Origin of the sequence: Acinetobacter thutiue (assembly GCF_030385805.1) — a bacterium.
In the GTDB taxonomy this organism is placed as follows: Bacteria; Pseudomonadota; Gammaproteobacteria; order Pseudomonadales; family Moraxellaceae; genus Acinetobacter; species Acinetobacter corruptisaponis.
The window spans coordinates 57,672-115,342 of sequence record NZ_JAUDZE010000007.1 but is presented as its reverse complement, the minus strand read 5'-3'; the positions used below and the strand labels follow the sequence as shown (position 1 = coordinate 115,342).

Below are 57,671 nucleotides of genomic sequence, written 5' to 3'. Positions count from 1 at the left end.
TGTTTTGCATCAGCCAAATCTTCATTGAGCAGGCTACCAAAAAAATCAGTCAGGTGAATGACCTGCGCCTCTGTCGGCTTATTCCGTGCCATTTCCAGCGTATCCTGAATGATGCTGTCAATCCGCTTGGCCTGTTTGCCAATCATGCGTGAAAGCATGTCCTGTTGATGGGCATCACTTTCCTTGAGCAGTTCATTGGCCTGTACAATTGCAGCCAGAGGGTTGCGAATTTCGTGAGCGATACTGGCTGAGAGCTGTCCTAAAGCCGCCAGTTTCAATTGCTGGACTTGCTGGTTAAGTTTCTGTGCATCTTTTAAAATCAATAAAATGAGAGACTGTTCAGGAACGATGAGGTGTTTAACCTTTACATTGACGGTATAAGGGCTTTGCTGCGATTCAAAACTAAATTCCTCACCATCTTTCAGGTCACTGAGCCTGATCAGTTCGAACAGGTCGGGCTGCCATTTGATTAACGGTGTTTTTTCCGCCGAAATGGGAAAATGAACACCCAGCAGGGTATTGGCGGCGGGATTGCTGAGTACAATATGGCTGCTTTCATCCAGCACCAGATAACCATCCTCGATCTGTTCGAGAATATAGCGGTTGATATTCTGGAGTTGATGGATCTCGATAGATTGGTGGAAAGTTAAGGTTTCCAGAATTTTAAAGCGTTGCACCGCAATACGGCCAATCGCATGCACCACAAAAAATAGAAAGGCAAGGAGAGCGCTATTGCCGAGATGATTTAAATTATTGTAGTCAAAAAAGTTGCCAAGAAAACGCTGGTAAACCACCATAATTACCGCGAACAGCGTCACGATTAAGGATAACTGGGCATTAAGCAGAATGGCGGATGAAAAAATAATAATAACGTAGAGCAGGCTAAGCTGGAGGTTTGGCCCGCCTGCTGAAAATGTAATTAGGCTCAGGCAAATCACGTCAACAATAAAGACAAAGATCAGTTGCTTGGTGATTTGCAGTGGAAGCAGTTTCAGTAAAAAGAGCTGGAAAATATTGACGCAGGTATAACACAGCAGTGTATAAAAATATAGAAAAGGATATTGATAGTTGTTGCCCAGTTGTTCTGCGGTAAGCACATAAATCAGGATCAGGCTGACTGAAATAATCAGGCGATAACCACTATACCAAATCCCTAGTCGATAGATGGTCTGTGATACAGAGGAAGCAATTTGTCCCAACATAGGCGATGACTAATGATTAAGGTTTAATGAGTCCATATCGAATCGCAAGATGGGTGAGTTTGACATCGCTATCAATTCCCAGTTTCTCAAAAATACGATAACGATAGGTGTTTACGGTTTTTACGCTGACGAACAGTTTATCTGCAATTTCCTGGGCACTGATACAATTGACCACCATCATGGCCACCTGCATTTCACGTTCAGAAAGAGCATCAAACGGAGATTGCTGGGTGTCGGAAAGATAGGAACTGGCGAGTTGTTCGGCTATGTCGGCACTGAAATATTTACCGCCCTGCATCACCTTGTTAATGGCACGCACCATTTCTGCAATCGGCGCACCTTTGGTGATATAACCCTTTGCCCCAGCCTTAAGTAACAGGGATGGATAAGGCTCTTCTGCAAGGCCACTCACCGCGATCACCTTGGTGTCAGGTGCTGTCTGCAATAGCCGACGCGTGGTTTCAACCCCACCAATACCAGGCATGTTTACATCCAGCAGCACCACCTGTGGATGTTTTTGCCGAACCAGCGCAATCGCTTCCTCTCCAGACTCAGCCTGCCCAACAACATCAACATCTGGATGGTCTTCCAGCATACGGCAAATGCCTGTGCGTACGAGCTCATGATCATCAACAACAAGAACAGTGATCAAGAAGACCTCCTTTTTTTCAGAAAAACTGGTTTTTTGTTACATAAAGCAAAATTAGCTTGCATTGAAACGACAAAATTAGCAATCCTATTCTCCGTTTCTAGCGAATAGTTGTACACAATTGTGTCTATAAAAGCTTTACCCGATTTGTTCAAATGTAAGGCATAATGATAGTAAGCGCAAATGTGCAGCGTCCTGAGTTGAGTATTGTGTCGTGAAAAATTCTAAAAAATCTGTCATGCATGTGTTGGGCATGTCCATCTTGTTGGCGTGGAGTTCAACAAGCTTTGCCGAGCTGGTGGTCAATAACAGTCCAGTTGCTTCGGGTACAAATGGTTCTGCGTCATTAAACTGGTCTGCGAATGATGCCAGCCAGTTAATGGAGGAAGATGAACCTTTAGAGATTAGTCCGCAAGGCTCGACCTCTGTGACGACAACTTTACGCAGTGGTGGTTCTGCAACCATTACATCGTCGAGTAGCCCTAAAAATACTGCACAAATTCGCGACACTTTTAGCAACAGCAGCAATTATAGTAGCCAGCCTTCAGTCAATGCCCGCGCTGCGCTGGTGATGGATGCGCAAACGGGTGAAGTGCTGTACAGCAAAAACAGCAATATGTCTGTGCCAATCGCTTCAATCACCAAACTGATGACAGCGGTGGTGACTGCTGACGCACGTTTAAATATGTCTGAAGAAATTACACTGGAATCCATTGATTTTGCAGGTGCGGGTGGCAAGAACTCTAGTTCAACCCTACGTGTTGGCGACACAATGAACCGTGCAGAAGCATTGTTGTTTGCCTTGATGAAGTCTGAAAATCCTGCGGCAGCCGCTTTGGCTCGTACCTATCCAGGTGGCCGTCCTGCCTTTATTGCAGCCATGAATGCCAAGGCAAAGCAATTAGGTATGAGCTCTACCCGTTATGCTGAATCAACAGGCTTGGACCCTCATAATGTTTCCTCAGCACGTGATTTAGGCATTCTAGTCAGTGCAGCTTCACAATATGGCTTGATTCGACAGTTCTCAACCACACCAACCTATGACTTCAATCTAGGCTATCGTGTGTTGAAGTCAAACAATACCAATGCCTTGGTGCGTAATGGTGGCTGGAACATTAACCTGTCAAAAACAGGTTATATCAATGAGGCGGGACGTTGTGTGGTGATGCACACCACAGTAAATTCCCGTCCAGCGGTTGTTGTATTACTTGGTGCATCCAGTTCACAGGCTCGTACCAATGATGCAACCAATCTATTGAATTGGGTTGCAACACTGCCAAAACGTATTTAATACTGCATAGATCAATTTTTAAAATAAAAACTCTTCATCAAGAAGAGTTTTTTTATGCCAAAATGAAGCGACATAATTTGTCTTGTATCAACCTATGATATTCGTTTTTAAAATAAAAATCGGTTAATGTTGAATCAAAATTAGAAGTGATGGCTTCTTATATGATTGTGAATCAACAACACTGGCTTTACAGTGCTTAAGTTTTACATCAGAAAAACAAACAATTGAGTGATAAATAAATTAGGGGAACAACATGAGCACCTATGTGATTCGTGAAAAATACTTTGGTTATAATGATGAGGTTTTTTATGCATCAGGTAACCGTATTCATAATGTTTTTGAGGATAAGGAGCAAGCTGAGGCGGCCTATAAGCAACTGGAAATCAATGGGGCACGTAATTTTGCGCTTTATGAGGTTGAATCATTGTTTGATGCAGATGAGACATTATTAAAAAAACTGGATGATTTCGTTTTTGCGCGTTGTGGCGAACATATTTATCAGGAGGGTGAAGTCTCTCGTGATACGCTGCCTGAAAGCTTAAGTGATGAGGATACTTTTGAATTTATTCAACTTGCAGATATGCAGAAATTTCAACTGGTTCAGTTTGAACAGGAAGCTCGATTTTATGCGCTTTGGTCAGTCAAAAAACAGCAATGGCTGGAAGAGCATGATGAGTTTTTTGCAAGTTTAGCTTATGCAGATCAACCTGAACAATTAAAGAGTCATGTTAGAACCATTTTTGCAGATTATGATTATGGTGATATTGAGCTGAAAGGTTCATTTGAAGATTTATCGGAACAACCTGTATTATTACAAGCCTTAATAAAAAATAATAAAGCGTTAAAATATAATGATAAAAGTCAAACGTTAATCATTCTGCAAGGTTGGGAGGAAGAGGGTTTATATGCTATTAATCCTTTGCTCAAACAGCCTTTATTTGAAATAAAAGAAATTGGTTTAGAGGAAATTCAAACGATTGAAAAAGAATTGGCCAAGCAGTATAGCTATGATGAAGATGGCTGGGGAGAAGAAGAGGGTGAAGACTTTGATGCCGAAGCCATTGTTGAAGAACTAATTCAGGAATTGGCAGAAGAATTGGACTTAAGCGATGAACAGCGGGCTGAACTGTTTGAGGAAATGAGAAAAGAATCTTAACGCCTGAAGATCAAAAAAACCTGCCGTAGCAGGTTTTTTTTGATCTATCAATGATATAGCTTACATATTTGAAAGAATCGAATCTTTCACTTGATCCATGGTGGCATCGATTGACAACATCACCGCATCAGCACATTGCTTGATTGCAGTATCAGGATCTTTAAGACCATTACCTGTTACGGTACATACAATCACAGAACCCTCAGCAATTTTACCCGCCTTGATGTCACGGATTGCGCCACCGATAGAGGCAGCAGAAGCAGGTTCCACAAAAACACCTTCATACATTGAAAGTAGGCGTTGCGCTTCAAGAATTTCAGCATCCTGTAACTCATCAAACCAGCCTTTAGAATCACGTACCACCGCTTTGGCATGGTTCCAGCTTTGTGGATTACCAATACGAATCGCTGTTGCAACAGTTTCTGGATTCTCTACAGGCGCGCCACGTAAGAATGGCGCAGCACCAGCAGCTTGATAACCGACCATGGTTGGTAAACCTTCTGGTTTAGGTCCTGTGAATTGGTCTGTAGCCGCATCATAGATCACTTGTTCAAACTGGTCAGCAGGCTGGTTTGCAACTGCTTCTGTATAACCCATCCAGTGTGCCGTGATGTTTCCTGCATTACCAACTGGCAGGCAGTGATAGTCAGGTGCACGACCCAATGCTTCCACGATTTCATAGGCAATGGTTTTTTGACCTTGCAAACGGTACGGATTGATTGAGTTTACAATCGTTACAGGGGCTTGGTCAGCCACTTCTTTGACCAGACGCATACCGTCATCGAAGTTACCGCGAATTTGCATGGTGATCGCGCCGTACATCATCGCCTGTGCCATTTTACCCATGGCAATCTTGCCTTCTGGAATGAGGACAAATGCCTTGATGCCTGCACGGGCCGCATAAGCTGCCGCAGCAGCAGAGGTGTTGCCTGTAGATGCACAGATAATCGCTTTAGAGCCTTCCTCAACTGCCTTGGTCACCGCCATGGTCATACCGCGGTCTTTAAATGAACCTGTTGGGTTCAGACCTTCGTATTTGACATAGATTTCAACATTTTTGCCAATAATACGTGGAATGTTCTCTAGTTTGATCAGTGGAGTATTACCTTCACCCAAAGAGATTGCACGTGTAGTTGCAGACACAGGTAAACGGTCACGATAACGGTCTACAAGACCAGTATAACGATTGGCATTCGACATGATGGTGTTCCAATATGAGGTAGAGCGGGGAGAGGGAAGTCATTTTCCCTCAACCTGATTAACTATCGAGCGATTCTAAACGAATTCTGATGATTTCGCCATGAATTGTAGGTAATGCCTGAATTTGTGCAAGCGCTTCATCCATCTTGGACTCAAGCACTGGATCAGTCAAAATCACAATTGGAATCAAATCCTTTAAGCGTGATTGTTGCATGATGGCATCAATACTGATCCCTGCACGGCTGAGAATGGTGGTGACATCGGCCAATACGCCTGTCTGGTCTTCGGCATTTAGGCGGATGTAGTATCCAGTGGTCATTTCCTCACGGCTGAGGATTGGCACATTGGTGAGTGCTTCAAATGCCAATTGTGGAATGGTCCCAGCACCATCTTCGGTATAGGAAATATCACGTACGATATCAATCACGTCGGCGACCACAGCGGAAGCGGTTGGACCTGCACCTGCGCCAGCACCGTAATATAAGGTTGGGCCGACTGCATGAGCCTGCACAAGAACGGCATTCTTCACACCATTGACATTGGCAATCAGTTGTTCGGCTGGGATCAGTGTTGGATGGACGCGTAACTCAATTCCATTGGCTGCACGGCGAGCAATACCCAGATGCTTGATGCGGAAACCAAGATCTTCTGCATATTTCACATCTTGCGCGGTAATCTTGCTGATGCCTTCGGTGTAGACTTTGTCAAACTGTAGCGGAATACCAAAAGCACAAGAGGCTAAAATGGTGAGTTTATGGGCCGCATCAATGCCTTCAACATCAAAGGTTGGGTCAGCTTCGGCATAGCCCAGTTCCTGAGCTTCCTTTAACACATCTTCAAAGGCACGGCCTTTTTCACGCATTTCTGTCAGGATAAAGTTGCCTGTGCCATTGATGATGCCAGCCAGCCATTCAATATGGTTGGCTGCAAGACCTTCACGGATCACCTTGATAATTGGAATACCGCCAGCAACCGCCGCTTCATAGGCGATCTGTACGGCATTGTCTTCTGCCGCCTTAAACAGTTCATTGCCATGTTCAGCAAGCAAGGCCTTGTTTGCGGTAACAACCTGCTTGCCATGTTTAATGGCTTCCATGATAACTTCATAGGCAGGATGAATGCCCCCCATGACCTCAACCACAACATCCACATCAGGCTGACGTACGATGTGCATCAGGTCATCACTTTGTTGAATACCCTCAAGATTTAAGTCTGGACGTGGACGGCGTGTACCTACATGGGTAATTTGAATTTCTCGACCAGTACGGCGTTTAATTTCAGCAGCATTTTCTTGTAATAATTTAAGGGCTCCACCACCAACAGTACCAAGACCGAGTATCGCCAGACGAACTGGTTTCACGTCACACTCCATTTTATTCAATCGTTTTAATGAAGCTTGATCATAGCTAAAAAACTGCGTAGACACTAGGGCTTGTTGCCACTTTATAAATGAATTGCGTTGTAAGCTAAAAATTCATCAGACGAGGCATGAAACGCAGGGAATGGTATTCCCTTGCCAAGTTTCATAACAAAGTATGAGGGATTTTTAGCTACAACCCTTCGGGACAGGGACATTTTTTGCTGCTACTGCGTTATGTTCTACTCATTTAGAATGCTAAATTTCGCAAAACATGCCTTGTATCGTCTAAAAAATGTCCTCTGTCGCAATCATGGATAAAGTGGCAACAGGCCCTCATTATTAAACTTTCCTTAAGCAATTCATGTCAGTTATAGGAACGTACAGAATCACCACTGTAATTGTTAGAATAATACACATGCGATTTAACGCTGGTTTAAGGATTGACAGCCTATTATTCAAATTATCTTTGTAACTTTAAATAGCTGAAAAACATGCAAATAACAGCCATTGTCCGAGGAACAAACCAGCCAGAATTTTTAAAACAAGAAGTCCTTGCTGATATTTTTACTGAAACTGCCCACCGTATTCCAGATAAGGTCGCCCTGATTGAGGCAACGCAACAGATCAGTTATGCCGAGCTATATCGCCAAGCATCCAATATGGCGCAACATTTAATCCTGGATGGGGTCAAGACAGGAGATATTGTTGGTTTATGGCTGCCAAGGGGAATCGAGCTTTTAACCTCACAATTGGCGATTTGCCTCAGCGGGGCGGCATGGTTGCCTTTCGATATGGACACACCCGCAGACCGTATGGCGGTTTGTCTGGAGGATGCCAATGCGGTTGGCATGATTACCAGCGATGAATGGTATGAACATCTTGAGGTGGTGCCACAGACCAAGTGGACAGCGACTGAGTTGCAGCGACCACAGCAACAGCAGGTGACTTTACCGAAAGCATCGCCAGATCAGCCTGCCTATATTATTTATACTTCGGGTTCTACAGGTAAACCGAAAGGCATTGTGATTACCCAGAAAAATATCTGCCATTTTCTGCGGAGTGAAAACAGCATCTTGGGGATTCAGCAACAGGATAAGGTTTATCAGGGTTTCTCTGTGGCCTTTGATATGTCCTTTGAGGAAATCTGGCTGTCCTATCTGGTGGGTGCGACTCTATGGATTGCGCCTAAATCCTTGGTCAGTGATCCAGAGCGTTTATGTAAAACCTTGCAGCAGGAAAATATTAGCGTTTTACATGCGGTACCAACCTTGTTGGCCTTGTTTCCAGAAGATGTGCCGAACCTACGGATTATTAATCTGGGTGGGGAGATGTGTCCTGATTCATTGGTGGATCGCTGGGCCTTGCCGCATCATCAAATGTTCAATACCTATGGTCCAACTGAAACCACTGTTTCGGCCAGTCTGGAACTGTTGCAAAGAGGCAAGCCTGTGACCATTGGCAAGCCATTACCAAACTATGGCATGCTGGTGATCAATGAAGAACGACAGTTATTACCACAGGGCGAAACAGGTGAGTTATGTATTTTTGGCCCCAGTGTGGCACAGGGTTATTTGGGGCGACCCGACCTGACTGCAGATAAATTTATTCAAAATCCGTGGGCGGAAAACCCTGATGAGGAAAGTTTGTACCGAACAGGTGATTTGGCTCGGATTGATGAGTTTGGGCAGGTGCATTGTCTGGGACGTGCCGATGACCAGGTCAAGATTCGGGGCTTCCGTGTGGAGCTGGGCGAAATTGAGGCTGCGCTGTGTGATCTGGATGGGATTGGCACGGCTGCGGTAATTTTACGTGCTGAAGATGGCATTGATCAGTTGATTGCCTTTATTGCAGCAGAAATTGACAATAAACAGCCAATTCAAATTAAACAGCTTCGTGCCGCACTAAGCCAGCGTTTACCACCGTATATGGTGCCGAATCGTTTTGAAATCATTGAGGATGTACCGCGCTTATTGTCTGGGAAAATTGACCGTAAAGCATTAAAAGCCCATCCACTGACCAGTGTGGTGGATCGTAGTGAATCTGATCTGCCGCAAAATGTAGCGGAAGAAGTGTTATTTGAAATTCTAAATCGCTTATTTCCCAATATGCCAATTAAGCTGGATGCCGATTTCTTTGATGATCTGGGTGGACATTCCTTATTGGCAGCCGTGTTGGTGTCTAATTTGCGTCAAGATGAAGATTATCGTCATCTGACCATACAAAACCTGTATCAAGCCCGAAAAGTCGGGGCGATTGCCAGCTTGATGCTGGATGTGCCGCAGCAAGCTCAAAATACTCAGCTTGGGCAGGATAATCCGCGTAACCAGACGTATAAGTGGCTGTGTGGTTTGGCTCAACTGATCACCATCCCAACCCTGATCTCGATCAATATCTTACAGTGGCTGGCACCGTTCTTTACCTATCATTATTTTACAGGCGGGGCGCGGGATAGCATTCCTTATGCCATTTTCCTGTCATTGCTGGTCTATGTCAGCGTGATCATTGCCAGTTTTGCCGTATCGATTGGGATAAAACGACTTTTGATGCTGGGCGTAAAAGCAGGGCGTTATCCACTTTGGGGCATGACCTATTTCCGTTGGTGGCTGGCAGATCGGATCGGCAGTATTTCACCTGTGTACCTGTTGTCAGGTTCAACTTTACTGAATCTATATTTGAAAGCTTTGGGCGCGAAGATTGGACATGATGTCAATATCAGCTCGGTGCATATTCGGATGCCGTCTTTATTGACGATTGAAGATGGGGTGAGCATCGGCTCAAACGTCAATCTGGAAAATGCCAAAGTGGAACATGGGCATCTGGTGTTGGGTTCGATTACGCTTAAACGAGACAGTTATATTGGTTCTTATGCAGTGCTGGAAGAAAATACGGTTCTGGAAGCCAAAGCCCATGTCAATGCCCTGACAGCCATTGAATACAATACCACTGTGCCTACAGGTGAAATCTGGGATGGTACGCCTGCCCGTAAAATTGGCCATGTCGATGAGCTGACAAAAATGCCAGCCCGTCCTGCGTTGTCATTTGTCCGTAAAATATTGGAATATGGCTATTATGCAGTAAGTGCGCTGATCATTGCCTGTATTTTCTTTATTCCCATCTTTCCAAGCTTTATTCTGGTGGATTGGTTGGATGTGAACGTGTTTAACCTTGATCCGAATAACCATTTACAAATCGCCCTGTATTACTTCCTGTTGGCGATTCCAGCCAGTGCCATGATGATGGTGATGACGGCGGTGATTTCATCCATTGTTCGTAAAGTTGCATTGCCTAACCTGAAAACAGGAACCTATCCTGTGCATGGTGGGGTGTATTATCGCAAATGGTTTGCCGCCCAGATTCTGGAAACCAGTTTGCAAACCCTGCATGGTTTGTTTGCCACCATTTATGCCCCGACATGGTTTCGGATGCTGGGTGCAAAAGTCGGTAAAAATACCGAAATCTCAACTGCAACAGGTGTGATTCCTGAAATGCTGAGTTTGGGTGATGAAAGCTTTATTGCCGATGCGGTGATGCTGGGCGATGAAGAAATCAAGGGCGGCTGGATGACCTTGAAATCGACCCAGATTGGTCATCGTAGCTTTGTCGGTAATAGTGCCTATATCGCAGATGGTACGGTATTGCCTGATAATGTGCTGATTGGGGTGCAATCCAAAACCCCTGACAATCTTGAAATGTATCCAGGGCAGACCTGGTTTGGTTCACCTCCCTTGTTATTGCCTGCACGGGAGTCAGCGCAACACTATCCAGATCATCTCACCTTTAAGCCAAGTATTGGACGTCGTTTGATGCGTGGTTTGATTGAGGGTTTGCGTATTGTATTGCCTGCTGCGTTGGCGATTGGGGTGGGCTATATGATCGTACTGGAAATTATTGATGTGATTAACATCTATAATGTGTCGATTGGCTTGTTGGCTCTGACCCTTGCTGGACTACTGTATGGTGTCGGTTGCTTTATCATTGTGGCTTTACTCAAATGGATGCTGATTGGACGTTATCAACCCAAGTCTGCGCCAATGTGGACTATGTTTGTCTGGCTTAGTGAGGGTATTACCAGTTTATATGAATCGGTTGCCCTTCCGAACCTCCTCAATTACTTGCGTGGCACACCGATGTTGCCTTTCTTCCTGCGTCTGTTGGGTGTGAAGATTGGTCGGGATGTGTATCTGGATACCGCAGATATTACCGAGTTCGATTGCGTCAAAATTGGTGATCGGGCTGAATTTAATAGTTTCTCTGGACCACAGACGCATTTATTTGAAGACCGTATCATGAAGATTGGTCAGGTGAATGTCGGAAATGATGTAGTGGTCAATGCGCGTGGCATTATTTTATACAATGCCAATGTGGATCATCATGCTGTGCTGGGGCCACTGACGCTGGTGATGAAAGGGGAGAATATTCCTGCAAAATCAGCATGGATTGGTTCGCCTGCCATGCCGTGGAATTATCACTAATAGGCTGGATGTAAAAACACCATTCATTTGAATGGTGTTTTTTATGGATTATTTGTCTAAACGTTTAATAATTTCCTCTGGGGTCATATAGCCACCCAGATATTCACCCTCAACATTGTAAATTGCTGGGGTGCCATTTACGCCCATGTTGAGGCCCAGTTGATATTGGTCACGTACAGGGTTTTTACATTCTCCAGCAAGGACAGGTAAACCCTGAACCGCCTGATCAAAGGCGGCCTTACGGTCTTCACTACACCAGATCGCGGTCATGGTTGGCATAAACTGCTCACCGCGAGGCCATGCGATGTAACGCACTTCAATACCTTTGGCCGTAATCTCTGCAAGATGTTCATGCAGTTTGTGGCAGTATGGGCAGCTTGAATCGGTAAACACATAAATCACATGCTTGGCTTTACCGCCCTGTGCTGGATAAACAATCAGGTCTTCTGTTTTTAGTGTAGCCAAATGTTTTTTATTCTCGGTCGCTTGAAATGCTTCACTGACATTGTGCAGTTGCTTCTCACCTAAGCGAATTACATCACCTTGAAAGATATATTTACCATCAACTGTGGCATAGACCGAACCCATACCTTCCAGACTCACCCAGTATAAGTTGGGCACTTCGGTTTTTTTCACCGCCAAAATTTTGGCATTGATATTGGCGGTTTTAAAATGCTTTTCCAGGGTTGAAACCAGACGTTGCTGGGCATTGCGTTCATTTAAGGTTGATGCTTCACCTGTTGCAGGTGCACTCGCTGTCAGGGCATCTTGTTTTTGTGTTGAGTTTTCTTTTGAGCAAGCACTTACCAATAATGTCGATGCTAATGTACATGCAAGTACAAGCTTGGAACGGGTAAACAACATAAAGAACCTTTTTTGTTCATATTCATATATTCAGGGGCTTAGCATAACAAAAAAATGCCATGACTTCGTTAAATCTTGCTGATGCATTGTGAACGAAATCAAATTTTATCCCAATCTTGGACAAGTGGTGGTTTTATCCCCGTGGATGGTATTTGCCATGCAGTTCCTGCATACGGTGTTGAGCAACGTGGGTATAAATCTGGGTGGTGGAGAGGTCACTATGCCCAAGCAGCATTTGCACCACACGTAAATCCGCGCCGTGATTAAGAAGATGAGTGGCAAAGGCATGGCGCAGGGTATGCGGTGATAACTCCGCCTGAATATTGGCCTGTAGCGCATAGCGTTTAATCGCGTACCAAAAGTTCTGGCGGCTCATAATGCCACCGTGTTGGGTGAGAAACAGATAATCGGTACTGCTCTTGTAGAGCTGCGGACGTGATTCAACCAGATATTTTTCAATCCAGTCACAGGCATATTGTCCGAGTGGAACAAGACGCTCTTTATTGCCCTTGCCTGTGATGCGTAAAAAGCCCTGCTTTAAATTGATCAGTTCCATGCGTAAATTGAGCAACTCAGAGACACGTAAGCCGCAGGCATACAGCACTTCCAGCATGGCACGGTCACGTAGGCCTAGGGCGGTGTCAGTGTCAGGCGCATTAATCAGCGATTCAACATCCTGTTCTGATAAATCCTTTGGCAATGCCCGACCAATTTTAGGGGATTGATGGGTGGCAACAGGGTTGTCATCCCTCAGCTTCTGTTCCCTTAAAAATTTATAGAACTGTCTCAGTGCCGATAGGCAACGCGCAATTGAACGGGGACTTTTACCTGCCTTGGTCAGCGCAATCAGCACATCGGCAATGTCATCACTTGACCATTGTGGTAATGAAACCGATGTGTGTAATTCGCTGCACTGAATCAGGTCAGAGAGATAGGCGTTACGGGTATGGGGGCTTACGGTTTGCGCCACCAGATAGTCACGAAAACCCTGTAAAAAACTCAGGTGTTCTGGAATGGTGACCGCAGCGGGAATACGAGGTTTTTTATTTAACATAACAGCCAGTGTCCTTGATTCATCTGCACTGTAAAAGAAAAATTTTGTGTTGTCGATCTGTGACAAAGCTAAACGCCATTGATATTGTTTTTGGTAATTATTCTCATTTATCTGTATACTAGAACAAAAGAGTTAAGGGTTAGAAGCGGTGCGATTGTCAGCATTAAAAGTCAAGCAAACGGCGGTAATCACCAAGGTGAATCGCCTGGTCGATGAGACTGGACAGCCAGATCTTGTAGCGGTGCGTTTAGAGAGTTTGGGCTTTGTGCCAGGCACTCAGGTGCAGGTGATTACCAAAGGTGTTTTTGGTGGCGATCCGATTCTAATCCAGATTGGCTTTACCCGTTTTGCATTACGCAAGCTTGAAGCCGAGAAAATTGAAATTCAACTTGAAGGAGCACCTGCATGAGTGATGCGTTACGTGTTGCCCTTGTGGGGAATCCAAACTGTGGTAAAACCTCTTTATTCAACCACCTGACAGGAACCCGCCAAAAGGTTGCCAACTATGCAGGGGTAACGGTTGAGCGTAAGGTCGGACATTTCCAGTTACCATCGGGGCGTAGTGTTCGTGTCCTGGATTTGCCAGGAACCTATAGCTTACAGGCCACCAGTCCAGATGAGGAAATCACCCGTGATGTCTGTCAGGGCAAGATCGCGGAAGAGGGGCAGCAGGATGCCTTTTTATGCGTGGTGGATGCAACCAACTTAAAGTTGCATTTGGGCTTGGTGCTGGAAATCATTGAGCTGGGCAGACCAATACTGGTGGTGTTGAACATGATGGATGAGGCACGTCGCCGTGGCATCCAGATCAATACCCAGAAATTGTCAGAACGTTTGGGCGTACCCGTGGTCGAGACTGTAGCAGTCCGTAACACAGGCATTGAAAACCTATTACATGCGCTTGACCAGGAGAAATACAAGGTTCCACAAACAGAGCTCAGTGGTTTGAAAGGTGGACACCATCAGAAAATTGAAATGATTTTCAGGGATGTTGTGAATTTCGTTGATCAGGAAGATAAGCGTACAGATTTTCTTGATAAGATTTTCCTGCATCCAGTGCTGGGCTTGATTAGTTTGGCTGTGATGATGTTTATCGTCTTTCAGGCGGTCTTTGCCTGGGCTGCACCATTCATGGATGGGATTGAAAGTCTGTTTGGCTGGCTTGGAGAAACCCTGGGACAACACATTTCCCAGCCATTGCTGCAAAGTCTGGTCGTGGATGGCATTATTGCAGGAGCTGGTGGTGTGGTGGTGTTCCTGCCACAAATCCTGATCTTATTCTTCTTTATTCTGGTACTGGAAGAATCAGGTTACTTGCCACGGGCAGCGTTCCTATTAGACAAGTTGATGTTCAAGGCTGGTCTGAGTGGGCGCGCCTTTATTCCATTGCTTTCAAGCTTTGCCTGTGCCGTGCCTGGAATTATGGCAACACGCAGTATCAGTGATCCTCGTGATCGTTTTACCACGATTATGGTGGCACCGCTGATGACCTGCTCAGCACGGTTACCCGTATATGCCTTGCTGATTGCTGCCTTTATTCCAGAGCAAACTGTGTGGGGCATTTTTAACCTGCAAGGTCTGGTATTGTTTGGCCTGTATATGTCAGGTATTGTCAGCGCGCTTTGTGTTTCCATCGTGATGAAATTCCTGCAAAAGGACAAATCACAACATGCCTTGCTGCTTGAGTTGCCAAGTTACCGTATTCCAGATCTGAAAAGTGTCGGGATTGGACTGCTGGATCGCGGCAAAATCTTTATGAAACGTGTCGGTGGCATTATCTTTGCCCTGTCGATTTTGCTGTGGTTCCTATGTACTTTTCCGCAGGCACCAGAGGGTGCAACCCAACCTGCAATTGACTACAGTTTTGCAGGGATGCTAGGGCATGTGATCCAGCCTATTTTTGCCCCGATTGGCTTTAACTGGCAAATCTGTATCGCCTTGATCCCAGCGATGGCGGCCCGTGAAGTGGTGGTGGCTGCACTGGGTACCGTCTATGCACTGTCTGGTGCGGATGATGATGCGGTGGCACAAGGTCTAGCGCATTTGATCAGTGCTGATGGTTCTGGTTGGTCATTGGCAACAGGTTTGTCTTTGCTGGTGTGGTTTATCTATGCGCCGCATTGTCTGGCAACATTGGCAACGGTACGCCGTGAAACGGGTTCATGGAAGCATGTGGCGGTGATGACCGCTTATCTGTTTGGATTGGCCTATTTAATGTCTTTCTTTACCTACCAAATTGCATCACGCATTTGGGGGTAGGAAATCCCACCTGACCTCCCTTTAACAAAGGGAGGGAGTCATTGGAGAGATGCTTATGTTTGAGTACTTGATTATTGCTGTATTGGTGCTGTGGAGTGCTGTGGTGGTATTTAGGAAAGTATTTCCTCAAACAGCGAATGCGGCATTTCTGGCGTTGTCGAAACTATGCCAGCGTTTAGGCTGGCAGCGTCTGGCCACATGGTTAAAACCTAAAATGGTGGTGGGTTGTGCTGGAGGCTGTGGTTGCTCAACAGACGCGAATGAACCACAAAATAAAAAAGAAACGGTTCAGGCGGTAAAATGGCGTTAAGTGAATACACTCACTTGTTTGAGCCTGTTGATATTCTGGAAATGTAAACAGGCTCAGTTGCTATATTTTTTAAAGACCTGTATAAGAATAAAAATGTTTGTTTTGTACATTTATGAAATAAATTTAACTAAAATTTAGTATCCAACATATAAAAGGATAACAATCATGCAAGTTCCATTTGACTTTTAATAGCGCCGCATTGCTGGCATTTATTACCGCATTGATCTGGAAAGTATTGGGTGCATTGGCACTCTGGATCATTGCGCGGTGGCTCATTAATTTTGCAATTAACCAACTGCGTAAACTGTCTGTGCATCGAAATCTGGATGCAACCTTGACCCGCTATGGTTTATCCATCTTAAATATTACCCTGAATATTCTGCTGGTTATTGGGATTCTGGGTTATTTTGGTATCCAAACCACAACGTTCGCAGCCCTGTTTGCAGCTACAGGCGTGGCGATCGGTTTGGCATGGTCTGGACTGCTGGCAAATCTGGCTGCTGGCGTATTTCTGATTATCTTACAGCCATTTAAGGTGGGGGATTTTATTCAGGCGGGTGGTGAAATAGGCACTGTCACTGAAATTGGATTATTTGCTACGACTATAAATACTATGGATAATATCCAGACGATTGTAGGCAATAATAAAATCTTATCGGACAATATCCAGAATTTCTCCCATAATGCCTATCGCCGTGTTGAGTTGTAGGCACAACTTTCTGCAAGTACTGACCCTAAACAGGCAGCCATTTTGTTAAAAGAAGCGATTGCCAAAATTCCTAACGTTCTGGTTGAGCCCGCGGTGGATGTGGAAGTGCTGGAGCTGAATTTAATTGGGACAATTATTGCGGTACGCCCATACACCCATAATGACCATTATTGGCAAGTGTATTTTGATACCAACTATGTCATTCAGGATGTTCTTGGTAAGGCTGGATTTATTGCCCCTGCCCCGACACAAAATATTGTCGTGCAGCAACCACTTAATCCATAACATTGAATGTGAATAGAGTCTTACTGTCATTTATGGTAAGGCTCTAAATTTGTATCATGTTCTCAATGCAAAAGCATGATATTTAACAATGATGTTGTTCTTGGGTAGGGCTGAAGCTTAATCATTTAGAGAATATAGGGAATTATAAAAGAATATATGAACCAGATTGAAGCCACTGAAGAAACATCATTAAGCCTTAAGCATAAAATTATTCTGGCTGGATTTATGGTCTTGGTCACCATTATCTTTCTATTAGGACTAGGGGAGGAGGGTACACCTTATCGGGCTGGAATAAACTGGATCGGTTCTATCTTATGTTTCATCTATTTATGGTTTCGTCCTGAGGTGATTGAGCTAAAAATAAAGGGAATCAAACCCAGGAAAATTGACTGGCTGATGTATCTGGCATTGGGGTTATGGTTGATTGTGGTCTTTATTCCATTTTGATCTGTATATCCAGTCTGGCTTTTACGCACTGACACAAAAAAGCCTGAATAAAACCAAAACTGAAAAAGCATTTAAAACAGTAAAGTGCTAACATTTTTGCCATTCTGTGAACTGCAAAAATGGAACGAAAATGTTAATACAACGTGGTGGATTGAAAGTCGTGGCAGGCCTGGGTATTTCAGGTGTGTCGGCGGTTAACTTTTTACATGAACAAGGCTACCAGGTTGCAGTTACGGATTCTCGGGAAACTCCCCCTGGACATGACCAGATTCCCGCTGGAGTGAAAACCAGCTTTGGGAAACTCGATTCAGAACTTTTACAACAAGCAGAAGAAATTATCCTAAGTCCAGGCCTTGCGCCGCAGCTACCCGAAATCCAGCAGGCCATTGAGCAGGGTATTGCTGTTATGGGTGATATCCAACTGTTACGTCGCGCAACAGAAGTTCCAATTATTGCAATTACAGGTTCAAATGCAAAAAGTACCGTGACCACACTGGTTGGCTTGATGGCGCAGGATGCAGGCAAAAAAGTGGCTGTGGGTGGTAACCTTGGCCGTCCTGCACTGGATTTACTGAAAGATCAACCTGAGTTGATTGTACTGGAACTGTCCAGCTTTCAGCTTGAAACAACCTCACACCTGAATGCAGAAGTGGCTGTGGTGTTGAACATGAGTGAAGACCACCTGGATCGTCATGGCAATATGCTGGGTTACCATAAGGCCAAGCACCGTATTTTTCAGGGCGTGAAAAAAGTGGTGTATAACCGTGATGACAACCTAAGCCGCCCGTTGGTTCCAGATGTGACGCCGATGCAAAGCTTTGGTCTCAATGCGCCTGACCTGAATCAATATGGTGTGTTGCGAGATGCAGATGGCAGCATGTGGTTGGCGCGTGGACGTGAACGGTTACTTAAAACTTCCGAAATGTATATTCAGGGAATGCACAACGTTGCCAATGCACTGGCCTGTCTGGCATTGGGTGAGGCAGTTGGCTTGCCAATGCAATCCATGCTTGAAACCCTAAAAACGTTTAAGGGGCTGGAACATCGCTGTGAATATGTCAAAACAGTCGATGGGGTGCGCTATTACAACGATTCCAAGGGAACCAATGTGGGAGCGACGCTGGCTGCGATTGATGGTCTGGGTGCTGCGATTGAGGTTAAGAAAGGCAAGCTGGCACTGATTCTTGGTGGGCAGGGCAAGGGACAGGATTTCAAGCCATTACGCGATGCAATCCAGAAATATGTCAAGAGCGTGATTCTGATTGGTGAGGATGCGGCAGTGATTGAACAGGCCATTCAGGGAACCACCATCATCCAGCATGCCAATAGCCTAAAGCAGGCGGTGGAATTGGCCCAGCAGGCAACACAGGCGGAGGATGTGGTTTTACTCTCGCCAGCATGCGCCAGTTTTGATATGTTTAAAAGCTATAATGATCGTGGACACCAGTTCGTGGCATGTGTAAATGCCTTGAATGAAAATAAAAACTAGGGATAGCGTTATGGCTGATTTAGCCCAAAATACCACACAAAAAATTGCACAGCTATTGAGTCGTTTGCCCAAGTTTCCAGCTGAAATGACGGCGCGCAATATCCTGATTTTTTGTGTGATTTCCTTGCTGTGTTTCGGTTCAGTGATGGTGGCGTCGGCCTCGATGCCCTATGCGGAATATATTCATGAGAATCCATTCTATTTCCTCATCCGTCACGGCATCTCAATTGTGGTTGCGGCAGTGGTGGCATTTTTAACCTATCGGGTCTCCCTGAATCTGTGGTTTAAAAATGCGTTCCCGTTATGGTTGATTACCATCGTCTTACTGCTCGCTGTACTGGTTGTGGGTTCTGAAGTGAATGGGGCACACCGCTGGATTAAGGTAGGTGGCTTTACCTTGCAGCCTACAGAGATTGCCAAGATTGTGATGGCAATTTTTACCGCTGACTATGTGGTTCGCCGTGCCAAAGAGGTGCGAACACACTGGAAAGGTTTGCTGCGCCTGAGTGGTGTCATGGCCCTAACCGTTGGCTTCATTGTGGCTGAACCTGACTTGGGAGCCACCGTCGTGATTGTCTTGATGATGGTGGGTGTATTTTTTCTGGCAGGTGCGCCAGCAACACAGTTCCTGATTATGCTGGGGGCAATTGTTGCGGGTGTGACGGCCCTGATCCTGTTTGAGCCTTTCCGTTTTCAGCGCCTGATTTCATTTACCAATCCCTGGGCTGATCCATTGGGCGTTGGCTACCAGCTTTCCAATGCGTTGATGGCATTTGGACGTGGTGAATGGTTTGGCACGGGATTGGGACACAGTGTCCAGAAGCTGTCCTATCTCCCAGAAGCACATACCGACTTTATGTTGGCAGTTCTGGGTGAGGAGTTTGGTTTTGTTGGCGTGACCATTGTGATGGTGCTGTCATTTACCATGCTGGCATGCTGTATTCGTATTGGTCACCGTGCATTGCAACATAACTACCTGCGTGCAGGCTATTTGGCCTATGGCATCAGCATTATTTTCCTGCTACAGATTCTGGTGAATGCAGGCATGAATATGGGTCTGATGCCAACCAAGGGTTTGACACTGCCATTCATTAGTTATGGTGGCACGTCATTGATGATGTGTGCAGCCATGATCAGTCTAATTTTGAAAATTGATGCATCAACGCAAGAGTTAAATCCAGTAAAAGAAGAATCAAACTTCTAGTTAATCAAGCTTGAAAGTTTTACAGAAGCCCTTTGCCATGCATAGGGCTTTTTTATTCCCTATAGATATATTCCAGCCAAATGAATACCTTTTGGAATTAAAGCAACATTCCATTGTTGCACCGCCTGTTTGAGCATGATTCGGGGCTGGTCAAGTTCAACATCAGGCTGACCTAGCGCTAAAATCGCCTGCTGTAGCAGTTCTGGAGCTTTGGAGGTATCTAATGCCTGTGCCATATTCTGCTTTGACAGTTTTTGTCCCTGATCATTCATGGCGAGGGGTAAATGCATATAGCTTAAAATTGGATAATTTAACAGGGAACCCAGCCAGATTTGTCGTGCTGTGTTATCCAGTAGGTCTGCGCCACGCACCACATGGGTAATCCCCTGTAAATAGTCATCGACTACGACAGCCAATTGGTAGCTAATAATGCCATCTCGGCGTTTTAACACAAAATCACCAAGTTCATGCTGTAGATTTGAGCACTGTTGTCCCTGTAAGCGGTCATCAAAACAAATGAGCTGATCAGCGACCTTTAGACGAATCGCCTGCTGGCTGAAATCAAGATGCAGGTCACGACAAGTACCTGCATAGATATGATTGGAACCCAGCATTTTACGTGTGCATTGACAGGCATAAACCGCCTGGATTTGTTTAAGCTGTTCAAGCACCTGTTCATAAAGCTCTAAACGATCTTTTTGAAAAATGATTTCGGCATCAGGTTCAAACTGAAATGCATCAATACAGGAGAGAATGTGGGCTTCACTATGGGGATAAATGCGTGGAATGTCGGTGTCTTCAATGCGAACCAGCCATTTGCCATGATTGGCTTTGGCATCGCAATAGCTTGCGACTGCGGTAAGCAGGGACCCAAAGTGCAGTGGACCTGTGGGAGAGGGGGCAAAACGTCCAATGTATGAGCGGCGATTAAGCAAAGCATCGCTTTGCCGCTGCGCAAGAGCGAAGCTGTGCTTCGCTTCATGGCTTAACACGGTTGTCAAAATTATCCGTTGTTTTGCTTTTCTTTGATTTCTGCCAAAGTTTTGCAATCAATACAGAGCGTTGCCGTTGGACGTGCTTCCAGGCGACGCAGGCCAATCTCGATACCACAGGTTTCACAGAAGCCATAGTCTTCGTTCTGGATCGCCTCAATCGACTGTTCGATTTTACGAATCAATTTACGCTCACGGTCACGGGTACGCAACTCAATCGCAAACTCTTCTTCCTGTGTTGCTCGGTCATTGACATCAGGCAGTGCGGTTGATTCATCCTGCATGGTGTTCAGGGTACGGTCAACTTCAGACATTAACTCGGCTTTCCATGCATTTAAAATTTGACGGAAATGCTCAAGCTGTCCTTCAGACATATATTCTTCGTTTTTCTTTGGCTGATAAGGTGCGATACCAAACAAGCTTGCAGTGGTTCCACTTTCTGTAGACTTGGGCTTGGTTTTACGCACACGTTTTGCAGGCGCTTTTTGATCGTCAATCACTTCTGTCTGTTCGTCCAGGACTTGATTTTGGTTGTCATTCGCCATATAGGGCATTCCTCATCATACACGTACTATCTATACGCAAAAAATATGGTGATATGCAAGTGTTTTTATACAAACCGAAGATGGTTTTTTCCATCAGGGGCCGTCATCATATAGAGTTTTTAGACAAGATGGTAGTCATTCCTGTCTAGATTTCGTGAGAAATCGTGGATGTGATGTGTAATCAAAGTTATAGGGTCTGTTGATATTTCAACCATGCCTTGCGTTATAGGCTAAAACAACTCAAACAAGGCATGAAACGTAGGCAATGGCGATTCCCTTGTCAAGTTTCATAACGAAGTTTGAGGCAGTTTTAGCCATAACCCTACGGGACAGGGACATTTTTTGCCGTTACTGCGTTATGTCTTGCTTACTTAGAGTCACTAAGTTTCGCAAAACATGCCTTGTATCGTCTAAAAAATGTCCTCTGTCGCAAGCATCTGTGAAATGTCAACAGACCCTAATCATATCCCAAAACTTCTGAGCTACTCATCCGTTGTGAGCTTGTAAGCCGATAGACCTGTGTTTCCAGCTCTCCATTGGCCTTAAGGCAGATATAACGGTAACCAGGATGTTCCTCATCCAGGGCAAACTTGTCGCTTTTTGGCTTGAATTGAATACAGGTGGAGGGGGTTGATAAAAAATCGACACCCTGCCAGCTATGAATGGAATCCTGATGCACATGACCGCAGACAATCGCCTTTACATTGGAAAAGGGCTGTATGGCGTCCAGCAGGTCAGAAGAATTCTTTAATTTATGCTGGTCAATCCAGGCCGACTGCATTGCAAAGGGATGGTGATGACAGGCAATGACCACATAGCGGTCTTTTAGCTGTTCCAATAGTTTGGTCAACTGCTCTAACTGACCATCCGCGATTTTTCCATCAATACGTTGTGGCTGTGCACTGTTCAATAAAATGATGCACCATTTGCCAAGCTCAACCACTGTTGCCTGTGTCTGGTCGCTTTCATGGAAAGGGAAATGCGCAACGTCATCATGATTACCTGGGGTGTGGAAGAAAGGAATACCCAGACTCTGCATATGTTGTAGATAGCGATTGTAGGTCACTGGTGTCGGATTCTGGGCCAGATCACCTGTATGCACAATCAGGTCAATATGGGGGTGCTGTTGGCGCATCAAGTCGATTACTGCATGAAAGCTTTGCTCGGGATGCATCCCGACAAACTCCAGATGCGGATACTCCAGTAAGTGGGTATCAGTAATCTGTATCATCACAAAATCATTTTGCGATAACGCTGAGACCTGGAAAGTCACCGTCTGTAGCCCCTCAGATTCTTATCATTGTTGTAAGTGTTGAGCCAGCCACTGCAATGCCATAATCACAGGTGCATTTCTCAAACGCCCATTCTTAAGTAAAGTGCCTAGTTCTGAATAGTCAAATAAATGAAGCTGGATGTTCTCCCCTTCATCTGGCATCCCAAAGATGCCCCCCATTTTTGGTAATTCTACTTCTGCCGCATACAAGTGAAAAAATTCAGAGCATGCCCCCGCAGAGGGGTAAAAACTAAATAAATGCTGTAGTTGCTGAACCTCACAACCCGATTCTTCCAGGCTTTCCCGACGGATACAGTCTTCTGGTGCTTCATCTCCATCCAGCACGCCTGCAATGATTTCAAGCTGCCATGCCGAGTCGGCATCATTCAATGCACCGACCCGAAACTGCTCAATCAGTGCAAAGCGTTGTTGTTGGTCATTATAAAGCAAGACACCAGCGGCTTCTGGACGATGAATCAGCTCACGCTCAATCACGGGTGAGTAGTCTGGCTGATTAAACAGTCGGTGCCGAAAGCTCACTTTCTCAACTTGAATGAATCCCCGAAAGATCGGCTCTCGGGATTCTATCGTTACGTCTGATGCTGAATAGCTGGCGTGGTCAAGAATATTCATCTTCAATCAGGATGAGATTGTACATATCTCATCCTAACCGAGAATGATTCGCGGGAAAATCTTTTTTTAGTCGATTCACACCTTGTGGTACAATTTTTGACCATGTTCCTGATAAGCGGTTTTCATGGCACTGAGACCTGCTTCAACATCTTTTTCCGCATCATTTGACTGATTGGCATTGTGTTGATTTTGCGCATAATCTCGCACATTCTGGGTGATCTTCATGGAGCAGAATTTTGGTCCGCACATGGAGCAGAAATGGGCTGACTTATGCGCCTCTTTTGGCAGGGTTTCATCATGCATGCTGCGTGCCGTATCTGGGTCCAGACTCAGGTTAAACTGGTCATCCCAACGGAACTCAAAACGTGCCTTGGACAGTGCGTTGTCACGCACCTGTGCGCCTGGATGGCCCTTTGCCAGGTCCGCCGCATGCGCCGCAATCTTGTAGGTGATAATCCCATCCTTGACATCTTTCTTGTTGGGTAGACCTAAATGCTCTTTTGGTGTGACATAACAGAGCATGGCAGTACCATACCAGCCAATCATCGCGGCACCAATCGCCGAGGTGATATGGTCATAACCTGGTGCAATATCAGTCGTTAATGGCCCCAGTGTATAGAATGGCGCTTCCTTGCACACTTCCAGTTGTAGGTCCATATTCTCCTTGATCATATGCATTGGCACATGACCGGGACCCTCAATCATCACCTGTACATCATGTTCCCAGGCGCGATGTGTCAGTTCACCTAACGTTTTGAGTTCGCTGAACTGCGCTTCGTCATTGGCATCCTGAATACAGCCAGGACGCAACCCATCACCCAAGCTAAATGATACGTCATAGGCTTTCATGATTTCACAGATTTCATCAAAGTGCGTGTAGAGGAAATTTTCCTTATGATGAGCCAGACACCATTGCGCCATAATCGAACCACCACGCGACACGATGCCTGTCAGACGATTGGCAGTCATTGGCACGTAGCGCAGTAGTACGCCTGCATGGATGGTGAAGTAATCCACACCTTGCTCGGCCTGTTCAATCAAGGTGTCCTTAAAGATTTCCCATGTGAGGTCTTCGGCCACACCATCGACTTTTTCCAAAGCCTGATAGATGGGTACTGTGCCGATTGGAACAGGTGAGTTGCGGATAATCCATTCACGGGTCTCATGGATGTTTTTCCCTGTCGATAGGTCCATGATGGTATCGGCACCCCAACGGGTTGCCCAGGTCATCTTTGCCACTTCTTCATCAATGGATGAACCGAGTGCAGAGTTACCGATATTGGCATTGATTTTTACCAGAAAATTACGACCAATAATCATCGGTTCACATTCTGGATGGTTAATGTTGGCTGGGATGATGGCGCGGCCCGCAGCCACTTCCTGACGAACAAACTCAGGGGTGATTTCCCTTAAATTTTGTGCACCGAAGTTTTGCCCTGCGTGTTGACGCATATCCACATCATTACGCTGGCGCTGGTTTTCACGAATGGCAATATATTCCATTTCAGGGGTAATCATGCCTTGCTTGGCATAATGCATTTGCGTCACGTTTTTGCCCGCTTGAGCACGGCGTGGATTCTGAATGTGGGCAAAACGAATGTCAGCGGTACGGATATCTTTTAAGCGGGCTTGTCCAAACTCGGAACTGAGGCCTGCAAGCACATCGGTATCGTTACGTTCCTCAATCCATGTTTGGCGAACTGAGGGTAAGCCTTGATTTAAGTCAATCCGTATGTTTGGATCGGTGTAAACGCCCGAAGTGTCATAAACCATCACAGGTGGGTTGTGCTCACCACCCAAACCTGTTGGGGTGTCAGTGAGGCTGATTTCACGGAATGGAACCTGAATGTCGGGGCGGGAACCCTCGACGTAAACTTTTTTGGAGGCAGGTAGAATACGGGTTAAATCTTTAGCATCCTGCTCATGTTGGGCAGAAATGTCAGCAGGGGAAAGATTCGTTAACTGGTTCATGGCATGATCCTTATGGAAAACATTAACGAATCAAGCACGACCAAAAACGCTGGCGGATTTATCCTGAAAAATGGATAAAACTGGGCTGGGTTTTTGCTGGGCTTGATTCCTACGCAGGTGTTAACCTGATCAGGTTCAACGGTACTTGTCCTTAAATCCTTATGATAAAAAATAGGGTTAAGACAATCTCAGCAGTTTGTTAACTGCGCTCCGTCAAGCTAGGGCTAGACTACCAGATTTTTAGGTTTTTGTTGTATCAATTCACACCATTCTACAATGCGCATGTTATTGTCATAAAACTTTCATGATTGCTGTGTTTTAATCACCCATCATTTTCCATGTGTCTAGTGGAGGCATACTGTGAGTCCAAGTAATCCTGTGTTAAGTCACCATATTTCTTCACAATTTAATGAAGACTTACAAGCTGTGCATACCAAGTTTATGACCATGGGTGGTTTGGTCGAGCAACAGGTTGCCAATGCAATTCATGCCTTGCTTGATACCGACGCAAACCTGGCAATTGATGTTCAGTTCAAGGACAATACCGTCAATCAGCTTGAACGAGATATTGATGAGGGTTTAACCCTGATTCTGGCACGCCGTCACCCAGCAGCGATTGACTTGCGTATGGTGATTGCGATGAGCAAGGCCAATACCGACCTTGAGCGTATTGGTGATGAAGCGGCAAAAATTGCGCGTATTGCCCAAAACCTGTGTGAAGAGGGAGAGTCTCCACGTGGTTACATGGAAACACGCCATATTGGTAATCAGGTTCGGGTGATGATTCATGATGCGCTGGATGCTTTTGCTCGTCTGGATGTGGATCAGGCCTTAAAGGTAGTCATGGCGGATGTGGATATTGACCGTGAATACCAGTCGGCAACACGTACTTTGATGACCTATATGATTGAAGATCCACGTCATATTTCCCGTGTTATCAATGTGATGTGGGTACTGCGTTCATTGGAGCGGATTGGTGACCACGCGCGTAACATTTCCGAGCAGGTGATTTATATGGCTAAGGGAATGGATGTGCGCCATACCAGCATTGAAGAAATTGAGCAGAAAGTAAATCAAAAATAATTTCAGGAATTAATATTAACCACTGAATGATCAGTGGTTTTTTATTGGAAAAAGTCCAGATAAAAAAATCCCAGACTTCGGGGGAAAAGTCTGGGAGAGAAATATCATGCGTTATGTGAGATATCAATGTATCTCTTTATCTTTCTTAGACTCACTATAAGTATATTCCCCTCAAGTGTCATGTAGACAACTGTGTATACTGTGTAAGGCTTTATTACTTGTGTAAATGTCACGTAAAAAGAGAGCTGAAAATCAGCTCTCTTTGGTGCGTTCTTGCCTAGTGATAATCGTTGCTAGCAGAGCCTTAAAAACGAGGTTTTAGTTTGCTTATCCTTGCACTCGAAGCATAGCTTCTCGTCTTGCGTAAGTGATTCTTTTTAATTGTAGCCTACGCGGACTTCGTCCTTGTCTTGCAGAAAACTAAAGCGTTGCTTTAGTTTTCTTCAGGCTTCCACCCCTCAGCTTTTTCAACGCTGTCATCATTATCAAAGAACTTCTCACGTTGTTCTTCAAGAAATTTTTTCGCGTCAGGTTCAAACACATTCAAGCGTTTTTCATTGATGAGTGTGGTTTGATGCTTTAACCATTCCTGCCAGGCCTGTTTTGAAACAGTTTCAAAAAACTCCTGACCTTTCGCGCCTGGAAATGGTGCAAAGTCCAAGCCCTCAAGTTCCTGTTTGTACTTACGGCAAAATACTTGTCTAGTCATCATCAATCCTTAAGCGTATAACTGTTCTAGTCGAGTGCGTGCGCGTTCAATCGCGGCTTCCACCTGCTTGGGTGCTGTACCGCCAATGTGGTCGCGTGCATTGACAGAGGCCTCTAAAGTCAAGGCTTTATCAAATACATCGGCTGTGATCAGGTCAGAGAACTGTTGTAGCTGTTCAAGTGTCAACTCAGACAAATCTTTTTCCTCTGCCACACCCAAGGCTACAGCTTTACCCACAATTTCATGGGCATCACGGAAAGCAGTACCTTTTTTCACAAGGTAGTCTGCAAGGTCGGTTGCGGTTGAGAAACCACGTAATGCTGCTTCACGCATAATTGCAATATTGGGTACAAGTGCTGGAATCATGTCGGCAAATGCCATCAATGAACCACGAACTGTATCAATCGCATCAAACAAAGGCTCTTTATCTTCCTGATTGTCTTTGTTGTATGCCAATGGCTGACCTTTCATTAACGTCAATAAGCTAATCAAGTCACCAAATACACGGCCTGACTTGCCACGAATCAACTCAGGCACATCTGGGTTTTTCTTCTGTGGCATAATCGAAGAACCAGTACAGAAGCGGTCTGGAATATTCACAAACTTGAACTGTGCTGAAGTCCATAAAATCAATTCTTCTGACATACGTGACAGATGCATCATGATCAGTGACGCAGCCGCATTAAATTCAATGGCAAAGTCACGGTCAGACACCGCGTCCAGCGAGTTTTCGGAAACCGCCTCAAAACCTAGAAGTTCTGCGGTGTAGGCACGGTCAATTGGATAGGTCGTGCCTGCCAGTGCTGCTGAACCGAGTGGCATACGATTCACGCGTTTACGGCAGTCCTGTAAGCGTTCAGTGTCGCGTACCAGCATTTCAAACCAGGCCAACAAATGATGACCAAAAGTCACAGGCTGTGCGGTTTGTAGATGGGTAAAACCTGGCATGATGGTATTGGTGTTTTTAGTTGCCAGTTGCAGAATGCCATTTTGTAAACGCTGTAAAATAGTCAGGATATCATCGATTTCATCACGCAAATATAAACGGATGTCGGTTGCCACCTGATCATTACGACTACGGCCTGTATGTAGTTTTTTTCCAGTGATACCGATTCGTTGAGTCAGGCGTGACTCAATGTTCATATGCACATCTTCCAGATCAATGCGCCATTCAAACTGACCCGCTTCAATTTCGGCCTGAATGGTGCTTAAACCCTGAATAATGTCGTCACGTTCTGCTTCAGTGAGTACCCCAACCTTGGCCAGCATGGTGGCATGTGCAATTGAACCCGCAATATCCTGTTTATAAAAACGTTGGTCAAACTGCACAGATGCGGTAAATTCTGCAACAAAGGCATCTGTTGCTTCAGAGAAGCGACCGCCCCACATTCCAGAGGTTTGGTTCGGGCTTGCTGAAGAAGAGGATTGAGAAGATGTGGTCATGGCGGCTCAGTAAAATAAAAAAGAGTATAGCAAATCCAAACGCAGTTGCCGAAACTCGACGCAACAAGTTATCGCAAATGCGTCAGGACAATGTACAGGATCAGACATCAGCTTCCTATTTTTTTACGAAAATTGGGCAATGGCAACACTTATTGGAACTTATTGTTGCCAGTAATGTGCTGGCGATGGTGTTGGCACTGGCAGAGGCACGTTCATGGCAGGCACTGGAAACCGCCCGTGTTTTGCAATATATGTGCTTTATTAACTGGGTGATTTTGTCCTTTTCTGCGCTGGTTGATTATTTTCAGGAGTTTTTTGCCAAATTTAGTCAGAAAATGGCATTAATTTTAGGCTTTATTTTACTTCAACTGGTTGTTTTGTTTACCACTTGTGCGGTAAATATAATCCAGTTCTGGGCTTCACGCTCGACCGACTTTTCAGAACAGGTTTTATTTCAGGGGGTGGGCCTGCATTTAAGCTACGGCATATTGCTGGGCGCGTTTTGCATGCGTTACCTGTATATGCGTGAACAATGGCTCAAACAGCAATACAGTGAGCTGAATGCACGCATTCAGGCAATGCAGGCACGTATTCATCCACACTTTTTATTTAACAGTTTAAACAGTGTGGTGAGCCTGATTGCGATAGACCCCGATCGTGCTGAAAATATGCTGATCAGTTTGTCCCGTTTGTTCAGGGCAAGCTTTCAGGAGCTTAAACTGGTGAGTCTGGCGGAAGAGATTGATTTGTGCCAGCAGTATTTAAGTATAGAAAAAATGCGTTTAGGAGAACGTTTAAATGTAGAATGGAATATACAGGCAACGCCAATTGACTTAAAAAGGGTGACGATTCCACTATTAACATTGCAACCTTTGCTTGAGAATAGTATTTTTCATGGGGTGGAAAAGGTTTTGCAGCCATCAACCATCAGTGTATTGGTTGAAATATTGCAAAATCAAGTCAGTATAGTCATTACTAACCCTTATTCCCACGATACAATAAAATCGAGAAAAGGGAATGGAATTGCGATAGAAAATGTGAAACAGCGCCTGAAAGCCTATTATGGGCAAACGGTCAAGTTTCAGGTTTATGGGGGAGCATCGCTCTATACGACGGTGGTAAGCTACCACTATCGAGTAAAATAATAAGTCCAGTTAACCATAAAAAAGATGGATGAAGTTAACGGTGACAAGGAGGAGAGGATGAAAGTTCTGATTGCTGATGATGAACCTCTCGCAGTAGAGCGTTTGTCACGTTTAGTGACCCAGATGGGGCATGAGGTTGTTGCGACGGCGCATCATGGGCAGGATGTGTTGAACCATATTGAAAATGATTCGCCTGATGTGGTTCTACTGGATATTCAGATGCCAGGGATGAATGGACTGGAATGTGCCGAGCAGTTGAGTCAGCTCAACCCGCGTCCCGCGATCATCTTCTGTACAGCCTATGACCAGCATGCATTGGAAGCATTTAAGTTTCAGGCACAAGGATACCTGCTTAAACCTGTTGCACAACAAGACCTGCAACAGGTGTTTAATCATTTAACCCAACTTACACAAGCACAAATGACTGGTTTACAACAACAAGACGATATGTACGATACTAAAACCCAACGCCATCAGATTGCTGCGAAGACTTATCGCGGTGTGGAACTGATTCCCCTGGAAAATATTTATTATTTTTTGGCCGATCAAAAATATGTCACTGTACGCCATAAAAATGGCAGTGTGCTGATTGATGAAACCCTCAAGGATTTAGAGCAGGAGTTTTCAGACCGCTTTATCCGTATCCATCGCAATGCCTTGGTCTCGCTTGATTATCTCGAAGGTTTGGAGCTGATCGCTGCTGGACAATATCAGGTTCGGTTGCGTGATCTGGATGAACGCCTGTCTGTGAGTCGCCGTCATTTGCCGAGTCTGAGAGAGTGTATGCATCAGCTCTAAAGACGGCATTTTCAGCATTATTACTGTGCACTTTATGATTTTTTACTTGCAATTTTAGGTGATCAAGTTAAGTTGGGAACAATTGCCTTGATCAATCCTCATTTAGCGCTATGAAAACCCTAAAAATTGCGACCCGACAAAGCCCCCTTGCCCTGTGGCAGGCAGAGCATATTCGTTCTCGTTTAAATGAACTTTATCCAGATTTGACGGTTGAGCTGGTGAAGTTTGTGACGCAGGGTGACAAGATTCTGGATACGCCCTTGGCAAAAATTGGTGGCAAGGGATTGTTTGTTAAGGAGCTGGAAGCCGCATTGCTGGATGGGCGTGCTGACTTGGCGGTTCATTCGATGAAAGATGTGCCGATGCACCTGCCTGAGGGTTTAAGCCTTGCGGTGATTTGTGAGCGTGAAGATCCTTTGGATGCGTTTGTTTCCAATCAATATCAACATTTTGATGAATTGCCACAAGGGGCAAAGGTTGGAACCTCAAGCTTGCGCCGTAAATGTCAAATTTTACAGCTACGCCCTGATTTAGAGATTATCGATTTACGTGGAAATGTAGGGACGCGTTTATCCAAGCTGGATGATGGTTTGTATGATGCGATTATCTTGGCCAGTGCTGGTTTAAAACGTTTAGGTCTGGCAGATCGAATTCGTCATTGCTTAACACCTGTTGTGAGTTTGCCAGCGGTGGGTCAAGGTGCACTTGGTTTAGAGTGTCGTGCTGACGATGAAACATTATTAAAACTCATTCGACCTTTACAACATGAGGAAACCTCGATTTGTGTTCGTGCGGAACGCGCCTTTAATGCTTATCTTGAAGGCGGTTGTCAGGTTCCAATTGCAGGTTATGCAACCCTAAATAACCAACAGTTGCAGATTGAGGGTCGTGTTGGCAGTGTGGACGGTAAAACCTTGCTCAAACAACAGTTGTCTGGTTCAGCGGATCAGGCCGAACAATTGGGTGAACAACTTGCACAGGATTTATTGCAACAGGGTGCAGGTGAGTTGTTGAAAGCGTTATATTGATGCTGTTCATTAATACCCGCCCTCCAGATCGTGCCTCCAGCCTCACCCAGGCATTGACTGAGGCAGGCTATCAGGTTGAAAGCCTGCCCTTGCTGGAATTGGTGGCGGAATCTTTTTCTGAAGCATTGCAGCAACTTTACCAACAGCTTGAACAGGTGCAGGTGATTGTTGTGGTCAGTCCAACCGCTGTTGAGATCGGGATGTGTTATCTGCAACAGGCAGGTATCACTTTGGAACGGTTGGCGCATATTCAGTGGATTGCGGTTGGAAAAACCACCGCACAGGCATTAGCAAAGTTTAATATTAAAAGTGATGCACCTGAGATTGAAAACTCTGAGGGCATGCTGCAACTGCCGATTTTAAGGCAGCATCCCCATTTAAGTCGGATTGCGTTTTGGCGTGGTCAAGGTGGGCGACAGTTTATGATGCAGCAGTTGCAACAGCGGGGTATCAGTATTCTTAACTTTGTGCTGTATCATCGACAGTGTCCTGAAATAAGCTTGAAGCGTTTTCCCGATATCTTATCAAGAATTCAACGCGATCAACCGACGATGGTGTTGATCAGCAGCGAGGCAAGCTGGAATTACTGGCAACAGCTTTGCGGCCAGGACCTTATTCAAGCACAATGGGTTTATCTGGTATTGGGTGAGCGTTTGGTGAAGATAATGGAAAATGCAGCAACGCAGGCAGGTGGGGCATTTAACATTATTCCGCTTGAAAATTTGTCTGCATCAGGGATGATTCAACGCATAAATGACTGGCAAGGAAATCTATGAGAAAAATTGTATATTTAATATTAGCACTGGGTTTGGTGTGGTTGGCCAAGCTTAGTTATGATGTTGCACAATATTCTCAAACGATTCCCCAGCTTCAACAGCAGCTTGATCAAACACAACAGCGCTATGCACTGCTGAATGACCAGTTTGTTGCTGTACAGCGTCAGGCCCAGAATAACCGTGTTGTGGAACCTGCTGAAGACATGGTGACGATGCCAGCGACAATGACAGGCGTCGCGCCTATTATTCTGATTAAGCAACACTTGCAGTTGATTCAGTTTGCAGTGGAACAGCAGCAGTTTATCTATGCACTTGAGCATTTAAATCAGTTACAGCAACAGATCGTTCAATATGCGGTTGCTCCTGCATTGCAACAAAGTTTAATGAAAGCAATTGAACAGGATCGGCTAGCTATTCAGCAGTTTGTACTGGCACAAACACAACAACAGCAGCAACTGAATCATCTACTGCAACAACTGGATCAAAAAATACAGCAAGAAATCTCCAATCCCAACATTACGCTGCAAAAGACTGCAACTGGTTCATGGTGGCAATTGTTCAGGCTGGAAAGGGTTGAACAGCCCGCTACGGATTTAATGAACCGTCATGTGCTGCTCAAGGAGGCGCAGTTACGATTATTGCTGGCATCCCAGGCCTTAAATCAGGGGCAAACTTCTGAATACCGAAAGTCAGTTCAGGAAGTCATACAGTTACTGGTGAAACTACCTGACCAAAATAGCCAACAGATCAGGTCCCGACTGGAGAAAGTATTGAATTTACCTGCTGTGCCAACGCCAAAACTGACAACACTTGGTTTGTTGGGGTAGCGAATGATGAAACAGCTTGTATTGATTTACCTACTTGTCGGTCTATTAATCTTTGCCCTGCTTGCCGTATTGAACTATGGCTATGGTGCGGGTTATGTCTATATTTACTGGCGCGATTGGCAATTCCAGAGCAGCGTTTGGGGTCTTATCCTGCTGTTTATTTTGGTGAGTCTGTTTGCACAGTTATTATGGATATTTGCTCGGCGTTATTTAGCACGTGAGCAACGAAAAAAAGAAACAGTTTTACATTTTAGAGACCTGCATCCCTATGAACAACTCGGCATTGTCTGGTTGCTGGATGCTGCCAAGGACCAGCAGATATTTATTGAACGTGTTTTTACACAATCAGGCTTGCTGAATAATATTGTGGATGCGCAGTTTGATTATCGAAATGGAGATTATGAAACTGCGTTGCAGCATCTGGAAAAATCGGCACCTATGGCTTTTGAACTGGCTGAGTTACAGCGTATCGATATTTTTTTAGAACAGCAGGAAACTGAAAAGGCACTGACCCATTTGGAATTTCTTGCCCAGCACCAGCTTTCTCCCTGGTTAAGTGAAATTGAAACAGCATATCAGCAACGTATCACGATTTTATGGGGTAAGTTGGCATTACAAAAACCGTGGTTATTTTTACGTACCACGCAGCAGGGTTTACTTGATGCTGAATATCGTGATTTATGGTTGCAGCAGTTACTCATTCAGTTTGACCAGGCTTCAGTCGATGATTTAATTGCCTTGCAGCAACGTTATTTGGCACTGCAAAGCGAGATTCAGGCGCGACCATACAGTAGTAAAGTCCTGTGGCTGAAATTAATGGCACGACTGCCAGAAATGAGCCTGCAACACGAAGATTTAGCCTTACATTTATTGCAGGAACATTTTGACCCAGAGGTGTTTTATCTTTGGTTTCAGCAGCAGTTGTTAAAGCAGATTCCAGATTATGCCTATGTGGAACAGCGTATAATCCAGCTTGAGCAGCGTTATACCAGTGTGCCCATGTTGACGTTCGCCAAGTGGCATATTTATGTGGCGACACAGCGCCAGCAAGAGGCGGAACAGCTCTTAAGCCTATATCCAGATAACATTTTAATGAGCTACCTACGCATTAAAACCGTGCTTGGCGATAATCCTGATTTAATCAGACAGTTGAATTTAATCTTTGAAAATGATGTTAATTTTCTTAACTTTAAGATATGAGTGGAAATATGCAAGAACTGTCTATCTATCCTGTTGTTCACGAGCAAACTGTGGCTTGGGGAGATATGGATGCTTTTGGCCATGTCAATAATGTGCAGTATTACCGATATATTGAAAGTGCGCGAATTGCGTATTTAATGGCATTAAATATATTCGAAAATGATATATTGACTGTGGTGGCTTCCAGCCAGTGTAAATATTTAAGACCAGTATTCTATCCCGATGTATTGCATATTGGGGCACGCATTGAAGAACTGAGAAACAGTGCATTTCGTATGCATTATATGTTATGGAGTCAGGCACAAAACCAGGTTGTTGCAACGGGTGAAGCTGTGTTGGTGTGTGTAGATAAGCAAACCTCACAGAAAGTGAATATTCCAGAGTTGATTAGAGATAAAATTATTCAGCTTGAAGCCAGTGTTGGACATAATCTTGCTGCTGATTAATAAAGACAATTATGTCTATTTTGGATGCCTAAAATAGATATTTATATCATTGGGTTCTTTTGTAATTCTAATCATGCATTGAGCGAATAGAACCCTTTTATAGATCATCGAATAAGAAATATTTTAGTAAAAATTAAGAAAAATTTAATATTATTACTATCGAACCTCAGTCACAATTCATTTAGTTTAAGTTCATTTAATTGATCGGAATCCTGTATGTTTTATTTAATTGTAAATAAAAAAGTGATTTTATTGTATATATGCGATTAAGTAGACTATTCTGATATTGATTATTTAATCACTTATAAATTAATATGGAATTGAATTTTTAAATTCGTTTTTATTTTTGAGTGATATATTCCCTTTTTTGATTTGGAGTGGTTCGAATGAAACCCGATATTAGTGATTTATCTGTTGAAGACCTAAAACGTTTGCAGGTGGAAGCAGAAGCTTTAATTGCAAGTAAAAAAGATCAGGCCATTGAAGATGCCTATGACCAGATTCTTGCGATTGCTGAAAGTGTTGGATTCAGTGTTGAGGAACTATTGGAGCTTGGTGAGCAAAAACGTAAAAAAACAACGCGTAAAGCAGTAGAGCCGCGTTACCGTAATAAAAATAATGCTGAAGAAACCTGGACAGGTCGTGGTAAACAACCACGCTGGTTGGTTGCTGAATTAGAAAAAGGTGCAAAACTTGAAGATTTCTTAATCTAATCAAGTTTTAAAAGTCATTGTTTTGTCATACGATGACTTTATCCTGATTCAAGAGCCAGGCTGAAAAAGCTTGGTTTTTTTATATGAGAGAATTGGCGATGTTGAAAAAGTATGCATAATGTCATTCGGGGAACAAGTTTCTCAAAACGGACGATCTGTTGCATGTTGGTAAGGATGGAATGAAGAAAAAAACCAAACAATGGAAATGGTGGGTTTTCGCCATATTTGCATTTTTAATTTTTATTATTTTACAAATTCCAGCAACATGGTTAATTGCGAAATTTTCAAAAGATAATCAAATATTGCATAATGTCATCGGCAATATCTGGCAGGGACAGGCAGATTGGCAGCAAGGCCAGCTGCGTGGTTCCGTGCACTGGAAAACACGTCCTTTAGACCTGTTGCTCATGCGCTTGGGTGCCAATCTCGATATTCATAGTGGCAATACCCAATTCAATGGTGTGTTTGGATATGGTTTTGGCCAGAAAATCATGGTCAAGGACTTGCAGGGAACAATTTCACCAGAGACCCTGAAATATTTTGCAAATTGGCAATGGCCACAAAATGCGATTCAGCTCAAGGATGTACAGTTAAATTATCAGAAAGAAAAAGGTTTTGGTTCGGCAAAAGGCCAGTTGCATTGGGGTGGCGGTGAATTGAGCTATACCTTTGGCCAGCGTCAGGACCGTATGAACATGCCATCCCTGATCGCTGAATTAAAGGATGAAAACGGGCAACTACAGATTGATGTCCGTGATCAGCGCAGTCAAAAAATGGCAAATCTTAGCTTAGACCCGAGTTTCATGTTGGATGTGCAGTTGACACAACGTATGCTGTTGAATATTCCATCATATCAAGGTAAGGCTGGACTGGACACCTATGTGATCAGTTCCCGTCAGCCATTGTTGCAGGGTGGTTTTTAATGAATGCATTGACGCAGAGAATGCAGCAACTACGCTGGCAAAAGTTGGATAAACTTAGCGCACTGGTTCTGGCATTGCTGATTTTATGGCTATGCTGGAAGCTGGCCTCATTGTTCTGGTGGGTGGTTGCGCCCCCACAGCCGATGCAGTTTGATCGGGTTGAGCTGGGTTCACAGCAGGCAAGGGTGCCAAACATCAGTTCATTTGCGCTGTTTAATGAACCTGCTGCAACAACGGCACAGGACAATGTGAATTTGGAGCTACAGGGTGTCCTGCTGGGCTACCCAAGTTATTTATCTTCCGCGGTGATTAAGCTGAATGATACAGCCGATCGTTATCGTGTGGGGGAAACAATTGGTTCGACTTCATATCAACTGGCGGAAGTGTACTGGGATCATGTCATTTTAAGGCAGGGCAATGGTGCAACCCGTGAAGTCAAGTTCAAGGGACTGGATAAGGGGCTTTATCAGCCAATTGCACCAGTATCAACGAATAATAACAGCAACAGTGTGCCACCTCAGACACCACCAGCACAGAATACTGCCCAATCTGCTCTAGGTCAGGCTATTCAGCAAATGCAGGACAACCGTGAGCAATATCTGAAAAATATGGGTGTCGCTGGCGGAGCGGATGGTTATGAAATATCGGATCGGACTCCCAGTGCCTTAAAAAACACCTTGGGTTTACGCTCGGGTGATCGTATCCTATCGGTCAACGGTCAGACCATTGGACCAGGACTCAGCGAAGTACAATTACTAGAGCAGGTACGTCGTGAGGGGCATGCCAAAATAGAAATAAAACGTGGTGATCAAGTGATGACCATACAACAGAGTTTTTAGTGATAACACCGTCACCACAAGTTAGGAACAAGTGCAAGTTATGGCTTTCTTGAATCATCAACGTCCACTTTGGGCACTACTTGCCGCCGCACCATTGGTTGCGGCCATCAGTACCCAGGTGCAAGCACAAACATGGAAGATCAACCTACGTGATGCGGATTTAACCGCATTTATCAATGAAGTTGCTGACATTACAGGCAAGAATTTTGCAGTTGATCCACGTGTGCGTGGCAATGTGACGGTTATCTCCAACAAGGCGCTCAATAAAGATGAGGTGTATGACCTGTTTTTGGGCGTGCTGAATGTCAATGGCGTGGTGGCGTTACCCTCTGGAAATACAGTAAAACTTGTTCCCGACAGTAATGCGAAAAACTCGGGTATTCCTTATGATGCACGTAACCGTGCAGGTGGCGACCAGATTGTCACCCGTGTCATCTGGCTGGAAAATACCAATCCGAATGACCTGATTCCTGCCTTACGTCCACTGATGCCACAGTTTGCACATTTGGCGGCGGTTGCTGGCACCAATGCATTAATTGTTTCAGACCGCGCGACCAATATTTACCAACTGGAAAGCATTATTCGCAATCTGGATGGTACAGGCCAGAATGATATTGAAGCCATTACACTGCAATCGAGTCAGGCCGAAGAAATTATTGGTTTGCTGGAAACCATGAGTGCCACGGGAACATCCAAGGACTTTATTGGTTCGCGTGTACGGGTCATTGCTGATAATCGAACCAACCGAATCCTGATCAAGGGCGATCCTGATTCACGTAAACGTTTGCGCCATACCATTGAAATGCTGGATGTGCCATCGGCAGACCGTTTGGGTGGCTTGAAAGTATTCCGTTTAAAATATGCCAGTGCAAAAAATCTGGCTGAGATCCTGCAAGGATTGGTGACGGGACAGTCTGTTTCCTCATCATCTAGCTCAAATAATGCGAATAAATCCAGTTCGATTAATAGCCTGACTTCCAATAGTCAAGGTCAGACTGGTAATTCTTCATCAGGTGTCAATTCATCCATTAACCTGAACAGTGGTTTTAATAACAGTCAGAACAATGCTGGCATCACCAGTTTTAATGGCAATGGTGTCAGTATTATTGCCGATGGTACTCAAAATGCCTTGGTGGTAAAAGCTGACCCGCAACTGATGCGTGAAATTGAAGCGGCAATTCAACAACTGGATATTCGTCGTCAGCAAGTATTGATTGAGGCCGCAATTATTGAGGTATCAGGAAATGATGCAGATCAATTGGGAATTCAATGGGCATTGGGTGATTTAAGCAGTGGCGTCGGCCTTATGAGTTTTAGTAATGTCGGGGCAAGCCTTGCATCAATTGCCGCAGGTTATGCCAGTGCTGGGGCAAGTGGCGCAGCCGCAGCCATTGCTGGAGATGCGAGTAAAGGCAATGGTGCCACATTCGGGGTAGGTAATTTTGAGAATTCACGCAAAGCTTATGGTGCGTTGATACAAGCCTTGAAAACCAATACCAAATCTAATTTCTTGTCTACCCCTTCGATTGTGACGATGGACAATGAAGAAGCCTATATTGTTGTGGGTCAGAACGTTCCGTTTGTGACGGGTTCGGTATCGACAGGAACGTCGGGTACGGTTAACCCTTATACCACTGTTGAGCGCAAGGATGTTGGTGTCACCTTAAAGGTGGTTCCGCATATTGGTGAAAACGGTACAGTTCGCCTTGAAGTTGAACAGGAAGTTTCGGATGTTCAGAACAACAAGGGCCAGGCAACCGACCTTGTCACCAATAAACGTGCCATTAAAACGGCTGTGCTTGCTGAACATGGTCAAACTGTGGTGCTGGGTGGTTTGATTGCGGACAATACTGCATTGTCACGTCAAGGTGTTCCTGGGCTTAGTGATATTCCTTATCTGGGGCGTTTATTCCGAGCTGACAGTAGAAGCAACGAAAAGCGCAACCTACTGGTCTTTATCCATCCAACCATTGTAGGCGATGCCGATGATGTACGCCGTTTATCGCAGCAACGCTATAACCAGCTTTACAGCCTACAGCTTGCGATGGACAACAATGGTAACTTTGCAAAATTGCCAGAAAATGTTGGGGATATTTACCAGCAACAACCTACGCTGAATAGCTCACCCTATCAAAAAGTTCCGACAGCAACGCAAAACAAGACAGTTGTGGTGACAACACCTGTTGCAATTGATGCACCACCTGTACAGAAGCAAAGCATACAGCTTCCTGCCAAGGCGACTGAACGAAGCAAAAATACGGTGACAACAACAACCATCCGCCCTGCGTATTCACAGTAGATGCACAGAAGCGCTTGTGTCAAAATGTTATTATTGCAAGAAAATATGATAAGGATAGGCATCTATGACTTGGAAACTGCAAGCCATTACAGGTGAATTTACGGGGCAGGAAATTAACGTTGAGCGAGACATGCTGGTGGGGCGGCATCAGGACGCTGATATTTTGTTGCAGTCCGCTGATGTTTCACGCCGTCATGCCGCTTTATTGCTTAAAGACCAGCAACTTTGGGTGCAGGATCTCAATTCATCAAATGGCACGTTTATCAACGACCTGAGAATTGAGCAGGAAACAGAGCTGCACGATGGGGATATGCTGCAATTTGCAAGTTTTGTATTTTCAGTGCTTGCACCAGCCAGCCAGAACAATGAATTACCTGAAATTGAGGTTGAACCTGTAACAGTAGCGCCGCATGATCAGGGAATGCCAAGCATTGCCGAGCGTGCCGCTGAAACAGGTATTACGCGTGATGGTATGCCACAACAGGTTTCCATCCCAAAACCTGCACCAATACCAGAAAATGTACAAGTTGAGGCGGTTGCTGAACCAAAGCCTGTGCCTATGGAGGAGCCAGTCTCCCGTGTGGCTCAGGAAAAGGAGCAGCAGAAAAATGCTTCGGTTGGCCTGATTTCAATTATTATTTTAGTGATTTTGGCGGTGATTGCCTGGCTGTTCTTTAAATAATCAGTCTAAGCTTCTACAATGAAAGGCATGCTAGAAAGCATGCCTTTTTATTTCTGGGTAAATTCAATGTCAGTTGCACAGTTACAAAGCCGTAGTCTCATTTTATTTGATTTGGATGGAACATTGGTTGATTCCGCTGCCGATTTATATCGTGCCATGAACCTGAGTCTGGAAAAACTGGAATTTCCTTTGGTGACGGAAGAGCAGGTGCGCGCATGGGTGGGTAAGGGCGCGGCAAAACTATGTGAGACCGTACTTGAACATATATTTGGGCAGGTGAATACTGAGCGGCAAAAGCAATTGCTGGATACGTTTGTGGACATTTATGCGCAGGAGTTGTGTGTCAATACCCAGGTCTACACAGGTATCTTGCCTTTTCTGGACTATTGCCAGAGCCATAACATTGCGATGGCATGTGTGACCAATAAGCCTGAACATTTAGCGCGAGGTATTCTGGATATTCTGTCACTTTCACCTTATTTCAACATGGTGATCGGTGGTGATACCTTGCCTGAGCGCAAACCCCATCCATTACCATTGCTGTATTGTATGCAGCTGTGTCAGGTATCCGCGGCGGAAACCCTGATGATTGGGGACTCAAGTAATGATGTGGAAGCTGCAAGACGTGCAGGTATAGATTGTATTGTGGTCAGCTATGGCTATAATCATGGAGAAAATATCCATGACTGCCAGCCACAACAGGTGGTGGACAGTCTGGAACAGTTGGTTGAGGAAGATCTGGTGAGGAGAAAGGCATGAAAGCTGTTATGGTTTTTCGATGGCGGGCTTGAAGCAGCATTAAACGAAAACGCACAAAAATCGAAACTATAGAGAAAATTCATGACCACCCTCATACAATTTGAGCAACTCAAGGCCGCTGGCTATAACACCATTCCCGTATACCGTCAGCGACTGGCAGATACAGAAACACCACTCTCAGTTTTTGCACGTTTTAAAGAGCAAAAGCAGGCCTACTTATTTGAATCAGTGGAAGGCGGGGAGAACTGGGCGCGTTATTCCATGATCGGCCTGGGCGAGTCAACTGTCTTTTCATGCAATGCGGGTATCCTTACGGTTCAGCAGGCGGATGGTTCCGTATCCCAGCAAGACTGTAGCGATCCATTCCAGTATATTCGCGACTTCCAAAGCCAGTTCAAGGTTCCCACCCAAAAAGAATTGCCTGATCTACCTAGCTTTACAGGTGGACTGGTTGGATATTTGGGCTATGACGCTGTTCGTTATATCGAACCAAAATTAAAAAATGTTCCAGCGGCTGACCCTGTCACCTTGCCTGATTTGTGGTTGATGCTGTCCCAAACCGTGATTGTGTTTGACAACCTGAAAGATACGCTGTTCCTGATTCATCATGCTGATGCAAACCAGGCAGATGCCTATGTACAGGCACAGGCCAAGCTGGACCAGCTGGAGCAACTGCTTGCAGTCCCTGTCAGCCTACAGGCCAAGCCACATACACCACCGCATTTTGAATCCATTACAGGTAAGGCGAGGTTTCTTGAGACCATTGAAAAGGTCAAGGAATATATTCGCGCTGGTGATGTGATGCAGGTGGTGCCTGGACAGCGGATGGTGTCTGATTTTGATGGTGAAGCCTTGCAGGTTTACCGTGCATTGCGTCACCTCAATCCATCACCCTACTTGTTTTTGGTGCAAGGGCAAACCCTGACAGACCAGAAACCTTTTCATATTGTGGGTTCTTCGCCAGAGATCTTATCCCGTCTGGAAAATGGCATTGCAACTGTACGGCCTTTGGCGGGTACGCGACCACGGGGCAAGACCAAGGAGGAAGACCTGGCGTTGGAACAGGACTTGCTGGCAGATGAAAAGGAGATTGCTGAGCATTTAATGCTGATTGATCTTGGGCGTAATGATGTGGGGCGTGTCTCCAAGATTGGCAAGGTGCAGGTGACTGATCAAATGGTGATCGAACGCTATTCGCACGTCATGCATATTGTTTCCAATGTGCAGGGAGAGGTGCGTGATGATGTGGATGCGTTGGATGTCTTTAAGGCAACTTTCCCTGCGGGCACGCTTTCAGGCGCACCAAAAATCCGTGCAATGGAGATCATTGATGAAGTTGAGCCTGTAAAGCGTGGCGTATTTGGTGGGGCAGTCGGTTATCTGGGCTGGCATGGGGAGATGGATATGTCGATTGCAATCCGTACCTGTGTCATCCGTGATCAAAAGGTTTATGTGCAGGCGGGGGCAGGACTGGTGGCGGACTCAAATCCTGAGTCTGAGTGGAATGAAACCCAGATAAAAGCTCGCGCAGTGATCAAAGCGGTTGAATTATCATCAAACGGATTGATTTTATGAGTTTTTCGCAGTTTTTCTAAAAAAACTGCTTGCATCATGTGTGAGTTTTGCTAAACTGCACACCGTTCCGATACGAAACGTATCAAACGCTAAGGTAAAGCCGGCATAGCTCAGTTGGTAGAGCAACTGACTTGTAATCAGTAGGTCCACAGTTCGAATCCGTGTGCCGGCACCATCTTAAAGTTGATAGGTTGAATAAAGGATGGCACTGCAAGTAAGTGCGATATGGTGGGATTCCCGAGCGGCCAAAGGGGGCAGACTGTAACTCTGCTACGAAAGTTTCGAAGGTTCGAATCCTTCTCCCACCACCATTCGACTTCGATATAAGTGGTCAGTACCAACATGCGGGAGTAACTCAGTTGGTAGAGTGGCAGCCTTCCAAGCTGCATGTCGCGAGTTCGATCCTCGTCTCCCGCTCCATCGAAGAGATCGCTCTTATAGCTCAGTGGTAGAGCACTCCCTTGGTAAGGGAGAGGTCTCGAGTTCAAATCTCGATAAGAGCTCCAGATATACAGCTTAGTAGAGAATATCTACAAAATTTAAAGAAGCAGGCTATTATAGTCTGCTTTTCAAGTATTAGGTGTCTAGTTTTTTAGGCGAATGTCGATAAAGAAAGTTTTTCAGGGTTGTTTTTCTCTAAACTGGTGTCGACGTAAACGAGGAAAATCAAATGGCTAAGGCTAAGTTTGAACGTAATAAACCACACGTAAACGTGGGTACAATTGGTCACGTTGACCATGGTAAAACAACTTTAACTGCTGCGATTGCAACAATCTGTGCAAAAACTTACGGCGGTGAAGCGAAAGACTACTCGCAAATCGACTCGGCTCCTGAAGAAAAGGCACGTGGTATTACCATTAATACCTCTCACGTGGAATACGATTCTCCAATCCGTCACTACGCGCACGTAGACTGTCCAGGCCACGCCGACTATGTTAAAAACATGATCACTGGTGCTGCTCAGATGGACGGCGCGATCCTTGTGTGTGCTGCGACTGATGGTCCAATGCCACAAACTCGTGAACACATCCTTCTTTCTCGTCAGGTAGGTGTACCTTACATCATCGTGTTCCTGAACAAGTGTGACCTTGTTGATGATGAAGAACTGCTTGAGTTGGTTGAAATGGAAGTTCGTGAACTTCTTTCTACCTACGACTTCCCAGGTGATGACACACCTATCATCCGTGGTTCAGCGCTTCAGGCACTAAACGGTAACGACGGTCCTTACGGCGAGTCTTCTGTTCTTGCACTTGTGGAAGCGCTTGACTCTTACATCCCAGAACCAGAGCGTGCAATCGACAAGCCATTCCTGATGCCAATCGAAGACGTGTTCTCTATCTCTGGCCGTGGTACAGTGGTAACAGGCCGTGTTGAAGCTGGTATCATCAAGGTTGGTGAGACTGTTGAGATTGTTGGTATCCGTGATACAGTTGCAACGACTGTAACTGGCGTTGAAATGTTCCGTAAACTTCTTGACGAAGGCCGTGCGGGCGAGAACTGTGGTATCCTTCTTCGTGGTACCAAGCGTGAAGACGTACAACGTGGTCAGGTACTTGCTAAGCCAGGTACAATCAAGCCACACACTAAATTCGATGCGGAAGTATATGTACTTTCTAAAGAAGAAGGTGGTCGTCACACTCCATTCCTTAACGGTTACCGTCCACAGTTCTACTTCCGTACAACTGACGTAACTGGCGCGATCAAACTACAGGATGGCGTTGAAATGGTTATGCCTGGTGACAACGTAGAAATGTCAGTAGAGTTGATCCACCCAATCGCAATGGACCCAGGTCTACGTTTTGCGATCCGTGAAGGTGGCCGTACTGTAGGTGCTGGTGTTGTTGCGAAAGTAACTGCATAAGCTCCATACTGTGTTAGACTCAAATCGAAAGCCTCGGCTTTCGATTTGCATCATAGGCCAGTAGTTCAATTGGTAGAGCGTCGGTCTCCAAAACCGAATGTTGGGGGTTCGAGTCCCTCCTGGCCTGCCACTTTTTTTAAATAAAAAAGCTTGATTCTGGCTAAGTTGTCATATAATAAGTCGCGAATTCTACGACGAGTAAAAAAATGTCGAATGATAAATCGCGTGACGCATTAAGCGACGCGCCAATCCCTCAAAGAAATAATGCTGTAGAAGTTGTTGGTTCAGGTTCTCCACTGGATGCTGTCCTGTGGCTGATTGCGATTGCCTTATTGATCGGTTCAGCATTGGTGAATCAGCATTTACCTGCCTACTGGGCACCAGCAAATGACATTTGGGTGCGTATTGGGGTAATTTTGGCTTGTGTCGTGGTCGCTTTAGGTTTATTATACGCCACCCATCAAGGTAAAGGCTTTGTGCGTTTATTGCAGGATGCGCGAATTGAACTGCGTCGAGTGACCTGGCCAACAAAACAAGAGACGATCACGACATCGTGGCAAGTGCTTTTGGTTGTGATTGTTGCATCATTGGTTTTATGGTGTTTCGATTACGGGTTAGGTTGGTTTATTAAGTTAATTATCGGGTAAGAGTGCGATGAAACGTTGGTATATTATTCATGCCTATTCAGGTTTTGAAAAGCAAGTGATGCGTTCACTGAATGACCGAATCCAGCGCAGCACTGTTGCTGATAGCTTTGGTGAAGTCCTTGTTCCTACTGAAGAAGTAGTTGAAATGAAGGATGGCAAGAAGCGTAAGTCTGAGCGTAAGTTCTTTCCAGGCTATGTATTGGTCGAAATGGAAATGAATGATGATACCTGGCACATTGTAAAAGAATGTCCAAAGGTTCTTGGTTTTATCGGTGGTACACCAGAAAAGCCAGCACCCATCTCACAACGTGAAGCTGATGCGATTCTTGCGCGTGTACGTAACACTGGTGAGGCACCACGTCCTAAGACGATGTTTGAACCGGGTGAAGAATTGCTTGTTATTGATGGTCCGTTCACTGACTTTAAAGGGGTCGTGGAGGAAGTACAATACGAGAAGTCACGTTTAACGTTGACAATTAATGTATTTAATCGACCAACCCAGGTTGAACTTGAGTTTCGCCAAGTCGAAAAAACGATTTAATCTGTGTAGGTTGATAAGCGCCCGATCTGATCGGGCATTGTTGTTCTAACACTTCGGTGTTGTTTAATTTTTTGGGGAGCCTAGCGGCGTCTGTACCCAGAGGTAATTTTCAATGGCTAAGAAGATTGACGGCTATATCAAGCTGCAAGTTCCAGCTGGTAAAGCGAATCCATCTCCACCAATTGGTCCTGCTTTAGGTCAACGTGGTGTAAACATCATGGCATTCTGTAAAGAATTCAATGCTGCTACACAAAAACTTGAAGTTGGTTTGCCAATTCCTGTCGTGATCACTGTGTACAACGATAAGTCGTTCACTTTCATCATGAAAACTCCACCTGCATCTATTCTTCTCAAGAAAGCTGCTGGTATTCAAAAGGGTTCTTCTGTACCGAACAAAACCAAAGTTGGTAAGTTGACCCGTGCTCAGTTAGAAGAAATCGCGACTACTAAAGAACCAGACTTAACTGGTGCTGACTTAGACGCTCGTGTGCGTACCATTGCTGGTTCTGCACGTTCTATGGGCTTGGAAGTGGAGCTATAAGACATGGCAAAGTTAACTAAACGTCAAAAAGCCATTGCTGCTGCTGTTGAAGCAAACAAAGTTTACACTTTGGAAGAAGCGGTACAAGTTCTTAACAGCCTTCCAACTGCGAAGTTCAAGGAATCTTTGGACATCTCTGTAAACCTTGGTGTAGACCCTCGTAAATCTGACCAGGTTGTTCGTGGTGCGACAACTTTGCCTGCGGGTACTGGTAAAACTGTACGTGTTGCAGTGTTTGCTCAGGGTGCTGCTGCTGAAGCTGCGAAAGAAGCTGGTGCGGACATCGTTGGTTTTGATGACCTTGCTGAAAGCATCCAGGGTGGAAACCTTGACTTTGACGTGGTGATTGCTGCTCCAGATGCAATGCGCGTTGTAGGTAAGCTAGGTACGATTCTTGGTCCACGTGGCTTAATGCCAAACCCTAAAGTGGGTACGGTAACGCCTGACGTTGCGAACGCGGTTAAGAATGCCAAATCTGGTCAGGCACGTTACCGTGTAGACAAAGCGGGTATCATCCACGCTGCGATTGGTCAGCTTGGCTTTAGCGAAGAAGCTGTACGTCAAAACGTTGAGACTTTAATTGCAGACTTGAAACGTTTAAAACCTGCAACCTCTAAAGGTGTATACGTTAAGAAGATCACTTTAAGCTCGACTATGGGCCCAGGTCTTACTGTTGACGTAAACAACGTTTCTAAGTAATTAGACAGAATTTTAAAGCCTCGGGCTCTTTTGTTGAAAGAGGGTCTGAGCAAACTTTGAATTGGTAAATGAATATTTATCAGCGTCAAAGACCTCAGGCGAGAAGTGTTCTTGGATACTTTTCTTAAAAATCCAGTCTGAGTAGACGTGGTGGTGTGATTTGTTCCTCCTCCACGTGTAAGTCGAAAGGCTTGCGAATTGGGAGTGTGCCTGTATGGGTACATAAATCACCGTTAGGAGGTTTTACAATGGCTCTTCTTATCGAAGGCAAAAAACAGATCGTTGCAGAAGTAAGCGAAGTTGCTTCTAAAGCGTTTTCTGTTGTTGTGGCTAACTATCAAGGTTCAAGCGTAGAGCAGTTGACACAACTTCGTGTTGAAGCTCGTAAGTTGGGTGTTACAACGCGTATCGTACGTAACACTTTGGCTAAGCGCGCATTAGAAGGTACTCAATTCGATATCTTAAATGACAACCTTGTTGGCCCAACCATTCTCGGTTTCTCTACTTCTGAAGATGACATGGGTGCAGCTGCACGCTTGTTCGAAGAATTTGCGAAAACTAACAAAGCATTTGAACTTAAAGCTGCCGCATTTGACGGTAAGGTTTATCAAGGTGCTGACGTTAGCGTAATTGCAAACCTTCCGAACCAAGAAAAAGCGCTTACTATGCTCGCGTCTGTTCTTCAAGCTCCTATTTCGAAATTGGGTCGCCTTATTACAGCGCTCAAAGAGAAAAACGAGTCAGAAGCGGCTTAATCCTATTTTCACACCATTCAATATCCATTTGGAGTTATTCTCATGGCTTTAACAAACGAAGAAATCTTAAACGCAGTTGCTGAAAAAACTGTTCTTGAACTTGTTGAATTAATCTCTGCTTTCGAAGAGAAATTTAACGTATCTGCTGCTGCTGTTGCTGTTGCTGCTGCTCCAGGCGCTGCTGCGGCTGTTGAAGAACAAACTGAATTCAACGTTGAGTTGACTTCTTTCGGCGCGAACAAAGTTGCTGTAATTAAAGCAGTTCGTGAAGCAACTGGCCTCGGTCTTAAAGAAGCGAAAGATCTTGTTGAAGGCGCTCCTGCTGTTCTTAAAGAAGGCGTTTCTAAAGAAGAAGGCGAAGAGCTTAAGAAGAAGCTTGAAGAAGCTGGTGCTACAGTTACACTTAAGTAATGCTGTAGGGAGTCGATTATTTTTGATAATCGGCTCCAAAAAATGGCTGATGGCTCTTGGGTCATCAGCCTTTTTGCGTTACAATAATCGGCTCGTTTTTTGTTAGTTTTACGGTTTTTGAACGTATTTTTTAGATAAACGATGAAATATCAAATGCTTACCAATATTTTTTTGTCTATAAAAATATTGTTAAGCGTTTTAATACCACTAAAAATTGCAGCATTTGTAAACAGTGGTGGCCATATCGGCCTGCGTAATTCTTTCCAAACCCGTTCTGCAGGCGGGATTGGTTTACTTTCCGAGGACTCCAGATGGCATACTCATATACCGAAAAGAAACGGATCCGTAAGAATTTTGGTAAATTGCCCCATGTAATGGAAGCACCGTACTTACTATCGATTCAGGTCGATTCGTACCGTACATTCCTACAAGGCGGCAAAACTCCAAAAAATCGCGAAGATATCGGTCTCCAAGCCGCATTTCGTTCAGTTTTTCCTATTGAAAGTTATTCTGGCAATGCTGCTTTAGAATTTGTTGAGTATAGCCTTGGTAAACCAGAGTTTGACGTACGTGAATGTATTTTACGTGGTTCAACTTATGCGGCACCAATGCGCGTAAAGATTCGTTTGATCATCAAGGATCGTGAAACGAAATCAATTAAAGACGTTCGTGAACAAGAAGTTTACATGGGTGAAATGCCACTCATGACTGATAACGGTACATTCGTTATCAATGGTACTGAGCGTGTAATCGTATCTCAGTTACACCGCTCACCTGGCGTGTTCTTTGACCATGACAAGGGTAAAACCCACTCAAGCGGTAAAGTGTTGTATTCAGCACGTATCATTCCTTACCGTGGTTCATGGTTAGACTTTGAATTTGATGCAAAAGACCTGGTGTTCGTACGTATTGACCGTCGTCGTAAATTATTGGCGACTGTGATCTTACGTGCCTTAAATTATAGCAATGAACAAATCCTGAATTTGTTCTATGAAAAAGTACCTGTATATCTTGATATGGGTAGCTACCAGATTGACCTCGTTCCAGATCGCCTGCGTGGTGAAATGGCGCAATTTGATATCCTGGACAATGATGGCAAAGCAATCGTTGAACAAGGTAAACGTATTAATGCACGTCACGTACGTCAAATGGAAGCAGCTAACCTGGCGAAGCTTTCTGTACCTGATGAATATTTATATGAGCGTATTACTGCTGAAGACATCACACTGAAAAGTGGTGATGTAATTCCTGCCAATACCGTGCTTAGCCATGACATCATGGTAAAGATCGCTGAAGGTGGTGTGAAGCAGTTTAACATCCTGTTCACCAACGATATCGACCGTGGTCCTTTCGTTGCAGATACATTGCGTGCGGATACCACAACAGGCCGTGAAGAAGCGCTGGTTGAAATCTATAAAGTCATGCGTCCAGGCGAGCCACCAACGAAAGAAGCTGCTGAAAACTTATTCAATAACTTGTTCTTCTCTTCTGAGCGTTATGACCTTTCTCCAGTGGGCCGTATGAAGTTCAACCGTCGTTTGGGTCGTCCTTACGAAGTGGGTACTGATCAGAAGTCACGTGAAGTTGAAGGTATTTTATCGCACGAAGATATCATTGATGTACTGCGTACATTGGTTGAAATCCGTAACGGTAAAGGTGAAGTCGATGATATCGATCACTTGGGTAACCGTCGTGTGCGTTCTGTGGGTGAAATGACAGAGAACCAGTTCCGTGTTGGTTTAGTCCGTGTTGAACGTGCTGTTAAAGAGCGTTTAAGCCAGGCAGAAACAGATAACCTGTCTCCACAAGACTTGATCAATGCGAAACCAGTTGCTGCTGCAATCAAAGAATTCTTTGGTTCAAGCCAGTTGTCTCAGTTCATGGACCAAAACAACCCATTGTCTGAGATTACACACAAACGTCGTGTATCTGCGCTTGGTCCTGGTGGTTTGACACGTGAACGCGCGGGCTTTGAGGTACGTGACGTACATCAAACTCACTACGGTCGTGTTTGTCCAATTGAAACACCTGAAGGTCCAAACATTGGCTTGATCAACTCGCTTTCTGTTTATGCAAAAGCGAATGACTTCGGTTTCCTGGAAACACCATACCGTAAAGTTGTAGATGGTCGTGTAACCGATGATGTTGAATATTTATCTGCAATTGAAGAAGTGGGTACTGTCATTGCACAGGCGGACTCCGCTGTTGATAAAGATGGCAACTTGACTGAAGAAATGGTTTCTGTACGTCATCAAGGTGAATTCGTACGTATGTCGCCTGAGCGCGTAACACATATGGACGTTTCTGCACAGCAGGTTGTTTCTGTTGCAGCATCATTGATTCCATTCCTTGAACACGATGATGCGAACCGTGCATTAATGGGTTCAAACATGCAACGTCAGGCTGTTCCTACATTGCGTGCTGACAAGCCGCTTGTTGGTACAGGTATGGAAGCAAACGTAGCACGCGACTCAGGTGTGTGTGTGATCGCAAACCGTGGTGGTGCGATTGAATATGTTGATGCATCTCGTATCGTTATTCGTGTAAACGAAGATGAAATGATCGCGGGTGAAGCAGGTGTAGATATCTACAACCTGATCAAATATACACGTTCAAACCAGAATACATGTATTAACCAAAATGTCATTGTGAACTTGGGCGACAAAGTTGCTCGTGGTGATATCTTGGCTGACGGTCCATCGACTGACATGGGTGAACTTGCGCTTGGTCAAAACATGCGCGTCGCGTTCATGACATGGAACGGTTATAACTATGAAGACTCGATCTTACTTTCTGAGCGTGTACTTCAAGAAGACCGTTTAACGTCGATTCACATTCAGGAATTGTCATGTGTAGCACGTGATACCAAGTTAGGCGCAGAAGAAATTACTGCCGATATTCCTAACGTAGGTGAAGCTGCACTGTCTAAACTGGATGAGTCTGGTATTGTTTATATCGGTGCTGAAGTGACTGCAGGTGACATCCTTGTTGGTAAGGTAACGCCTAAAGGTGAAACTCAATTAACACCTGAAGAAAAATTACTTCGCGCAATCTTTGGTGAAAAAGCGGCTGACGTAAAAGATTCATCTTTACGTGTTCCGTCTGGCACTAAAGGTACGGTGATTGACGTTCAAGTCTTCACACGTGATGGTTTGGAAAAAGATGAACGTGCACAAGCAATTGAAAAAGCTCAGCTTGATGCATACCGTAAAGACTTGAAAGAAGAATACAAAATCTTCGAAGAAGCAGCACGTGAACGTATTGTTCGTTTGTTGAAAGGTCAAGAATCTAACGGTGGTGGTTCAACTAAACGCGGCGATAAACTTTCTGAAGACGTATTGTCTGGTTTAGAGCTTGTTGATTTACTTGAAATCCAGCCAAATGACGAAGCAATTGCTGAACGTTTAACTCAGATTCAGGTATTCCTGAAAGAGAAGAGCTACGAGATTGATGAGAAGTTTGCTGAGAAGAAGCGTAAACTTTCTACAGGTGATGAATTAACAACTGGCGTATTGAAAGTTGTTAAGGTTTACCTTGCAGTTAAACGTCGTATCCAGCCTGGTGACAAGATGGCGGGTCGTCACGGTAACAAGGGTGTTGTATCAAACATCCTGCCTGTTGAAGACATGCCGCATGATATCAATGGTGTACCTGTTGACATCGTACTGAATCCATTGGGTGTACCATCTCGTATGAACGTGGGTCAGATTCTTGAGACTCACTTGGGTATGGCAGCCAAAGGTTTGGGTGAGCAAATCGATAAGATGCTGCAACAGCAACGTGCGGTTGCAGAATTGCGTGTGTTCCTTGACAAAATTTACAACAAGGTGGGTGGCGAGCAGGAAGAGCTTGATAGCCTGACTGATGAAGAAGTCTTGAAACTTGCGGGCAACCTGCGTGCAGGTGTGCCTTTAGCAACACCAGTATTTGATGGTGCAGAAGAAAGTCAGATCAAGGAATTACTTGAACTTGCTGAATTGCCACGTTCTGGTCAAACGGTATTGTTTGATGGACGCACAGGCGAGCAGTTTGACCGTCCTGTCACTGTGGGCTACATGTACATGCTCAAATTGAACCACTTGGTTGATGACAAGATGCATGCGCGTTCAACAGGTTCCTACTCACTTGTTACACAGCAGCCGCTGGGTGGTAAGGCACAGTTCGGTGGTCAGCGTTTCGGTGAGATGGAAGTATGGGCACTGGAAGCATACGGTGCAGCATATACCCTTCAGGAGATGCTTACTGTTAAGTCGGATGACGTTGAAGGCCGTACCCGCATCTATAAGAACATTGTAGATGGCAACCATTATATGGACCCAGGTATGCCTGAATCGTTCAACGTATTGACCAAAGAGATCCGTTCTTTAGGTATCAACATTGAACTGAAAAATGGTGACTAAGACTCTCCCTTAACCCCTCTTCACGGAGAGGGGAAAAGCCCTCCTTTTATAAAGGAGGATTTTTCAGTTAAAAAACAATATTTGTGACCCAGTCGGGTGGGCCTGGCTCCCCGACACACGGAGAAAAAAATTGAAAGACTTGCTCGATATCATGCGTAAGAAAACGGATTCAGATGGTCATACACCAGTTGAATTTGACCGTATCCGTATTGGTCTTGCGTCACCAGAGATGATTAAGTCATGGTCTCACGGTGAAGTTAAAAAGCCTGAAACCATTAACTACCGTACTTTTAAACCTGAACGTGACGGTTTGTTCTGTGCCAAGATCTTTGGTCCAGTAAAAGATTATGAATGCTTGTGTGGTAAATACAAGCGTATGAAATACAAAGGTGTCATTTGTGAAAAATGTGGCGTTGAGGTAACAACCGCCAAGGTTCGTCGTGAGCGTATGGGTCACATCGAACTTGCATCTCCAGTGGCACACATCTGGTTCCTGAAATCATTACCGAGCCGTATTGGCTTGCTTCTTGATATGACATTACGTGATATCGAGCGTGTATTGTATTTCGAATCTTATGTGGTGACTGATCCTGGTATGACCCCGTTTGAAAAGTATCAACTTTTAACGGATGAAGAATACTACAACGCACTTGAAGAACACGGTGATGAATTCACTGCGAAAATGGGTGCGGAAGCAGTTCAGGATTTGTTAAAAGACATCGACCTTGAAGCGGAAATTGCACGTTTACGTGAAGAAATTCCTCAAACAACCTCTGAGACGAAACTTAAAAAAGCGTCTAAGCGTTTGAAATTGATGGAAGCTTTCAAGGAATCGAACAACAAGCCTGAATGGATGGTGATGAATGTACTGCCAGTACTTCCACCAGACTTGCGTCCGCTGGTACCACTTGAGGGTGGTCGTTTCGCGACTTCAGACCTGAACGACCTATACCGTCGTGTGATCAACCGTAACAACCGTTTGAAGCGTCTTCTTGACCTTGCAGCGCCAGACATTATCGTACGTAACGAAAAACGTATGTTGCAGGAATCTGTAGATGCGTTGCTGGATAATGGTCGTCGTGGTCGTGCGATTACAGGTTCAAACAAACGTCCATTGAAATCTTTGGCAGACATGATCAAGGGTAAACAAGGTCGTTTCCGTCAGAACTTACTTGGTAAGCGTGTTGACTATTCTGGTCGTTCGGTGATTACCGTTGGCCCTACTTTACGTCTGCATCAGTGTGGTCTTCCGAAGAAAATGGCACTTGAACTGTTCAAGCCGTTTATTTTCGCGAAACTACAAGCATCTGGTCAGGCAACAACCATTAAAGCTGCGAAGAAAATGGTTGAGCGTGAGACCCCAGAAGTTTGGGACGTTCTTGCTTCTGTGATTCGTCAACATCCAGTCATGTTGAACCGTGCGCCAACACTTCACCGTCTAGGTCTTCAGGCATTTGAACCGATCCTGATCGAAGGTAAGGCAATCCGTCTTCACCCACTCGTTTGTGCCGCGTTCAACGCCGACTTCGATGGTGACCAAATGGCGGTACACGTTCCATTGACATTGGAAGCACAGTTAGAAGCACGTGCATTGATGATGTCAACCAACAACATCCTGTCACCTGCAAACGGTGAGCCGATCATCGTACCTTCTCAGGACGTGGTCCTGGGTCTTTACTACATCACCCGTGATGCGGTAAACGCCAAGGGTGAAGGCATGGTGTTTGCGGATACGCATGAAGTGAACCGTGCCTTGGCGACAGGTAAAGTGAATATTCATGCGCGTGTCAAAGTACGTGTACATCAAACCGTGATTGATGAAAATGGTCATCGTGAAAAGCAGACCATTATTGTTGATACCACCCCAGGCCGCTGCCTGTTGTGGGAAGTGGTTCCACAAGGCTTAAGCTTTGACATGATCAACCTTGAGATGACCAAGAAAAACATCTCGAAGTTAATCAACTCTTGCTATCGTAAGCTTGGTTTGAAAGACACAGTTATCTTCGCTGACCAGTTGATGTATTTGGGCTTCCGTCAAGCGACGCGTTCAGGTGTGTCCGTCGGTATGGAAGACATGCTGATTCCGCCAACCAAACAGGTCATTATTGACAAGGCGGAAACTGAGGTTCGTGAAATCGAACAACAGTTTGAGCAAGGTTTCGTAACTGCGGGTGAGCGTTATAACAAGGTTGTCGATATCTGGGCCCGTACCAACGACCAGGTTGCGAAAGCGATGATGGACAACTTGTCTTATACCCTTGTGAAAAACAAGCAGGGTGAAGATGAGAAACAGAAATCATTCAACTCGATTTATATGATGTCTGACTCGGGTGCCCGTGGTAGTGCGGCGCAGATCCGTCAGCTTGCTGGTATGCGTGGCTTGATGGCGAAACCAGATGGTTCGATCATTGAGACACCAATTAAGGCAAACTTCCGTGAAGGTTTGACTGTACTTCAGTACTTCATCTCGACACACGGTGCGCGTAAAGGTTTGGCCGATACCGCATTGAAAACAGCGAACTCTGGTTACCTGACCCGTCGTCTTGTAGACGTGGCACAAGATTTGGTTATTACTGAATCTGACTGTGGTACAGCTGGCGGCCTGGTGATGACACCATTCATTCAGGGTGGTGACGTAATTGAACCATTACGCGATCGTGTATTGGGTCGTGTAACTGCTGAAGACGTACGTCGTGCATCTGACGATGAAGTTGTACTTCCTCGTGGTACCTTAATTGACGAGAAAATTGCTGCCCAGCTTGAGGAAGCGGGTGTCGATGAAGTTAAAGTTCGTTCAGTTATTGCGTGTGAATCTACATTCGGCGTATGTGCGAAATGTTATGGCCGTGACCTTGCACGTGGTCACTTGGTGAACCCAGGTGAATCTGTTGGTGTAATGGCTGCACAGTCAATTGGTGAGCCAGGTACACAGTTAACAATGCGTACGTTCCACGTGGGTGGTGCTGCGAGCCGAACCTCTGCTGCGAACAGTGTTCAAGTCCGTAACAAAGGTACTGTACGTTTCCACAACGTGAAAACGGTTCAACATGCCAAAGGTCACTTGGTATCCGTTTCACGTTCAGGTGAAATTGGTATTGCGGATGACTTGGGACGTGAGCGCGAGCGTTATAAACTTCCTTATGGTGCAAGCATCTTGTTGAAAGATGGTGAAGCTGTGGAAGCTGGTGGTATCGTGGCGACTTGGGATCCACATACACATCCACTCGTGACCGAAGTTGCAGGTAAGGCACGTTTCAGCCAGATCGCTGATGGTGTCACTGCAACCTCTAAGACGGACGATGCAACAGGTATGACCACTGTTGAAATCTTGCCTGTAACGGCACGTCCTGCTTCTGGTAAAGATTTACGTCCTGCAATCGTGTTGGATACAACCGATGGCGGCGAACAGTTCTACTTCCTGCCACAAAACACAATTGTAACTGTCCGTGATGGCGAAACAATTGGTGTGGGTGACGTTATTGGTCGTGTACCACAGGAATCTTCACGTACCCGTGACATTACAGGTGGTCTGCCACGCGTAGCTGACTTGTTCGAAGCACGTAAGCCGAAAGAGCATGCGATTCTGGCAGAAGTGTCTGGTATCGTGAGCTTTGGTAAAGAGACCAAAGGTAAGAACCGTTTAGTGATCACACCAGATGATGGTTCTGAGATCTACGAAGAATTGATTCCAAAATGGCGTCAAATCAACGTGTTCGAAGGTGAGCATGTCAACCGTGGTGAGACTATTTCTGATGGTCCACAAAACCCACATGACATCTTACGCTTGAAAGGCGAAGTGGCATTGACCAACTACATCGTGAACGAAGTTCAGGACGTTTACCGTCTGCAAGGTGTAAAAATCAACGATAAGCACATTGAGGTCGTGGTACGTCAAATGTTGCGTAAAGTTGATATCACTGATGGCGGTGACACAAGCTTCATCAAGGGCGAGCAAGTGGATTACATCCGTGTTGTTCAGGAGAACCAGGCTGTCTTGGCTCAGAACAAGTTCCCTGCGAAGTTTGAACGTCAGTTGATGGGTATCACCAAAGCATCGCTTTCTACTGACTCGTTTATCTCTGCTGCATCGTTCCAGGAAACAACCCGTGTGTTAACTGAAGCGGCTGTAACAGGTAAAGAAGATGACTTACGTGGCTTGAAAGAAAACGTTGTTGTGGGTCGCTTGATCCCAGCAGGTACAGGTCTTGCTTACCACTTGGAGCGTCGTCGCCAGGAAGCGGAAGCTGCTGAATTTGAACTTCACAATGATTTCAGTGAAGTTGACCAGGCATTTAGTCAAGCGTTGAACTCAGACCAGTTCTAAGTTCCAGCAAATCAAAGAAGGCACCTTGCGGTGCCTTTTTTGTGGAAAAAACAAGCAAATGTTACAGAAACACATTACAGCATTAGCACTTGATTACTTAATCAAGATAAATGCTTCATGAAAGCAGTCTATGCTACGTTCAATTGAGAGAGGAGAAGTTCTAATGAAAAAAATGATGATGATTGCGGGTGTTGGTCTAATGACAACCACATTGTTTGTGGGTTGCCAAAATGTAAGTCCAGAAAATAAGCGTATTGGTTCGGCTGCCATTGGTGGTGGTGCAGGTGGTGCTGTCGGAAAAGGTTTAGGCGGTAATATTGGCGCTGGACTGGGTGCGGCGATTGGTGCGGGTGTTGCTGCCAATGCAAAAGGTGCGAATAGTAAAAACACCAGAAACAGTGCGATTGGTGCTGGTGTGGGTGCGGCTCTGGGTGGTGCGGTTCTGGGTGGAGAGGCTGGTGCTGCGGTAGGTGGAGCACTGGGCGGTAGTGCTGGCGCAGCTTATGGTGAGAAAAAAGGCAAATACTAAATACTAGAATTTAGAAGTACGCCAAGTATTGTTTAAAAATTAGGAAGAAGCCCTTGTCTAGGATAAGGGCTTCTTTTTGTCATTTAAAGCGTCAATTTAATGATGATAAAAAATGGATAGTCTTTACAAAACATTAATCGATTGGGACATTCTAATAACACAATAAGATCAAACTCCCCATAAAAGAAGATTATGCTTTTTAGTAGAACCGAACAGGAGTGAGTATAGTCATGAAAAAAACAATGGGTTTAATTTCTACTTTGATGTTATCAGCAGTGATGTTTACAGGCTGCCAGAATATGACCCCATCTGACCAGCGTATTGGTGCGGCGGCGCTTGGTGGTGCTGTCGGT

At 45.0% G+C, this 57,671-nt stretch carries 49 protein-coding genes, 5 tRNA genes, 1 pseudogene and 1 riboswitch (2 of these 56 cut by a window edge); of the genes and pseudogenes, 42 read left to right on the top strand and 13 right to left on the bottom strand.

Annotation, left to right across the window (positions count from 1 at the left end; all coding sequences use genetic code 11):
• Positions 1–1,202, bottom strand: partial view of a sensor histidine kinase gene (locus QTA56_RS13785; RefSeq protein ID WP_267981584.1) — the 5' portion only. The gene continues 364 nt to the left of window position 1, outside the view; 1,202 of the gene's 1,566 nt are visible here — the first part of the coding sequence; its start codon is at positions 1,200–1,202; the stop codon falls past the left edge of the window.
• A gap of 16 nt (positions 1,203–1,218) precedes the next feature.
• Entirely contained in the window at positions 1,219–1,854 is a 636-nt protein-coding gene (gacA, locus tag QTA56_RS13780; RefSeq protein WP_267981582.1) for a response regulator transcription factor GacA, read from the bottom strand.
• Positions 1,855–2,065: 211 nt separating this feature from the next.
• Here gacA and pbpG point away from each other — a divergent pair, with 211 nt between their 5' ends.
• Entirely contained in the window at positions 2,066–3,142 is a 1,077-nt protein-coding gene (gene pbpG, locus QTA56_RS13775) for a D-alanyl-D-alanine endopeptidase PBP7/8 (protein ID WP_267981580.1), read from the top strand.
• 253 nt (positions 3,143–3,395) lie between these two features.
• Positions 3,396–4,298 carry a hypothetical protein gene (locus QTA56_RS13770; protein ID WP_267981578.1) on the top strand — a complete coding sequence of 301 codons (903 nt, stop codon included), beginning with the start codon at positions 3,396–3,398 and terminating at the stop codon, positions 4,296–4,298.
• A 60-nt stretch (positions 4,299–4,358) separates the two neighbouring features.
• On the opposite strand, the gene thrC is transcribed toward QTA56_RS13770, so the two are convergent.
• Positions 4,359–5,498 (bottom strand): threonine synthase, encoded by a 1,140-nt coding sequence (gene thrC / locus QTA56_RS13765; protein WP_267981576.1) that lies wholly within the window; start codon positions 5,496–5,498, stop codon positions 4,359–4,361.
• Between the two features lie 58 nt (positions 5,499–5,556).
• Complete coding sequence (locus QTA56_RS13760) at positions 5,557–6,858, bottom strand: homoserine dehydrogenase (RefSeq protein WP_267981574.1); 1,302 nt, start codon at positions 6,856–6,858, stop codon at positions 5,557–5,559.
• A gap of 491 nt (positions 6,859–7,349) precedes the next feature.
• On the opposite strand from QTA56_RS13760, the gene posA reads away from it, so the two are divergent.
• A complete protein-coding gene (gene posA / locus QTA56_RS13755) occupies positions 7,350–11,330 on the top strand; it encodes a delta-poly-L-ornithine synthetase PosA (RefSeq protein WP_267981573.1) in 3,981 nt (1,326 codons plus the stop codon).
• Positions 11,331–11,378: 48 nt separating this feature from the next.
• Here the strand turns inward: posA and QTA56_RS13750 are convergent, their stop codons facing one another.
• Both QTA56_RS13750 and xerD read right to left on the bottom strand, forming a co-directional pair.
• Positions 11,379–12,194: a DsbC family protein gene (locus tag QTA56_RS13750; protein WP_267981572.1), complete on the bottom strand. Its 816-nt coding sequence runs from the start codon at positions 12,192–12,194 to the stop codon at positions 11,379–11,381.
• 133 nt (positions 12,195–12,327) lie between these two features.
• Positions 12,328–13,248 (bottom strand): site-specific tyrosine recombinase XerD, encoded by a 921-nt coding sequence (gene xerD, locus QTA56_RS13745; protein ID WP_267981571.1) that lies wholly within the window; start codon positions 13,246–13,248, stop codon positions 12,328–12,330.
• 148 nt (positions 13,249–13,396) lie between these two features.
• On the opposite strand from xerD, the gene QTA56_RS13740 reads away from it, so the two are divergent.
• From QTA56_RS13740 to ftsW, 8 genes and pseudogenes are all read left to right on the top strand, one after another.
• The gene (locus QTA56_RS13740; protein WP_267981570.1) at positions 13,397–13,657 is read left to right on the top strand and encodes a FeoA family protein; all 261 of its coding nucleotides are present in this window, start codon (positions 13,397–13,399) and stop codon (positions 13,655–13,657) included.
• Positions 13,654–15,507: a ferrous iron transporter B gene (gene feoB, locus QTA56_RS13735; protein ID WP_267981568.1), complete on the top strand. Its 1,854-nt coding sequence runs from the start codon at positions 13,654–13,656 to the stop codon at positions 15,505–15,507. Before QTA56_RS13740 ends, feoB begins: the two co-directional genes overlap by 4 nt.
• 55 nt (positions 15,508–15,562) lie before the next feature.
• On the top strand, positions 15,563–15,817 hold the full coding sequence (locus QTA56_RS13730; protein WP_267981561.1) for a DUF6587 family protein: 255 nt from the start codon (positions 15,563–15,565) through the stop codon (positions 15,815–15,817).
• A gap of 178 nt (positions 15,818–15,995) precedes the next feature.
• The gene (locus QTA56_RS13725) at positions 15,996–16,526 is read left to right on the top strand and encodes a mechanosensitive ion channel family protein (RefSeq protein ID WP_267981560.1); all 531 of its coding nucleotides are present in this window, start codon (positions 15,996–15,998) and stop codon (positions 16,524–16,526) included.
• Between the two features lie 21 nt (positions 16,527–16,547).
• Positions 16,548–16,811, top strand: a pseudogene (locus QTA56_RS13720) (hypothetical protein); the annotation flags it as partial.
• 156 nt (positions 16,812–16,967) lie between these two features.
• On the top strand, positions 16,968–17,258 hold the full coding sequence (locus QTA56_RS13715) for a hypothetical protein (RefSeq protein ID WP_267981558.1): 291 nt from the start codon (positions 16,968–16,970) through the stop codon (positions 17,256–17,258).
• A gap of 130 nt (positions 17,259–17,388) precedes the next feature.
• A complete protein-coding gene (gene murD / locus QTA56_RS13710) occupies positions 17,389–18,747 on the top strand; it encodes a UDP-N-acetylmuramoyl-L-alanine--D-glutamate ligase (protein ID WP_267981557.1) in 1,359 nt (452 codons plus the stop codon).
• 10 nt (positions 18,748–18,757) lie between these two features.
• The gene (gene ftsW, locus QTA56_RS13705; protein WP_267981555.1) at positions 18,758–19,951 is read left to right on the top strand and encodes a putative lipid II flippase FtsW; all 1,194 of its coding nucleotides are present in this window, start codon (positions 18,758–18,760) and stop codon (positions 19,949–19,951) included.
• Positions 19,952–20,010: 59 nt separating this feature from the next.
• On the opposite strand, the gene gluQRS is transcribed toward ftsW, so the two are convergent.
• From gluQRS to thiC, 5 genes are all read right to left on the bottom strand, one after another.
• Positions 20,011–20,943, bottom strand: coding sequence for a tRNA glutamyl-Q(34) synthetase GluQRS (gene gluQRS, locus QTA56_RS13700; RefSeq protein WP_411956106.1), 933 nt, complete (start codon positions 20,941–20,943; stop codon positions 20,011–20,013).
• Between the two features lie 11 nt (positions 20,944–20,954).
• Positions 20,955–21,488, bottom strand: coding sequence for an RNA polymerase-binding protein DksA (gene dksA / locus QTA56_RS13695; RefSeq protein ID WP_267981553.1), 534 nt, complete (start codon positions 21,486–21,488; stop codon positions 20,955–20,957).
• A 457-nt stretch (positions 21,489–21,945) separates the two neighbouring features.
• Complete coding sequence (gene cpdA / locus QTA56_RS13690; RefSeq protein WP_267981551.1) at positions 21,946–22,761, bottom strand: 3',5'-cyclic-AMP phosphodiesterase; 816 nt, start codon at positions 22,759–22,761, stop codon at positions 21,946–21,948.
• A 24-nt stretch (positions 22,762–22,785) separates the two neighbouring features.
• Positions 22,786–23,394 carry an NUDIX domain-containing protein gene (locus tag QTA56_RS13685; RefSeq protein WP_267981549.1) on the bottom strand — a complete coding sequence of 203 codons (609 nt, stop codon included), beginning with the start codon at positions 23,392–23,394 and terminating at the stop codon, positions 22,786–22,788.
• A gap of 75 nt (positions 23,395–23,469) precedes the next feature.
• Positions 23,470–25,365 (bottom strand): phosphomethylpyrimidine synthase ThiC, encoded by a 1,896-nt coding sequence (thiC, locus tag QTA56_RS13680; RefSeq protein WP_267981547.1) that lies wholly within the window; start codon positions 25,363–25,365, stop codon positions 23,470–23,472.
• 89 nt (positions 25,366–25,454) lie between these two features.
• A riboswitch (TPP riboswitch) is annotated at positions 25,455–25,588 on the bottom strand.
• A 137-nt stretch (positions 25,589–25,725) separates the two neighbouring features.
• Between thiC and phoU the strand changes: the two genes are divergently transcribed.
• Positions 25,726–26,448 (top strand): phosphate signaling complex protein PhoU, encoded by a 723-nt coding sequence (gene phoU / locus QTA56_RS13675; protein WP_267981545.1) that lies wholly within the window; start codon positions 25,726–25,728, stop codon positions 26,446–26,448.
• 433 nt (positions 26,449–26,881) lie between these two features.
• Here the strand turns inward: phoU and QTA56_RS13670 are convergent, their stop codons facing one another.
• Complete coding sequence (locus tag QTA56_RS13670) at positions 26,882–27,157, bottom strand: oxidative damage protection protein (RefSeq protein ID WP_267981544.1); 276 nt, start codon at positions 27,155–27,157, stop codon at positions 26,882–26,884.
• A 9-nt stretch (positions 27,158–27,166) separates the two neighbouring features.
• A complete protein-coding gene (argH, locus tag QTA56_RS13665) occupies positions 27,167–28,600 on the bottom strand; it encodes an argininosuccinate lyase (RefSeq protein WP_267981543.1) in 1,434 nt (477 codons plus the stop codon).
• Between argH and QTA56_RS13660 the strand changes: the two genes are divergently transcribed.
• The 30 genes from QTA56_RS13660 to QTA56_RS13515 form a co-directional block, all read left to right on the top strand.
• Entirely contained in the window at positions 28,591–29,745 is a 1,155-nt protein-coding gene (locus QTA56_RS13660) for a sensor histidine kinase (RefSeq protein WP_267981542.1), read from the top strand. The two genes, argH and QTA56_RS13660, sit on opposite strands and share 10 nt — an antisense overlap.
• A gap of 57 nt (positions 29,746–29,802) precedes the next feature.
• The gene (locus QTA56_RS13655; RefSeq protein WP_267981540.1) at positions 29,803–30,543 is read left to right on the top strand and encodes a LytR/AlgR family response regulator transcription factor; all 741 of its coding nucleotides are present in this window, start codon (positions 29,803–29,805) and stop codon (positions 30,541–30,543) included.
• Positions 30,544–30,653: 110 nt separating this feature from the next.
• The gene (hemC, locus tag QTA56_RS13650) at positions 30,654–31,571 is read left to right on the top strand and encodes a hydroxymethylbilane synthase (protein WP_267981538.1); all 918 of its coding nucleotides are present in this window, start codon (positions 30,654–30,656) and stop codon (positions 31,569–31,571) included.
• Positions 31,571–32,347 (top strand): uroporphyrinogen-III synthase, encoded by a 777-nt coding sequence (locus tag QTA56_RS13645; protein WP_267981536.1) that lies wholly within the window; start codon positions 31,571–31,573, stop codon positions 32,345–32,347. Before hemC ends, QTA56_RS13645 begins: the two co-directional genes overlap by 1 nt.
• Complete coding sequence (locus QTA56_RS13640) at positions 32,344–33,174, top strand: hypothetical protein (RefSeq protein WP_004680748.1); 831 nt, start codon at positions 32,344–32,346, stop codon at positions 33,172–33,174. Before QTA56_RS13645 ends, QTA56_RS13640 begins: the two co-directional genes overlap by 4 nt.
• Positions 33,175–33,180: 6 nt before the next feature.
• Entirely contained in the window at positions 33,181–34,374 is a 1,194-nt protein-coding gene (locus QTA56_RS13635; protein WP_267981629.1) for a heme biosynthesis protein HemY, read from the top strand.
• 8 nt (positions 34,375–34,382) lie between these two features.
• Positions 34,383–34,820, top strand: coding sequence for an acyl-CoA thioesterase (locus tag QTA56_RS13630; RefSeq protein ID WP_267981534.1), 438 nt, complete (start codon positions 34,383–34,385; stop codon positions 34,818–34,820).
• Positions 34,821–35,206: 386 nt separating this feature from the next.
• On the top strand, positions 35,207–35,533 hold the full coding sequence (locus QTA56_RS13625; RefSeq protein ID WP_267981532.1) for an H-NS histone family protein: 327 nt from the start codon (positions 35,207–35,209) through the stop codon (positions 35,531–35,533).
• Positions 35,534–35,712: 179 nt separating this feature from the next.
• The gene (gspN, locus tag QTA56_RS13620) at positions 35,713–36,456 is read left to right on the top strand and encodes a type II secretion system protein N (RefSeq protein WP_267981531.1); all 744 of its coding nucleotides are present in this window, start codon (positions 35,713–35,715) and stop codon (positions 36,454–36,456) included.
• Positions 36,456–37,295 (top strand): type II secretion system protein N, encoded by an 840-nt coding sequence (locus QTA56_RS13615; RefSeq protein WP_267981530.1) that lies wholly within the window; start codon positions 36,456–36,458, stop codon positions 37,293–37,295. The genes gspN and QTA56_RS13615 overlap by 1 nt, the downstream gene beginning before the upstream one ends.
• 40 nt (positions 37,296–37,335) lie before the next feature.
• Positions 37,336–39,594: a type II secretion system secretin GspD gene (gspD, locus tag QTA56_RS13610; protein WP_267981528.1), complete on the top strand. Its 2,259-nt coding sequence runs from the start codon at positions 37,336–37,338 to the stop codon at positions 39,592–39,594.
• 64 nt (positions 39,595–39,658) lie between these two features.
• The gene (locus QTA56_RS13605; RefSeq protein WP_267981526.1) at positions 39,659–40,276 is read left to right on the top strand and encodes an FHA domain-containing protein; all 618 of its coding nucleotides are present in this window, start codon (positions 39,659–39,661) and stop codon (positions 40,274–40,276) included.
• Positions 40,277–40,342: 66 nt separating this feature from the next.
• A complete protein-coding gene (locus QTA56_RS13600; protein WP_267981524.1) occupies positions 40,343–41,035 on the top strand; it encodes a phosphoglycolate phosphatase in 693 nt (230 codons plus the stop codon).
• An 81-nt stretch (positions 41,036–41,116) separates the two neighbouring features.
• Positions 41,117–42,610: an anthranilate synthase component I gene (gene trpE / locus QTA56_RS13595; RefSeq protein ID WP_267981523.1), complete on the top strand. Its 1,494-nt coding sequence runs from the start codon at positions 41,117–41,119 to the stop codon at positions 42,608–42,610.
• Between the two features lie 99 nt (positions 42,611–42,709).
• Positions 42,710–42,785: transfer RNA gene (locus tag QTA56_RS13590), tRNA-Thr, on the top strand.
• A gap of 52 nt (positions 42,786–42,837) precedes the next feature.
• Positions 42,838–42,921: transfer RNA gene (locus tag QTA56_RS13585), tRNA-Tyr, on the top strand.
• Positions 42,922–42,954: 33 nt separating this feature from the next.
• Positions 42,955–43,030: transfer RNA gene (locus tag QTA56_RS13580), tRNA-Gly, on the top strand.
• Between the two features lie 11 nt (positions 43,031–43,041).
• Positions 43,042–43,116 (top strand) — tRNA-Thr (locus tag QTA56_RS13575).
• Positions 43,117–43,280: 164 nt separating this feature from the next.
• A complete protein-coding gene (gene tuf, locus QTA56_RS13570; protein ID WP_267980223.1) occupies positions 43,281–44,471 on the top strand; it encodes an elongation factor Tu in 1,191 nt (396 codons plus the stop codon).
• Between the two features lie 54 nt (positions 44,472–44,525).
• Positions 44,526–44,601, top strand: a tRNA-Trp gene (locus QTA56_RS13565).
• A gap of 76 nt (positions 44,602–44,677) precedes the next feature.
• On the top strand, positions 44,678–45,118 hold the full coding sequence (secE, locus tag QTA56_RS13560) for a preprotein translocase subunit SecE (protein ID WP_267981522.1): 441 nt from the start codon (positions 44,678–44,680) through the stop codon (positions 45,116–45,118).
• A 7-nt stretch (positions 45,119–45,125) separates the two neighbouring features.
• Positions 45,126–45,659 (top strand): transcription termination/antitermination protein NusG, encoded by a 534-nt coding sequence (gene nusG, locus QTA56_RS13555; RefSeq protein ID WP_241335825.1) that lies wholly within the window; start codon positions 45,126–45,128, stop codon positions 45,657–45,659.
• A 112-nt stretch (positions 45,660–45,771) separates the two neighbouring features.
• The gene (gene rplK / locus QTA56_RS13550) at positions 45,772–46,200 is read left to right on the top strand and encodes a 50S ribosomal protein L11 (protein ID WP_004637639.1); all 429 of its coding nucleotides are present in this window, start codon (positions 45,772–45,774) and stop codon (positions 46,198–46,200) included.
• A 3-nt stretch (positions 46,201–46,203) separates the two neighbouring features.
• Positions 46,204–46,899 carry a 50S ribosomal protein L1 gene (rplA, locus tag QTA56_RS13545; protein WP_267981520.1) on the top strand — a complete coding sequence of 232 codons (696 nt, stop codon included), beginning with the start codon at positions 46,204–46,206 and terminating at the stop codon, positions 46,897–46,899.
• Positions 46,900–47,147: 248 nt separating this feature from the next.
• Complete coding sequence (rplJ, locus tag QTA56_RS13540) at positions 47,148–47,654, top strand: 50S ribosomal protein L10 (RefSeq protein WP_005163057.1); 507 nt, start codon at positions 47,148–47,150, stop codon at positions 47,652–47,654.
• A gap of 42 nt (positions 47,655–47,696) precedes the next feature.
• Positions 47,697–48,065, top strand: a complete 369-nt coding sequence (gene rplL, locus QTA56_RS13535; RefSeq protein ID WP_087543097.1) for a 50S ribosomal protein L7/L12 — start codon at positions 47,697–47,699, stop codon at positions 48,063–48,065.
• Between the two features lie 311 nt (positions 48,066–48,376).
• On the top strand, positions 48,377–52,465 hold the full coding sequence (gene rpoB, locus QTA56_RS13530; protein WP_267981519.1) for a DNA-directed RNA polymerase subunit beta: 4,089 nt from the start codon (positions 48,377–48,379) through the stop codon (positions 52,463–52,465).
• A 130-nt stretch (positions 52,466–52,595) separates the two neighbouring features.
• A complete protein-coding gene (gene rpoC / locus QTA56_RS13525) occupies positions 52,596–56,789 on the top strand; it encodes a DNA-directed RNA polymerase subunit beta' (RefSeq protein ID WP_267981518.1) in 4,194 nt (1,397 codons plus the stop codon).
• A 163-nt stretch (positions 56,790–56,952) separates the two neighbouring features.
• Entirely contained in the window at positions 56,953–57,318 is a 366-nt protein-coding gene (locus QTA56_RS13520; protein ID WP_267981517.1) for a DNA transfer protein p32, read from the top strand.
• Positions 57,319–57,548: 230 nt separating this feature from the next.
• Positions 57,549–57,671, top strand: the beginning of a protein-coding gene (locus QTA56_RS13515) for a YMGG-like glycine zipper-containing protein (RefSeq protein ID WP_267981516.1). It continues 237 nt past the right edge of the window; only the first 123 of its 360 coding nucleotides appear in the window; its start codon is at positions 57,549–57,551; the stop codon falls past the right edge of the window.

Excerpts from the sequence above, each read along its gene's own strand:
- QTA56_RS13655 (WP_267981540.1), top strand. The coding sequence starts at position 29,803 with ATGAAAGTTCTGATTGCTGATGATGAACCTCTCGCAGTAGAGCGTTTG.
- ftsW (WP_267981555.1), top strand. The coding sequence starts at position 18,758 with ATGGCTGATTTAGCCCAAAATACCACACAAAAAATTGCACAGCTATTG.
- QTA56_RS13660 (WP_267981542.1), top strand. The coding sequence starts at position 28,591 with ATGTGGTCATGGCGGCTCAGTAAAATAAAAAAGAGTATAGCAAATCCA.
- QTA56_RS13630 (WP_267981534.1), top strand. The coding sequence starts at position 34,383 with ATGCAAGAACTGTCTATCTATCCTGTTGTTCACGAGCAAACTGTGGCT.
- rplA (WP_267981520.1), top strand. The coding sequence starts at position 46,204 with ATGGCAAAGTTAACTAAACGTCAAAAAGCCATTGCTGCTGCTGTTGAA.
- QTA56_RS13645 (WP_267981536.1), top strand. The coding sequence starts at position 31,571 with ATGCTGTTCATTAATACCCGCCCTCCAGATCGTGCCTCCAGCCTCACC.
- posA (WP_267981573.1), top strand. The coding sequence starts at position 7,350 with ATGCAAATAACAGCCATTGTCCGAGGAACAAACCAGCCAGAATTTTTA.
- tuf (WP_267980223.1), top strand. The coding sequence starts at position 43,281 with ATGGCTAAGGCTAAGTTTGAACGTAATAAACCACACGTAAACGTGGGT.
- QTA56_RS13750 (WP_267981572.1), bottom strand. The coding sequence starts at position 12,194 with ATGTTGTTTACCCGTTCCAAGCTTGTACTTGCATGTACATTAGCATCG.
- QTA56_RS13625 (WP_267981532.1), top strand. The coding sequence starts at position 35,207 with ATGAAACCCGATATTAGTGATTTATCTGTTGAAGACCTAAAACGTTTG.
- gspD (WP_267981528.1), top strand. The coding sequence starts at position 37,336 with ATGGCTTTCTTGAATCATCAACGTCCACTTTGGGCACTACTTGCCGCC.
- murD (WP_267981557.1), top strand. The coding sequence starts at position 17,389 with ATGTTAATACAACGTGGTGGATTGAAAGTCGTGGCAGGCCTGGGTATT.
- QTA56_RS13605 (WP_267981526.1), top strand. The coding sequence starts at position 39,659 with ATGACTTGGAAACTGCAAGCCATTACAGGTGAATTTACGGGGCAGGAA.
- thrC (WP_267981576.1), bottom strand. The coding sequence starts at position 5,498 with ATGTCGAATGCCAATCGTTATACTGGTCTTGTAGACCGTTATCGTGAC.
- gspN (WP_267981531.1), top strand. The coding sequence starts at position 35,713 with ATGAAGAAAAAAACCAAACAATGGAAATGGTGGGTTTTCGCCATATTT.
- feoB (WP_267981568.1), top strand. The coding sequence starts at position 13,654 with ATGAGTGATGCGTTACGTGTTGCCCTTGTGGGGAATCCAAACTGTGGT.
- rpoB (WP_267981519.1), top strand. The coding sequence starts at position 48,377 with ATGGCATACTCATATACCGAAAAGAAACGGATCCGTAAGAATTTTGGT.
- QTA56_RS13685 (WP_267981549.1), bottom strand. The coding sequence starts at position 23,394 with ATGAATATTCTTGACCACGCCAGCTATTCAGCATCAGACGTAACGATA.
- argH (WP_267981543.1), bottom strand. The coding sequence starts at position 28,600 with ATGACCACATCTTCTCAATCCTCTTCTTCAGCAAGCCCGAACCAAACC.
- nusG (WP_241335825.1), top strand. The coding sequence starts at position 45,126 with ATGAAACGTTGGTATATTATTCATGCCTATTCAGGTTTTGAAAAGCAA.
- xerD (WP_267981571.1), bottom strand. The coding sequence starts at position 13,248 with ATGTTAAATAAAAAACCTCGTATTCCCGCTGCGGTCACCATTCCAGAA.
- QTA56_RS13615 (WP_267981530.1), top strand. The coding sequence starts at position 36,456 with ATGAATGCATTGACGCAGAGAATGCAGCAACTACGCTGGCAAAAGTTG.
- QTA56_RS13640 (WP_004680748.1), top strand. The coding sequence starts at position 32,344 with ATGAGAAAAATTGTATATTTAATATTAGCACTGGGTTTGGTGTGGTTG.
- rplJ (WP_005163057.1), top strand. The coding sequence starts at position 47,148 with ATGGCTCTTCTTATCGAAGGCAAAAAACAGATCGTTGCAGAAGTAAGC.
- secE (WP_267981522.1), top strand. The coding sequence starts at position 44,678 with ATGTCGAATGATAAATCGCGTGACGCATTAAGCGACGCGCCAATCCCT.
- hemC (WP_267981538.1), top strand. The coding sequence starts at position 30,654 with ATGAAAACCCTAAAAATTGCGACCCGACAAAGCCCCCTTGCCCTGTGG.
- QTA56_RS13770 (WP_267981578.1), top strand. The coding sequence starts at position 3,396 with ATGAGCACCTATGTGATTCGTGAAAAATACTTTGGTTATAATGATGAG.
- QTA56_RS13520 (WP_267981517.1), top strand. The coding sequence starts at position 56,953 with ATGAAAAAAATGATGATGATTGCGGGTGTTGGTCTAATGACAACCACA.
- trpE (WP_267981523.1), top strand. The coding sequence starts at position 41,117 with ATGACCACCCTCATACAATTTGAGCAACTCAAGGCCGCTGGCTATAAC.
- QTA56_RS13730 (WP_267981561.1), top strand. The coding sequence starts at position 15,563 with ATGTTTGAGTACTTGATTATTGCTGTATTGGTGCTGTGGAGTGCTGTG.
- QTA56_RS13715 (WP_267981558.1), top strand. The coding sequence starts at position 16,968 with ATGAACCAGATTGAAGCCACTGAAGAAACATCATTAAGCCTTAAGCAT.
- dksA (WP_267981553.1), bottom strand. The coding sequence starts at position 21,488 with ATGGCGAATGACAACCAAAATCAAGTCCTGGACGAACAGACAGAAGTG.
- QTA56_RS13670 (WP_267981544.1), bottom strand. The coding sequence starts at position 27,157 with ATGACTAGACAAGTATTTTGCCGTAAGTACAAACAGGAACTTGAGGGC.
- rplK (WP_004637639.1), top strand. The coding sequence starts at position 45,772 with ATGGCTAAGAAGATTGACGGCTATATCAAGCTGCAAGTTCCAGCTGGT.
- thiC (WP_267981547.1), bottom strand. The coding sequence starts at position 25,365 with ATGAACCAGTTAACGAATCTTTCCCCTGCTGACATTTCTGCCCAACAT.
- QTA56_RS13600 (WP_267981524.1), top strand. The coding sequence starts at position 40,343 with ATGTCAGTTGCACAGTTACAAAGCCGTAGTCTCATTTTATTTGATTTG.
- rplL (WP_087543097.1), top strand. The coding sequence starts at position 47,697 with ATGGCTTTAACAAACGAAGAAATCTTAAACGCAGTTGCTGAAAAAACT.
- QTA56_RS13635 (WP_267981629.1), top strand. The coding sequence starts at position 33,181 with ATGAAACAGCTTGTATTGATTTACCTACTTGTCGGTCTATTAATCTTT.